The organism is Echinicola soli, assembly GCF_006575665.1.
GTDB classification, from domain to species: domain Bacteria; phylum Bacteroidota; class Bacteroidia; order Cytophagales; family Cyclobacteriaceae; genus Echinicola; species Echinicola soli.
Map to the genome: position 1 here is coordinate 2,491,029 of NZ_CP041253.1, position 57,671 is coordinate 2,548,699.

Consider the following 57,671-nt stretch of genomic DNA (forward strand, 5'->3'; position numbering starts at 1 on the left):
ATCTTATTGTGTACGTTTCACATTTGATCCTACTGGTGGCGATTATTTCTTTCGAATTGTACGACAATGTCCTCAAGTTACAACTCAACACTTTCCTTACTTTTTTCTTTGGTTGTCTAGTAGGAGCCGTGGTGACTGGTGCAGCATCATATCAGGACTATGGTAAACGGGAAATCCACAATAAAGAACGGCTTGCCAATCAGGTGCTGAGGGAAAAGGACGTTATGGCGGAGTTTCTGCTGAGTGATGTCATGCAAAGGGTCAAAGACGATCTGTTCATTAAAAATCGCATGACCAATCCGTCTTTTTCTAAAGACCCCGTAGAACAAAAGATCCGAAAGATATATATATCCAATTACTTTGATCAGTATGAGCTCAATATCATGATTTTTAATCCCAGCGGAGAGGATATCTTAAACCGAAATAATGAGCAGTCACTGGACGATTTTAGGTTTCGTTACATGAACAGTGACTATGCCACTAGTGTGAGAAATCTTTATTTTATCAAAACTGGAGAAGGATTGGAAGGTAACAAGTTTTACGGGTTTATGCCCATGGTAAAAGAGGGTGACTTTATAGGGACTATTGTCCTGGAGCTAGTCCAGCAACGGATAAAATCTACCAGCGTATTTCCCAAGCTGCTTCTCGATAAGAAATATGTCGATGATATCTATGATAGCAAGCTGGATTATGCCCTGTTCAGGGATAGCGTATTGCAATATAGCGTGGGGGTATATAATTACCGAAATCCGGAAGTCGTGGAGCTTTTGGAAAATAATGGTTTATACAAAAGCGGTATAAACCGTGATGGATATCATCATTTTGGGGTGCGGAATGGCTCCAGTACCTTAATGGTGTCCAGCCCCATCTATCCTTATAATTACATCTTGGCCGATGTGTCTTTCTTCTTTATAAGTTATATCGCTTGCACTCTCTTTTTTATTTTCATTTATACCCTGCTCAATGGCCTTAACAAAGTAAGGTTTAATTATGCTACGAGACTCCAGTTTTACCTGAACTTCGCCTTTTTTGTGCCGATGTTAGTGATAAGTGCGATATCCATTGGCTTGTTGAGTAAATCCTATCTGGAAGACCTGCATCGGCAGTATTTTGAAAAGGCCAATATCATCCGCGATAACCTTTTTCAATACTTAGAGCAAGAGACCAAAGGGGTGATGGACAGGGATGAGTTCTTGGCAGAGGTGTATAGATTGGCCAATACCACTGCCACGGACATCAATGTGTTTTCCTCAGAAGGAAAGTTGATGGCCACCAGCCAACCCAATATTATCGAAAAGAAAGTGCTCACCAGATACCTTAACCCGGAAGCGTATGCCGAGATTATAGAGACCCAAAACAATCAGGTGATCCTGGATGAACAGGTGGGCAGCTTAAAATATAAGACGGTATACATCAGTCTTCGGGAAATGAAACGACAAAATACCCTGGGAATAATATCCATTCCGTTTTTTGAGTCCGAGGAGGAGCTGAATGTTCTTATCGTGGACGTATTTAGCACCATTATCAATATCTTTGTCGCGATTTTTATCGTGTTTTTGATCGTGTCCTACTTTGTTTCCAAACAGCTTACAGACCCTTTCAAGTTGCTGACCCAAAAACTAAAAGTTACCAATCTGGAGGATAATGAACCGATGTATTGGCCTACCAATGATGAAATTGGCTTGCTGGTAAAGGAATACAATAACATGTTATTTAAACTTGAGGCCAGCAGGAAAGTCCTTGCCCTGAATGAGAAAGAGTCTGCATGGCGGGAAATGGCCAAACAAGTGGCGCATGAAATCAAAAATCCGCTCACGCCTATGAAGCTTACCCTTCAGCATTTGTTGCGATTGCAGGCTGAAAAGCGGATCGACGATCCCGAAAAGCTAAAAAAGCCCATTCATAATCTGATCAATCAGGTGGACACCCTCAGCGATATAGCTACCTCCTTTTCTACTTTTGCCAAAATGCCGTTGCCCAAAAATGAGCTGATGGATTTTGATCAAGTGGTAATGAGTGCTGTCGAGCTTTTTAAAAACAATGAACGGGGCAAGGTGATCTTTTATGATCAAGTGCAAGGACGTCTTCCCGTCATGGGTGATGATAAGCTTTTTGGTCGGGTGATCTCTAACCTGATCATTAATGGTATCCAGTCCGTGCCGGAAGACAAGGTGGCTACGGTGACCGTCACATTGGCTACGGAGAAAGGTTGGGCCAGGCTGGAGGTTAAAGATAATGGAACCGGTATTCCTGAAGAACTCAGGGAGAAAATTTTCATTCCCAACTTTAGCACCAAAAGTGAAGGCTCTGGACTGGGACTTGCCATTGCCAAAAGAGGTGTGGAGACAGCAGGGGGGAACATTTGGTTTGAAACAAGAGAGGGAAAAGGGACATCGTTCTTTTTGACGTTTCCTTTGGTGAAAGAAGCAAAGCCAGGTGCTTCGTAAGCTGTAAGCGGTATGATGAGGAGTTGGAGTGCATTTGTGCCGGTAAGTTTAACGTGTTTGGTGATCATAGCGGGGATGGTATGGAGTGGCCCGGCACTCGGTCAAAGTCCTCTTTGTAAATGGTTAGAAGCGTCTCCTTCAGCTGATTCTGTTCACGTCAAATTGGATTCCCTAACAGCACTGGAAAGCTCGATTTCCATTTCTGGTGAGCGGGACTACCAGTGGATATATAATTCCAGTTCAGGCTTCCTTACCATTTACCGTGGAAAAAATGCTTTCCCCGATTCATTACAAGTTTGCTACCGTCGTTTTCCATATGCACTGAACAGGACTTTTTCCCATCGGACCTTGGAAGCAGACTATGATTCCATGGCATATTTTAAGAAGGTAAAAGAGGTAGAAGGAGAGGTATATGACTTTCGGGAAGAGATTTTTCCGTCAGGAAAGTTAAATAAATCAGGGAGCTTGACACGGGGGATTTCCTTTGGCAATACCCAAAACGTCTTTGTAAACTCTGCCTTAAACCTCCAGATGGATGGACAGCTCACGGATGATCTCTTCATTCGCGCCAGCATCACCGATCAAAATGTCCCTTTCCAGCCCCAAGGTAACACCCAGCAGGTGCAGGATTTTGATAATGTCCTGATAGAACTTTATAATGACCATTTTAGCCTGAAGGCAGGAGATGTTGTCTTTCGTCAGCGCCAATCAACGTTTTTGAGGTATTATAAAAATGTTCAGGGACTCCAATTGACCACGGATTACAGTGTCAATGAAAAGTGGAAAGCGTCTACACAAGTGGGGGCTTCCATCGCAAAAGGAAAATTTAATTCCGTTCAATTGGACATCCGGGAAGGAGTGTTGGGGCCATATCGGATTCCAGGGCCAGAAAATGAACGGTACATCATCGTGATGGCCAATTCTGAACGAGTGTTTCTGGATGGTAAACAGTTGAAAAGAGGGTTTAACCATGACTACATCATTGATTATAACCAAGGCCAGATCACCTTTACCACCAATGTGCTGATCACCCAGTACTCTCGAGTAAGGATAGATTATGAATATTCAGAACGGAATTTTTCCAGGTCCATCCTGACCGCCAATCATGTTCAAGAGAGTGAAAAGGCAACTTTTTACGTGAATTATTATAAAGAGCAGGACAACCGTAACCGGCCACTGTTTGATGAGTATGCTGAAGAAGATAAGCTACTACTGGCTGCTGTGGGGGATAATATTAATGCAGCAGCCGTTCCCCGTGTGGATAGTGTGGCCTATGATCCGCAGCGGATCTTATACCGGAAAGTAACGACGGTTAATGCTGAAGGGGAAGCCAGTCAGTATTATGAATATTCAACAGCTCCTGATGAGGCACACTTTGAGGTTACCTTTACGGAAGTGGGCACAGGAAGGGGGAACTATCGCCGACAGGAGCAGCTTGCCAATGGCTTTGTTTACGAGTATGTCCCACCTGTAAATGGACAGCCGCAGGGAAATTACACCCATTATTCCATACTGCCTGCTCCCAATAAAAAACAAATGATGACCGCTGGAGGAGAGGTGAAATTGAGCCCCTATGAAAAAATATACGGTGAAGGAGCCTTGTCCAATCAAGATATAAACCTGTTTTCTGATTTGGGAAATCAGGATGACAAAGGATATGGGCTGAAAGGCGGCTTTGTATCTGAAGGGCGTCCGCTTGGCTGGCTAAAAGGCTATCAATTGGAGGCCGCGACAGAACTGGAATACAATTCTGTGAATTTCGAGTTTATTGATCGGCAGCGGTACATCGAATTTGATCGTGATTGGGGGCTTTCGCAAGAGGCCTTAGCGATACCTGCCAGTGAAAAGCTTATCATGGCGAAGGCCGGTGTTCGCAAAGATGCCGCCAATGAGCTTGCCTATCAGCTCAACTACCGAAAGCGCGGTGCACGATTGGAAGGTACACAGCAGCGAGCCAAGTGGTATCAGCAAATCGGTGAAAAATGGTTTACCCGTCAGGACCTGTTTCTCCTGCAAAGTGAAATGCCGGCCATGACCTCCGACTGGGTACGATATGACGCAGAAGTTTTTTACCGGTCAAAAATCCTAGTGCCAGGTTATCAGTTCAATGTAGACCGAAACCAAAATATGGACAGAGTGCAGGATTCGGTGATCAGCAGTGCGATGAACTTCCTTTCGCACAAATTCTATGTTCGGTCAAATGACACCTTGCCCTACAGCTTTTTCGCGGATGTCAGCTGGAGGGAGGATCGCTTTCCCGTGGAAGGAGTGATGCTGCCGGACACCAAGGCTTTTACCACTAACTATGGTTTGCAGAAGCAGCTTGGGGCGCATGACCTGAAGGGAACATTGACCTACCGTCGATTATATCAGCTAAGAGGCAGAGAGGCCAGGGAAAGTACGGTAATGGGAAGGTTGGATTATATTAGTGCATTGCTGGATAATAACCTGCGTAACGAGCTGAGTTATGCCATCGGCAATGGGCAGGAGCTTAGGCGGGAGTTTGTCTACCTTCCGGTGCCGACGGGAGAAGGCACGCATACCTGGCGGGACGAGAATGAAGATGGTGTGCAGCAACTGGGCGAATTTTACCTAGCCATCAATCCCGAAGAAAAAAACTACATCAGGATGTTCACACCGACAGACGATTATATCCAGGCCTATACCACCTTGTTCAATTATCGACTGAATGCCCAGTTTCCTGACCAATGGCGCAAGGAAGAGGGAGTAAAAAAATTGCTTGGTAAATTTTCAAATACGACGAGCTGGAATGTGGAAAAGAAGATCACGGCCGGGGATTTTTGGATGAGGGTAAGTCCTTTTGCCAATGCTGTGCCTCCTGAAGATTTGGTGTCGTTGAGGGAAGTATTCCGGTCCACTTTATTTTTTAACCGTACTTCATCGTCCTATGGTGCCGACCTAGGTGTCTTCAAGAGCAGTAATAAACAATTGCTAACGGGAGGTTTTGAGGAAAACAGACAGGAAAACTGGCGAATGAATTTCAGGATGAATGTCAACCGCTTGGTTAATCTCCGGTTAAAGGGCAATGTAGGGCAAACGGTGGCCCTTTCCGATTATTTGGAAAACAGAAATTACCATGTGGACCAGATGTCAACAGGGCCTGAACTGACGTGGCAGCCATCTCCCATCTTCAGAACTTCTTTCCAATATCTTTTTACCCATAAGAAGAATGTAGAAAATGTAGAATTTGAAGAGACTGCGGCCTTGCATGAATTAGCAGCAGAAATCCGTTATGCCAAAGCCATCAAGACTACGGTAAATGCCTTGGTCAAATACACCCAAATTGATTATAATGGGCGGGCAAATTCCCCCGTGGGCTACGAAATGCTGGAGGCACTGACAGTCGGTAGCAATATTTCGTGGAGCATCAACTGGATCCAGAAAATAGGGGAAGGGCTCCAACTAAATTTAACTTATGAAGGCAGGGACTCGGAGGGATTGGAGCGTTTAGTCCATACTGGTAGGATGCAGGTTTCAGCGTTATTTTGAGTGTGTAAATGCATATTTATCCCAGGATGACATCTTGTTTTTATCTTTTAAGATATTTTCCAAAGAAGCGGTATAAAAGTCTCAAGTCTTGGGCTTTTTGGGGCACAGCGTGCCCATCCCCATAGTTTGTCAGGGTGTGGTTAGGAACTCCAATACTGTTCAGTTTTTTCTTGAATGAGGCGATTTGATCCGTATAGTAAGCTTCATCGCTGGTGTTATAGAAGAAGTAAGTCGGGGCAGTTGCCTGAGATTCCACCAGATAGGAAGCTCCCATTGCCCCCCATTTTTCTTGGTTTTCCACCAAGCTTCCCCATGCCCAGGGGCAACGTGTTTCGAGGTTGTCGTCGCCATCGTCTGCGTGATTGTAAATTAAGGTATAATCAAAAACACCTGGGCCTAGCACCGCTGCTTGAACCTTATCAGAAACTTCCCGATGTAATCCTGCATTTTCGAATACAGGGATGCTCCGGTCACCTATAGCCAGTGAACCTGCCGTGGATCCACGTGAAAAACCATAGATGCCGATTTTTTCTGAAAGGCCTAAAGCAGTTCCTCTTGCCCTTAACGTGCGAATGGCAGACTTTACCTTTTGGACGGCATCGGGATTGGTTTGGTAGGATTTGTATGTGTCATTTTTGCCATGGGAAGGTTTGCCTTTTCCCCAAGGGCAATACTTCGGATGATCTGCGATGGCCCAGGCCATTCCCACGGCAGGTGCTCCCTCCAAGATACTGTCGTCAAAACCCGCAAAGGTGTAGGGCAGAAAAGTGCGCTTATTTCGGTTGACAGCAGTGAGAACTCCTTTTTCTTCATCGTAAGTAGCGAAGCTGTTGCTGTACGAAAAAGAAAGAATGGTGGGTACTGGGATTTTGGGATTCGCAGGATAGATGATGTCCATGCGTAAGCTGTCACCTTCCGTGTATTGGTCCGGGAAATTATAGACAGTCGGGTCATCTTTGAAATAAGCAACATTTCTGTCAATCCGGTAGCTGTCAAAGAGCACATAAGATTGAAGAATGGAACAGTCTTTCAGACCACAAAAAACACCTGCAGCCATGGCATCGTTAATGGCGATGATGTCTTTATTGATAAAGGGAGATGTGGCCTTGCTGTGGCCATTATAGTCCAGTGTTATCACTCGATAGCCTTGCTCCAATAACCATTTTACATCCTCTTTGGTGGTATTGCCGCCGATTTTCTCAAAACCTGGGTTTACAAGATATACAATGGTGAGGAAATTGCCGTCATAATCTTTCAGGGGAGATGCAGGATGCCGGACGGTGTAGTGAATGGGAGCATTTAGCGTTTTGCTTATCCATTCACCTGTCTGGCTGCAAGCAGGAGTAAAGAGCTGCGTCATGAAAAGGCAAACGAGCATTAAGCCAGTTTGAAAGAAGCATCGCAATAAAGGTTTATTGGGCACAGATGAATGATGTTTGCTGATGGGCAATTTATTGATAAATCCGGTTTAAACCATCCAGTTCACCATCGAAATAGATGAATTTTTCACCTGGCCGGAAATCAATTTCTCGTTGGTACGCCGCCAGCGATTTCCAGAATACCGGATGATTGGGCTGTTGGATCTCATTGAAGGTTTTCTGCGGTAGGGTATGAAAGGCAAGGTTGTAAAGTCCGTGTGGGACTAGTCCGAGTATCTTCAGGAAAGGATTGTGAAATTCATGAATCCAAGTGGCCCTTTTGTAGCCAGTACAAATTTCTGCCAGTTCATTTGATATTGTTTGCGTGTCTTTTTGAATGAGAGCCAGTAAATAACGAATGAGTGAACGGTCAAATTTGCCCATCTTCTGGGTAAGGTATTTTTCGGCCTTTCCAGTACTTTCATCAAGCCATTTGGGATCCTGATGGATAAGAGAAATCAGGAGATTGGCACAGGTGACGGAAAACTTATGGCCTTTTTTGGTCAATCCCACATCTTTCGGAAACATTTTAAGCACCAGGTCAAGGTCATTTCCTGCATAACTTTCCATCACCTGATTGAAATATATACAATGGTCTGTGCCTGATGATAGTAATCGGTGGTGATAAAAAGAGAGCCTGTTATAGGTATAAAGCGCATCGTTTAACAGTTTTGGATTATTTTCATAAAAGGCATCATGGATCCCGATATTTAAAGGGGCTTCTATAGCTGCGGGTATTGAGATCCTTAATAGGGCATCAGTACGATCCAGATTGCTCAGATGGTCAGGTATCTGTTCCTGTTTTAAGATCTCGTCCAATTTATGAGCTCTTTTTCGGAAACGCACTAAACAATCTTCTGCAGATTTCTGATCCAATGAAGCATATAACTTATCCAGAAGTTTTTTGTCGATCTTGTGGTTGGTAGTCATGAAAAAAAAACTTGGTATATCCCTCAAATATAGTGGATATCACTATTCTTCCAATACAAGAGAGGATATTGACATCGCGAAAAGAATGTTTCAATAGTTGAAAAAATAAACAAAGATGGTTATTGATGATAAAAATTTTTAATTTTAACCTATGCCAATTCAACAAAGTGAATTGGCATAGTCCTGTTTTTTTAGATTAGGGTTAACTGCAGAGATTCCTCCTTTTGTCATTACGAAGTAAAAGGGGGCTATAAAACTAACCGTATAATTTAACAAAGTAGGGCAGCTTTAAGCTTTTGATAGTTAATAACCCTTTACCTGAAACACTATGAAGAAGATAATTACCCTATTGTTTGCTGTCAGCATGTTGGTGAGTTGTTCAAACAATAAGCAACAGCAAGAGACCGAAACACAAGAAGTAGAAAAGACCAAGATACCGGTGCATGCATGGCTAGGAGGCTATAATGATCGATCCGAATCGGAAATTCGTGAGGCTTTTGCCAAGTTCAAGGATCATGGTATTGATGCATTAATGTACAATGGCGGCCATAATCCCGAAGATTATAGGAAAGTAGGCAAGATCGCCAAGGAGCTGGGATTGGGCTTTCATGCTTGGATCCCTACCATGGTACAGCACAAAACCGATGAGTTGAAGCCAGAGTGGTATGCCGTCAATCGCAATGGAGAATCGGCCCTTGAAAAGCCTGCATATGTGCCGCATTATACCTTCTTGTGTCCAAGTAAAGCGGGGACTTATCAATTTCTCGAAAACATGTACGCTAAAGTGGCCGAGGTGGAGGAAGTAGATGCTATCCACTTGGATTATATCCGGTTTCCTGATGTGATTCTGGCAAGAGGGCTGTGGGACAAATACGGGTTAACAATGGATAAGGAGTATCCCCAGTTTGATTATTGCTATTGTGACCAGTGTACTGGGGATTTCAAAGAAAAAACAGGGATCGATATCAAATCTGTAGAAGATCCCACGCAAGTGCAGGAATGGAAACAGTTCCGTTATGATTTGATCACGAGTATCGTCAACAGACTCTCAGAGAAAGTTCACGAACATGGCAAAGAAATCAATGCTGCCGTCTTCCCTGGCCCTTCTACAGCCATGAAACTGGTGCGACAGGAGTGGGACAAGTGGAACCTGGATGCCGTGTTTCCCATGAACTATAATGATTTTTACCTGGAAGGTACGGAATGGATCGGTGAAATGGTAAAAGAAGAAGTGACCAGCGTAAACGGTGAGCGCCCTATTTACAGTGGCTTGTTTATTTGTCCCAATCCTGAGAAGAAAGCCGAAATCGAAGATCCGGAAGGCCATGGGCTGCTGCCAAGTGAGCTTGGAGCCGCGATCCGTCAATCCATGGAAAATGGCGCTACAGGGATTTGCCTATTTACGCCAGGAAGGATGACAGATGAGCATTGGGTGGAATTGGAAAAAGCGATCTATTGAAGATAGATGTCGGATGTGGGAAGCCTGATGACCGAACCCCAGAGGGCTTAAATCTTGGTAACCATGGGGTCCAACCCATGGAAATGAGACAGTATAAACCTATAACACTAGCCGCAGAAAAGATACGAGTGGATTGTCTTTTCCGCTAATGCCCATGGTAAATGATTAAAGAAGAATAGGTGGTTATAAAAAAAGGTGGAGACTGTTTACGCCTCCACCTTTTTTGATGTTATTTTACTCGAATCTTTCGAGGTTCAGACTATCGGCTGTAACTGTTATCCAGTAGTCTTTATTTATTAGGACTCCATTGGGATAGATGATGTCGTAATGTCCTATAGTATCCCTGAGGTCTTCACGGCCTGCTACTCCACAGACAATAAACCCTTCAGTGCCACTAAATTCTGGTTTCCACTCCAAACTGCTAACTGAACCATTTTCTGGTAAATAGAAAATGGTTGAATCTGTAGTGGAATTGAAGTTGGTAGAAATGATCCAAAGTTGTGCTTCTCCAATGTTACTTTTTGAATGAAATGTCAATGTTGGTTTCCAGTCTTCACGACTAGAATGACAAGAACAGCAAAGGATTATAGATAGAATTATTATGGCTCTCATTGATGATTTTTCAGTTTTATTGGTCAATAAAGTGAATTAAATTATACCCTCTTACCGCATCAACTCCAGAAATGGATTTTGCGGCTTTTAATACGTTGTCTGCAGCGGTTTCATATCATTTTTGTAGGCGTCATCAGATTTCGCGTTCCGCTTAAACGGCCAACCCCTCACTTTTTGGTAATAGGCCGTGTTCGAGAAGTGAACCCTGTCATACCAATTATTGTGTTTATCCCTCTCTATATCATAGTCTTCAGCACCATCATTTTCGTTACATAGTTCGTAGGCTTTTGTGAAACCTTTGGCAAGCTGAACTTCTTTGCTGATATCATTCTTTTTGGTTGATACCGCTCATTAATAATGCCTCAAAGTCAGCTTGATCATATTCCAGAACTTCAGTCGGAATATCCGTGCTATGCTTAACACCCAGTCCTCTAAAATCAACAAGATCTTAAGAGTGCTTTGTACTATTGTTTTTTGGATACATTGTCTCTTCATGAGAACACGAAACGCTCGTAGTGGCGAGAGCGATAAACGAGATCGCGGTCGTCTTTAAACTGAAAATAGAAGTAGTAGATTTTTTTCGATTAAATTAATTCAGATGCGATAATCGGGAAAAATAATTAAACCTACAAGTGTCTGTTAATTAACAGATTTTGCTTACCAGTAATAGGTGTTAAGTACTAGTTTTAGGGCGTGTTGTTATTGGAAAAGCTTCGCTGTTCAGGATTTTTCCGTAGGGATCCGCCACGGTGGACAAATCCCAAACAGCAAGCAACGAGGGTTTTTCAGTGCTAGCCGAAGGACGGGCATCCTGATTAATAGTGCTTTTACTGGTTTTGTTCTACTATCCTTTTGATATAGAATAAGACTACCGCTTTTTGGAAGGTGAACCATTTAGATGGCTCCGGCTCCAGCTTGGGCAACGGCGTGGTCATTTTCTACCGTACTGCCGCTGATACCGATAGCTCCAATGATGTCTCCTTCCGAATTTTTGAGGGGAATTCCACCTGGAAAAGTGATTAATCCATGGTTGGAATGCTCAATGTTGTAAAGCGGCCCTCCGGGTTGGGATAATTCTCCGATCATGCCAGTGTCCGTATCAAATAATCGGGCGGTCTTGGCCTTTTTGATTGCGATGTCAAGAGAACCTAGCCAGGCCCCGTCCATCCGCGCAAAGGCTACCGGATTAGCTCCTGCATCCACTATGGCGATGTTCATTTTGGTGTTTAGGGAGATGGATTTTTCCTTAGCAGATTGAATGATTTTTTCAGCTTGTGCTAGTGTAATGTTCATGATTGTTCTTTTAAAAATTGGTCATTTCTATTTTTTTAAGATAGTAAATTGATGTTGATAATTATAGGGCTTGGTGTTGTTTGTGAAAAAAATGTTCCGTAACCATAGAAACTGGTTATGGGCAATTTGAAAAGGCATTACAAATATCCCGTTCATTAAGCTTCTATTGGTCAATGTCTTTAGCAAAGCGGTGACTGGGAACACTTCTAGTCCGGATTTTCGTGGAAGTCATCTGCTACGGTGGATACCTTTGCCAATGGCGTCTCTTCGGAGTGGGGTAAGCTGAAACTGTATGTCCCTGATGTACATGCGAGCAGGTTATTCTGACAAGAGCACCCCCATCTGCTTACCCGGTAGACCATAACCGTCAGGCTAACGTATGCAAGGTACTGAAACTGTTTATCTTTATCTGTGTTATTCAAACAGGGATTATAAATCCCCTATGTTCCGGTTCGGGATTTTCCCATAGGGATCCGCCACGGCGGACAACTCCCAAATAGCAAGCAGCGAGGGATTTTAAGTGCAAGTCGAAGGACGGGTATCCTGATTAACAGTGCTTTTACTGGTTTTGTTCTACTATCCTTTTGGCGTTTTCGTTATCGGGATTAAGCTCCAGGGACTTTTTGTAATTTTTAACTCCCTCTTCGGTTTTGCCCAGCTTTAGCAGGATTTCCCCGAAGCTGTCATAGGTGTTGGCGGCCTCAGGATACAGTTCAGTATTGAGTTTTAGGATATTCAGGGCCTCTTGATTCTTTCCGGCATTCATCAATCCATAGCCAAAACCATTGATCATTATTTCACTGACATTGTATTCAGCCTTTTCTTTCTTAATGAATTCGGAGTTGATAAGGGCAATGGTCTTGTCGATAGAGTTTGTCTCCGCATAGAAGGTGCTAATGGATTTCAGGTTCATCAGTCGTTCTTTTTCCCTTTGCTGGGCCAAGGTTTCCACACCGTAATATTGTCGTTCCTGATCTGAGATTTTGGCGGAGTCGATTTTGTAGCGTTTGAATTTCCCTGTGGAGGGATCTTGGATAAACTGGGTGCCATAGACCTGTGATTTATCTTTTCGCATTAAGTCCCTGTCCACAGCAGCGGCATACCACCACTTGTTCAGGGTAGAATCCATCAAGATAGCTTTTCCAAAACACCGGACAGCCAGGTTAGAGTCGATGGTGTCGAGACCATGCTGGAAGATAATGCCGGCATTGAAATGGTCTTTGGCTGTTTTGACTTGACCTTGTTCCATGAGTGCCAGTACGCGTTTGCGTCTTATACTGTCTTGTTCATGTAGCGTTTGCCAGTCAATGTTTTGGGAAAAACGTGCCTGCTGATCGGCATCAGCCATTTTCTGGAGTTCAGCATTGTCTTGGCCTAAGGTAATGCCGGTCATGGACAGCAAGGCCAGGGATAGGAAGATAAGGGATTTCATAAAATGTAAATTTGATAGTTGAAAAAGCATAGGTGCTTTAAAGATAAAAAAATATATTCACTTTTAAACATGAAATATCTCAAGGGGAGGGCAATCGCTTTTAAACTATCAGTGAAGATAGGTCCGCTCGGTCTGATACCATATTGCTTGAATTAAATAACACCATTGGCTAAAAGCGATTCCCCTGATTTCAGGGGATTCACTGATTATTTCATTAGGAGGTAAATGTCAACAGGAATTTCATGCCAAAGGCCAGTATTAATGAAGTGGTGAAATTCACCATTGTCCCCGCTAGAAAAAAAACTGCATTGTCGTTGATGTCTTTTTGTCTGCAAATATCAAGGCTAACCCTGTGATCTCTACTGCCAACACAAAGCTTAAAATGATAATATTCTCGCATTTTCCATTGATGTATCCATCGCGGATGATTTTTTCATCATTTTTGTCGATTTTTTCATCGTCATTGGCCTCAGAAGTCTTTTTATCCTTAAGCACTATTTTTTTTATAAGGCAGTTAGTGATGGAAAATGTGAGAAAATAACCAGCGATAATAATCGCTGCCCTGATTAGGTTTGGGTTGGTGTTAATGTAGTTTATGATGAATTCCATCTAGTAATGTGTTTAGATTGCTTTCAGCTTCATGGATCAATTCCATTTTTGAGGTTTTTGTGATCTTGGAAATGTATTATTGGGATACTCTTACATTTTTCGCCAACTCCTTTTGTGTAAGATTTGATTCCGTGTTATAGTAGATTTCCCATTCTAATTCTTTCCAATCATCTCTAACGGTCAATATCAGGTTAAGAATGGTACTGATGGTTATTGTATCTATTTGATTATTAAGGTTAGCAGAGAAAAACATGTTGCTTTTTTTAAGCCTTTCCATTTGTTCTTGGCCTTTCCAGAGTGCTGGGCCTACAAGGGATAAGAAGTCCTTCTCGTTCATACCAAAAGAAACTTCATCTTCTATTAATACTATTCTTGGATGGCAAGGATAATCTTAGCCGCCGATACTGGATCCTTACATATCCCTCCAAAGCTATCTTCTGAGTATATTGTCAGTGGGATTTTAAAATATAGCTCGAATTTTTCATTTATCTGGTCAATTGCATCATGAAAATAGTTCCATTCTTTCGGGTTGAATTTTTTACGGGATTTGATTACATCGCCGATAAGTACTATTTCATTATTTTTCATACAACAAATAAGTTGTATTTTGTTTTTACAACTATATAGGTTGTTTATAAATTTCAATAATCAGTAGTAACAGCGTGATGAAGGGAAACATGAGTAATCTTTCAAGGGACTTTTTGGGGATTAAGCTAATCCTATGAGAAACATGGGCACTACAATTTTTAAATCGGCCTGAGGTTAATAGCGATTCCTGTAAAAAAATGTAACTTTGTGAATGAAAAATTAGTTGTCATGCTAATTAATTAACACTGATTAATTGCTTGTTAATTAGTGCTATAAGGGATTTGATCGTTGGGATTGGTGTGAATTCCAGTATTTTGTGGACAGTTAAAGTTAAACTACCAATATGCCAAAAAGTATATTAGTAACAGGAGGAACAAAGGGGATCGGCAAGGCGATCATCCGCCGATTTGCGACGGAGGGATTTGCTATTTTTACCTGTGCGAGGAGTCAAGAAGACCTTGAGCAGTTGAAAGTGGAGATAGAGAGCGATTTTCCCGCAGTCCAGTTTGGTTTTAAGTCCGCTGATTTGTCCAAAAAAGAGGAAGTGAAAGCATTGGCCGAAGCCGTGAAAGAAGCGTTTATCCCCGATGTGCTGGTCAATAATACCGGGGTTTTTCTACCGGGTGCTATCCATGATGAGCCGGATGGGAACTTGGAGCTGATGATGCAGACCAACCTGTACAGTGCCTATTACCTGGTGCGGGAGTTTGCCCGGGAGATGATTGCCCGTAAGTCTGGGCACATCTTTTCGATGGGATCCATCGCCGGTTTGACAGCATATGCCAATGGCGGCAGCTACGCCATCTCCAAGTGGGCCATGCGGGGAATGACCCAATGCCTGCGCCAAGAGCTGATGCCGCATCAGATCAAGGTGACCTCGGTCATGCCGGGGGCAACCTTTACGGCCAGCTGGGAAGGGGTGGATATTCCTGAAGAGCGTTTTATGAAAGCCGTGGATGTGGCCGAGTCAGTATGGGCTGCATATAACCTTTCGCCCCAATCGGTAGTTGAAGAGATAGTCATCAGGCCTCAATTGGGAGACTTGTAAACATAATTGAAGATGGAAATCAAAGAAACCATTGCCAGTACCAAATATTGCGACAGCCTTACGGCATATTCCCGCAGGAAGACCATTCCTGTAAAGATCGGGGATGTGGTGATAGGAGGGGATAACCCTATCGTGGTCCAGTCCATGACTACGAAGGATACGATGGATACCGAAGGCTCTATCGAAGAGTGTATCCGTATGATTAATAGTGGCTGTGAACTCATTCGCATCACGGCCCCCAGCATCAAGGAAGCAGAAAATCTTCGCAACATCAAAGAGGGATTGGCCAATAAGGGCTATCATGTTCCCTTGGTGGCAGATATCCACTTTACTCCAAATGCAGCGGAGATTGCTGCAAGGATTGTAGAGAAGGTCCGGATCAACCCTGGTAATTATGCTGATAAAAAGAAGTTTGAGGAAATCGAATATACCGATGAAAGCTATCAGGCAGAACTGGAACGGATCCGTGAGCGGTTTTTGCCGTTGGTAGAAATCTGTAAGGAGTACGGTACGGCCATGCGGATCGGCACCAACCATGGCTCACTTTCTGATCGGATCATGAGCCGGTATGGAGATACGCCGCTGGGAATGGTGGAGTCAGCCTTGGAGTTTTTGAGGATTTGTGAAGAAGAGAATTACCATGATATTGTCATTTCCATGAAATCTTCCAATACCCAAGTGATGGTGCAGGCGTATCGCTTATTGGTACAGAAGTTGGATGAGGGAGGTTTTCAGCCTTATCCACTCCATCTTGGCGTGACAGAAGCAGGTGATGGTGAAGATGGTCGTGTGAAATCAGCAGTGGGGATAGGGACACTCTTGGAAGATGGATTGGGCGATACCGTACGTGTTTCCTTGACAGAGGATCCGGAGTTTGAAGCACCGGTGGCCAGGGCACTGATTGACCGATATACCCAGCGTCCGGGGCATGATGCCATCACCGCCATTGAAGCATACCCGCTGAATCCTTTTGAGTATGAAAAGCGGGACAGCATGGAAGTTTTTAACTTTGGGGGAGTCAATGTGCCCCGTGTAATTACTGATATTTCCCGTGTGGAGAATATTACAGAAAAAGAGCTGAAAAATGTAGGCCATTTCTATTTACCGGAACTGGACAAGTGGAAGATGAATGATGTAGGCTGTGATTTTGTCTATTCCGGTAGCAATCCGATTTCATTTATGTTGCCCAATGGCCTCAAGGAGATCATCGACGGAGCAAAATGGACAGCCTTGGAGGATCACCATAATAAGTTTCCTGCATTTACTTTAGCGGAATTGGAAGTGGCCAATGAGCTGCACAAAACGTTGAACTTTTTGAAACTCAAAGATACGGAAGTGGAGCAGGCCATCCCTTTATTGAAAGGAAGAGAAGACCTTGTAATTATACTCCACAGTGACAATAAGCACAATATGCCGGCTTTGAGACGGGCATACATTACTTTGATCAATGCAGGTGTTCAACTGCCAGTGGTGACTGAAGCGGGCTATAAGGAACAAGATGCCGATCAAACCATGCTCTATGCCGCCACCGATATAGGGGGCTTGCTGATTGATGGTCTGGGAGATGGAGTAATGCTTGGACTGGAGGAAAAGACGTCCCCGGATCGCGCCGCATTAATGGATACGATCAAGCTCCACAATTCCGTGAGTTTTGGGGTGCTGCAGGCGGCAAGAACCAGGATGTCCAAGACGGAGTACATTTCCTGTCCTTCCTGTGGACGAACCTTATTTGACCTTCAGGAAACTACTGCAATGATCCGTAAAAGAACCGATCATCTGAAGGGTGTAAAGATAGGCATCATGGGATGTATCGTCAATGGGCCAGGTGAGATGGCCGATGCGGATTATGGTTATGTAGGTTCTGGCAAAGGTAAAATCACCCTGTATAAAGGGAAGGAAGTAGTCAAAAGATCCGTTCCCTCAGAACATGCCGTCGACGAGCTGATCAATATCATTCGGGAAGATGGCCAGTGGATAGAACCAGAAGCGGTGGAGTGATTGTTAGTATCAGGTATCAAGAACAGGGTATCTAGTATCAAGTAGTTGACTCCATACATAAAAAATAAATAGACATGGCCAATAATAAATTTAAGGAGTTCTTTCAGTTGGGAGAGGTAGGGAATTACTTCTTCAGGGTGTTCAAAAAGCCTGATCCTAGCCAAAAATCCAATTTTAACCTTCGGATGATGCACGGGATCAACAAGATTTCGATCTTGGTGTTTTTGGCGGCATTGATCATTTGGATTGTTAGAAGATTGATGTAAGACAAGAGGGTCAAAGACCAAATGGTAATAGGTGTCCGATCCAGGGAACGCATGTTAAAAGAATCGGAAGGTTCAAGGGATTCAGTGCTGCAACGTTTAACCCGGATTATACATTAGGAATCGTAGTAGCCTGTCCCGAAATCCTTCGGGACAGGCTGGCGGATATCCGGAAGAGCTGAAAGTACAATAAAATCAGCTAGTTTGGAGGAGTAAGCGTAGCACCGCTACGGTGTACCCTGTCTGGCCGCCAGGTAAAACCGAAAACTAAAGCGTAGCGGCTGATTTTGAAGTAATTTCAGGTCGCAACAGATAGGCTATATATTTCGGGTTTAAAGGTTGAAATGATATAAGGTTAGGAGGTTTTATGGTTGCCGAACCATTGGATTTCGGGGATGTTTTCGTTTCTAATTCCTCACTCTTAACTCTACCGCTCCAGCTAGGATGAACTCATTAGAACAATTCCACGCTTACTGACCAATTACTCCCTACTTAATACTTAAGACTCACATCTCAATACTATAACCATGGACATTGTGTTTTTCAGAGATTATTGCTTGAAGAAAGCCGGGGTGACCGAGGATACACCTTTTGGGCCGGATACGCTTGTTTTTAAAGTGGGCGGTAAATTGTTTGCCCTGATCGATATTGAGCAGTTTAAAAGTGTCAACCTGAAATGTAATCCTGAACGGGCAGTGGAGTTGCGGGAGCAGTTTACAGGAATTATTCCAGGCTATCACATGAATAAAAAGCACTGGAATACCGTGTCTTTTAATGGCTCCGTTCCTGATCCATTGATCCTGGAATTGGTGGATCATTCCTACGACTTGGTGTTCCAAAGTTTGCCCAAGAGACTCCAAAACGAAATTAAAGGATGAGCTATCTCAAGGTGAGCGAGGTGAGTAAGCGCTATGATGCAGCCAGCGTAGCATTGGAGGACTTTAGTCTTCAGGTGAAGCGCGGCGGGGTGGTGTCTATGGTGGGAGAAAGTGGTTCAGGCAAAAGCTCCCTACTACGGATCATTGCAGGACTGGAAGTGCAGAGTGCAGGTGTTGTCCACTTGGGAGATCAAAAAATCCTAAATCCAGCCCAAAAACTCGTGCCCGGTTATGATGAAATTCAGTTGATCCACCAAGAATACAAGCTTTACCCCAACTCAACTGTCGAGGAAAATATTGCCCGTCCTTTACTTTTATATGATAAGGATTACCAAAAGGAACGTACCGAGGAGATTTTGAAGCTATTGTCCCTTGAGACATTTAGGGATAAAAAGCCGAGGCAGCTTTCCGGTGGTCAGCAGCAGAAGGTGGCCATTGGTCGAGCGTTGAGCATAGAGCCTGAAGTGCTGTTGTTGGATGAACCTTTCAGTAGCGTGGATGTTATCCAAAAACGTGAGCTGATCGAAGAATTGAAAGGGATTTTTGATTCCCTTGAGGTGACCGTGATTTTTGTGACCCATGATGTGGATGACGCCCTCCTGATGAGTGAGGAGCTCTTGATTATCCAAAAAGGGAAACTGGTGCAGCAAGGGAATGTCAGGGAGGTCTTTCGAAAGCCCGCCAATGAATATGTGGCAAGACTGTTTGGATATCTGAATCCGATTCCTGGAAAGAAAGGATCCTATGTACGTCCGTCAGAGGTGAGATTTACCACCGAAAATGGACTGAAAGCCAACGTGGTCAAACAGCAATTTCTACTTCATTATAATCTTCTAACGGTGAAGCTGGCCGATTCCAGTGCGTTTTGGAGGGTCGATGATCCGAGCAGGACTTTTGAAGTGGGGAATGAGGTTTTTTTGGCCTATGAAAAAGAACAACTCATCCAGTTTGAGCAGGAGTAGAGAATTGCAAACTCCTTTAACCTGAAATCAATGCTGTTTAGTTAACGTATGTCCCCGATCCGATAGTCATACGGGGCAGGCTTCCTGATGACAGATTCTGTCCCGATAGATTGGGAAAGGCTCTTTTCAATCATCAATGTGTTGTTGTATGAAAGAGATTCCTTCGCCGCGGCGAGATGACAGTTTTGTCACTGTCTGCTCCAATCTACCCCACCTAACCTCTTCGCCGCGGCGGAGAGGAACTGTCTTTGATCTATCTTGATACTTCCACTTTGCTCTATAATTTTCTCAATGCTGATGGCCATTTAAGCCGTGCACATGGCCGTGGTTCAGTTCTTCTTCCGTGGCCTCACGAACTTCTTTTACTTCACCGTCAAAATGAAGCCTGAAGTTTACTAGGGGATGGTTAAAGTCTAAGAGCAATTGGTCGCCAAGATCTTTCAGTACTTTAGCTTGCATGGGATATCCTTCTTCATCTACAAGCGGGAGGAAATTGCCTTCTTGCAACATTTCAGGCTTGAATCCTCTTTCTTCAGTAAGTTGATCTTTCGGGATATCCACAATCAGTTCATCGTCAGCCTGTCCGTAAGCTTCGTCTACTTCTAAGGTGAAGCTGAAATCATCCCCTTGTTTTTTATTGGCCAAATATGCCTCGAATTTCTCGGGTAAATCACTGCCGCCAAATATAAAATAAAAAGGATCTTCCTCATCTCTCACTTCTACACTGAAGGGAGCTGATTCTTCATCCACATTGCTCACTTTTAGTTCATAGGTAAGACCTACCACGGTATTGTTGGATATTTCCATATTTTTATTTTTGCTTTTTCACAAAGATAGTCGCTTAATCCTGCGCCCCAAAAGGAGTTGGGGTAAAACCTTTGCGTTTTTTACGGCTTCAGTGGTAGAATTAAAAGGTTGTGTGTGATTTATAGTGGGTAAGTTGAGCGGTACCGGGCTATCGGGATAGAAGGAACTCGTGGACGGATAAATTTGGGACTCGTGCTCCTGATGCAGTCGATAATCATGGATCAAGCAATATTTCTGGGGGGCTGTGAATTTCAAGATGGTTTAGGAAAGTACATTTTTCTTTCGTCTAGCGCAGGGAGGAGTACTCCATTATCCAAAAAGAGGTTTAATGTAATTGCTGCTAAAATAGAATGCTGTTGATTCGGCTATTGTTCCCATGGCCGTTGCCCATGGCTATCACGCTCTATCTGGTATTAAACATGGCTACTTGGATGCAGACAAACCTTTAAGGGCTTCCGCCTAACCTGTCCAGCCCTTCCTAATAAAAAAAATCAGTGTAAATCTTATTAATCGGCACTATCTGCGTTCTATTAAAACCACCTCCTCAACTTTTCCACTTGACCCATAATCATACATTCTTTGCTCATGGTCAGTATACGGCAGTGCTAGGATACTGTGTTCACCTTCTATTACCAAGCTGATGCTCCTAGCGGAGCATCACTGCTGCCTCTTCTGTCCGCAAAAATAGTGAGGCAGGAGTCCTGGCGAATGCCGCTAGGCATTAAAGCTTGGTAAAATCAGGTTACTACTGGTCCCTTTGTGCCGTCGGCCTGCCTCGCTCTAGGCGGGTACAAGCCTGTTTCCCTGATCTATCCGCCCAAGTGGGACAACTCCGTGGATCATAGTGGGTGACTATACAAAGGGTTGTCCTCAGAAGACAACCCTTTTTAATTGGCCTGTATTTATCAGTGAAGATTTAGAACCGATAGTAATAGCCATCGTTTTTGCATATACTTGTCGTTCAGTTTTAGTTGTCCAGAACGGACATCGGTCATCGGACTTTCTGTCAAAATCAACGGGTGTTTGGATTCTTGATAATCAGCCTTAGACCACAATATTAACAATCTTGCCAGGCACTACGATGATTTTTTTAGGCGTTTTGCCATCCAACCACTTTTGCACGTTGGCATCAGCAAGCGCTGTTTTTTCAATTTCCTCTTTGCTAAGACTTAGGGAAATAGGAAGTTTTACCCTCATTTTACCGTTGATAGAAATAGGGTATTCATGTGCATCTTCGGTAAGGTGTTCTTCATTGAATTTAGGGAAGGCTGCTTCCAGGACAGATCGGTCATTCCCCATTAGCGACCAAAGCTCTTCCGCTATGTGCGGGGCATATGGTGAAATGATAATGGTCAATGGCTCCAGAATTTCCTTTTTGTTGCACTTCAGTGCAGAAAGCTCATTCACACAAATCATAAAACTGGACACCGAGGTGTTGAACGAGTAATTGTTCATGTCCTCCTCGGCTTTTCTAATGGTTTTGTGGAGTGTTTTTAGCTCATCCTTGGTTGGCTGGGCATCGGAGATGGTAAAGTTACCGTTTTTGTCGTGAAATAATCTCCAGAGCTTTTTAAGAAACTTGGATACGCCGTCGATACCATTGGTATTCCAAGGTTTGAACTGCTCCAGTGGTCCCAGGAACATTTCATATAATCGAAGGGTGTCTGCTCCATAACGTTCGATGATGTCGTCAGGATTGACCACATTATATTTTGACTTGGACATTTTCTCGACTTCAGCGCCGCAAATGTACTTACCATCTTCAAGTATGAATTCAGCATCAGCCAGATCCGGTCGCCACGCTTTGAATTTGTCCAGGTCCAGCTGGTCGTTATGCACAATGTTAACATCCACGTGCATGGCTGCTGTATCATGGTCTTTGCGAAGACCATGGCTGACAAATTTATTGGAACCCTTGATTCTGTATACAAAATTGGATCGTCCTTGGATCATGCCTTGGTTGATCATTTTTTTGAAGGGCTCGACAATCGTTATCAATCCTTTGTCGTATAGAAACTTGGTCCAGAACCGGCTGTAAAGCAAGTGGCCAGTGGCGTGTTCGGCCCCACCGATGTATAAATCCACCGCTTCCCAATACTGTTGGGCATCTTTGCTGACAAATTCTGTGTTGTTTTGGGAATCCATGTAGCGGAGGAAATACCAGGAGGAACCTGCCCAGCCCGGCATGGTGCTGAGCTCAAGTGGGTATGCTTCTCCGTCCACATTATAAGTCCAGTCTGTGGCTCGGCCCAAGGGTGGCTCTCCGTCTTCTGTAGGAAGGTACTTGTCCACTTCAGGAAGCACTATAGGGAGGTCTTTCTTATCCACCAAATATGGAATGCCATCCTTAAAGTATACAGGAAGAGGTTCTCCCCAGTAGCGCTGCCGGGTAAAGATGGCATCACGCATCCTGTATTGGATTTTTCCTTTACCGATTTTCTTATCTTCAAGGAATTCAATGGCCTTATCCATGGCATCTTTCATGACCAGACCATTGAGGAAGCCGGAATTCATGGCGATGCCATCGCGGCCAGGGAAGGAGCCGTTTTCCATGCTGCCCTCCAGTACCTGTCGGACTTCCAGTCCAAAGTGGTTGGCAAAGTTATAATCGCGTTCATCATGGGCAGGGACGGCCATTACGGCCCCCGTTCCATAGCCTGCCAAAACATAATCGGCTATCCAAACAGGGATTTCTTCTCCGTTAAAAGGGTTGATGGCATAGCTGCCAGTGAAGGCACCTGAGATGGTCTTGACATCGCTCATGCGGTCCCTTTCGGAGCGGTTTTTGGCTACTTGGATGTAGGCTTCTGCTTCTTTGCGCTGATCATCGGTGATCAATTCGGCTGCCAGTTCACTTTCAGGAGCCAAGGCTAAATAGGTTACCCCATAAATGGTGTCTATACGCGTGGTGAAGACTTTGATCTGTTGTGCTTTATCCTTGACCTGAAAGACCATCTCGGCACCCACTGAACGTCCGATCCAGTTCCGCTGCATCTCTTTGATCGGTTCTGGCCAATCTACTTTGTCAAGGTCATTGAGGAGTCGTTCTGCGTACGCAGTAATGCGCATGCTCCATTGCATCATTTTTTTGCGTTCTACGGGATGACCGCCACGCTCAGAAAAGCCGTCTTTGACTTCGTCATTGGAAAGTACAGTTCCAAGTGCCGGACACCAGTTTACGGTGGTTTCGGCGAGATAGGTCAGGCGATATTGCAGCAAGGTTTGTTGCTGTTCTTTTTCTGAATACCCCTTCCACTCGCTAGCGGTAAAGGTTTTGGTATCTTCATCGCATACCACATTGATATTGGCGTTTCCTTCCTTTTCGAAGATGCTGATCAGGTCGTTGATTTCTTTGGCCTTGTCTTCAGTCTTATCATAGTAACTGTCAAACAGCTGCATGAAAATCCACTGAGTCCATTTATAGTAAGAAGGATCAGAGGTCCGGACCTCCTTGTTCCAGTCAAAAGCAAAGCCTATATTTTTAAGTTGCTCAGTGTAGCGTTTGATATTTTCTTCTGTGGTAATGGCTGGATGCTGTCCAGTCTGGATGGCGTATTGTTCCGCAGGAAGCCCAAAGGAATCGTAGCCCATGGGGTGCAGGACATTATACCCTTGAAGCCGCTTGAAGCGGGAGACAATATCCGAGGCTATATATCCTAGTGGGTGCCCCACATGTAGTCCTGCACCAGAAGGGTAGGGAAACATGTCCAAACTGTAAAACTTAGGTCTTTGAGGGTCTATCTTGGCATTGAAGATTTGGGATGCTTCCCATCTTTCCTGCCATTTCTTTTCGATCTCTTGAAAATTATAATCAGCCATTTTTTAACAAAATTGTTGCTTAGTATAGGATTGGTTGCAAAAATAAAAAAATAAATGGGATATGTCGATGGATTGCCGAAGTATCAGTCGGAGAGAAAAGTATCAGGTAGCTATTGTCAAGATTACCCTGGAGAAGATATGCTCTTGCTGTCCCTTTCTTGATACATGATACTTGAATCTTGCTACTTTCTTAGTCTAAAATTTAATATCCAAGGGCTAACATCAAACCATTACCAGAATCTCCAGCCACGGCGCTTTGTGCGGCCTCTTCTCAGCCAGTTTTCCCAGATATCCTGCGAGAGGTAGATTTCTACGCCCACATTTAGGGTGAAATAGCCATCGTACCGATGGTCCAAGCCACTTCCGCGACGGATTTTATGTTGGAATTCACCATTCTTGTCAATATAGACCGCTTCACGGATTTTCTCGGTATCAGGCATCCCATTGTCGTCAAGGTAACGAGGGTTTTTTACAGCAAGCCGTAACCGTTCTGGCATAGGGCCCTCTCCATTTTCTCCATAGCTCGCCAATAAGCTCTGGTAAGAATCACGGATGTTGTAGGCGCTGATATCATCCAAGTAATCTGAAAGGGTAAAACGGTAATTGCCTTCAATAAAGAGATCGGTATAGACATTGAGTTTATACTTCATCCCCAGTCCCATGGGAAAGACCATAACTACTGCTGGATATTCATTGTTTTCCAATGCCAAAGGTCTTAGGTTATACCATTCTCCGTCCAGTTGGGCTTTTGGGGTGTTGGTAGTGGCGCCTACTCCAGCGAAGACATACCAATTAAGAAAGTGCCGGGTGATATTGTACAGTTTGACAGGCTTATAGTGGTATTCTGCTAGAAAAGCCAATTCTACATTCCTGGCCCTGAAATGAAGTTCACGTGGATAGCGGTACGCCCTGGGGTCAGAAGGGTAATCTTGTCCGGACATTTGGATATAAGATGCATCCAGCCGAAGGCGGGTGTTTGTCCCGATTGTCCGGCGTACATTGATGTTAATATTATAGTCGGGTTGTACACCTTCATAATATTTCCATAGAGAGTATAGCTCTCCAAAATACTGGGTGACGCCACCACCTACGCCGAAAGACCACGGCTCTTCAAACTTAAAGCGATTAAAGCTTTGGGCATTCGCTTCAAGCAAAGTGATCGCCAAGAGTACTGTACAAAGTAAGTATCTCATGCATTTAATACGTGAACATCAATCTGTTTTGGGTACAGATTTGAATTACTTCTTGTTGGTTTTAAACGTGTTGATACCGTAAATAAACAATTAATTGTCCAACTTTTCAAATCCTGATTTTAAATGCAAATCTCTTTGTGGGAAAGGGATTTCAATGCCTTCTTCATTAAATCTTCTGAAGATTTCGTAGTAAAGTTGGCTCTTGAGGACCTGTGGTTTATTGATATATTGGGAGGTCCAGACACGGAGGATAAAGTTGATGCTATTATCCCCATATTCAATAAACAGTACATCAGGTGGAGGGGTCTTAAGGACGCCTTCATTGGCTGTGGCCACGTTCATTAGGACTGTTTTGATCTTTTGGGGATCTTCTTTATAGGAAACACCTACAGGAAAGTTAAAACGGATGTTACGATCATTGTGAGACCAGTTGATAACAGGACTATCAATAAACTGGCTGTTGGGGACGATGATGGAGATGTTGTCATTAGTGACGATCATGGTAGACCGGGAGCTGATTTTGATGACATCACCATTCACGTCACCTACTTCGATACGGTCACCGACTTTGATAGGCCTTTCAAATAAGATGATCAGTCCACTGATAAAGTTATTGGTGATGTTTTGCAAACCAAAACCAATACCTACGCCTAATGCGCCGGCTAGAATGCCCAGTGCACTGAGGTCTATTCCAGAGTTTTGTATAATGATCACAAAACCACCGATCAGCAATATATACCTAATGATAGTTCCGACAGATTGCCGGGTGCCGATATCCATTTGGTAACGGGTAAGGACTTTATGGACAATTATTTTTTTGACCCATTCGGTAACTATTACCAGTATAAAAACCGAAAAGATCAGAGCAATAAGGAGTCCTACGGTAAGTTTAGAGCTTCCGAGCGTGACGAGAGTATACTCCAAAAAATCATTTAATCGCTCCAAAAAAGCTCCTATCCCATTTTTCTGTACATCATTTATAAGGTCTTCCATATTGTTCTTCTAGTGTAGCCATATGATAAAGTGAACACAAAATAATAATATTTATATTGTGAAACCAGTTGAAAACTGACTGATTTAATTATTATTGGCATGGGTTAGATACAGATAGTTTAAGATATTTGTAACTATAAATATGAAGTGATATGAGTAAGCAAAAAGAGGAACTGGAGCACAGGCTTAAGCTCAGGAATATTCATCTATCCGATTACAATGACATCCGGGAGTTGATGACACTGATTTACGAGCAAAAAGGAATGTCTTATACGAGGCAAGAGCTTAAAAATCAGATAAAAGCATTTTCTGAAGGGCAAATTTGTATCGAGGATAATGGAAAAGTGGTGGCAGTGGCCCTGAGCGTGGTAGTGGAGTATTCCCAGTTTGGCGATAGCCATACCTATGATGAAATCACCGGGTTTGGCAAGTTTGACACGCATGATCTGGAAAATGGAGACACCCTATACGGTACCGATGTGTTTGTTCACCCTGAGTATCGAGGGCTGAGGCTGGGGAGAAGGCTGTATGATGCCAGAAAGGAGCTTTGCGAAAACCTTAATTTACGGTCCATCATCGCTGGTGGGCGAATTCCCGGGTATAGCAAATATTCGGAGCAAATGACCCCAAGAAAGTATATAGAATTGGTGAAGAACAAGGAGATCTATGATCCAGTGCTCTCTTTTCAGCTGGCTAATGAATTCCATGTCCGAAAAGTTATCACCAAATATTTGCCGGAAGACAAGGATTCCAAGGCATTCGCGACCCTATTGGAGTGGAACAATATCTACTATGAGAAAGATGAAAAGCTCATTGGAAACAGCAAGTCTATTGTCCGGCTGGGACTGGTGCAGTGGAAAATGAGACGGTTTAAGGATGTGGATGATCTGATGCAACAGGTGGAGTTTTTTGTGGATACTGTTTCCGGCTATAAATCGGATTTTTGCCTTTTACCAGAGTTTTTCAATGCTCCTTTGTTAGCGGATTTTAATGATATGGATGCTTCTGAAGCTATTCGGAATTTGGCGGATTATACCGAAGAGGTGCTGTCCCGCATGAGGGACCTGGCTCTTTCCTATAATGTGAACATCATTGCAGGGAGTATGCCCGAATATGACGGTAAAAAACTGAGAAATGTAAGCTATCTATGCAGAAGGGACGGTACTATCGACAAGCAATATAAGTTACACATTACTCCTGATGAGCAGGCCTATTGGGGCTTACAGGGAGGAAATGGTATCAGTGTGTTTAATACAGACGCGGGTAGGATCGGGATTTTGATCTGTTATGATGTGGAGTTTCCGGAGCTAGGCAGGATACTTGCTGAGCAGGAGATGGATATTTTATTCGTGCCTTTCTGGACGGATACCAAAAATGCCTACCTTCGTGTGAGTACCTGTGCCAAGGCCAGAGCCGTCGAAAATGAGTGTTATGTGGCCATAACAGGTTCTGTAGGGAATCTACCAAGAGTAGAAAATATGGATATCCAGCATTCCCAGGCGGCGATTTATTCTCCATCTGATTTTTCCTTTCCCCATGATGCGGTAATTGCGGAAGCGTCCTTAAATACTGAAACGACCATCGTTGCCGATGTGGATTTGGATTTGCTGACCAAGCTGCGAAAAATGGGCAGCGTGAGGAACCTTGCCCAGCGGAGACTGGACCTTTATTCCATTCAGTGGAAGCGAAAGTGATTGATGTGGAAAATGACGTTGGCCATGAGCCCTAGCCTGTCCACCTAATAACCAAAAACCAATAACTAATATCCTAATAACAAATCATGGAAAATTACCTTAAAGGGATAGATGAAAAAGTAGTCACAAAAGCAGCCAAAATTAAGCTCCTAATTACCGATGTGGACGGAGTGCTGACGGATGGTGGGGTTATTTATGATGACCATTACCTCGAATTCAAGAAATTCAATGTCAAGGATGGGCTCATTGTAAAAGTGCTCCAAAAGCATGGGATCAAAGTAGGCGCCATTACCGGTAGAAATTCCCCCGTGGTGAGAAGCAGATGTGAGGAACTTGGATTTGATTTTCACTACCATGGCATAAAAAATAAACGAGAGAAGCTGGAAGAAGTGCTTGATGGGATGAAACTCGATATGGATGAGTGCGCGTATATCGGAGATGACCTTATTGATTTGCCTTTATTGATCAGGGTGGGGCTTTCTGTGGCGCCGAAGGACGCCTTGCCCTATGTGAAAGATGCGGTAGATATGGTTTCGTCGCTCAATGGAGGCAGAGGTGTCTTCAGGGAAGTGGCCGATTTAATATTGAGTTCGCAAGGACAACTTAAAAAGATTATTAATCAGTTGAAGGAGAAATAAATGATGCCTGTATTTACACAACCCATGCAGATCACTGACCAGGTGGTGCTTGGGAAAGAGAAACCTGTTTTGTTTTCTGGTCCCTGTGCCGTGGAGAGCTTTGATATCTGTATGGAGATCGGAAGTACTGTTAAGAAGGAAGCGGAGAAAAATGGATTTTCTTATGTTTTCAAAGCTTCTTTTGACAAAGCTAACAGAACCTCGTCCGGTTCTTTCCGAGGCATTGGAATGGACAAGTCACTTGAAGTACTCCAGCGTGTGGGCAAGGAGCTGGGTGTGCCTTTGGTTACCGATATTCATGAGAGTTATCAAGCGGCCGAAGTTGCTGAGGTGGCCGACGTGTTGCAGATCCCCGCTTTTTTATGCCGCCAGACAGACCTCTTACTGGCTGCTGGCAAAACAGGAAAAGCCATTAAGATCAAAAGAGGCCAGTTCATGGCCCCGGAGGATATGCAATATGCCGTCGATAAGGTAAGGTCCACAGGCAATGAGAACGTTTGCCTGACAGAGCGAGGCTTTTCGTTAGGGTATCATAACCTGGTGGTGGATATGCGCTCATTGCCCACTATGAGACAATTTGCACCGGTGGTGTTTGATATTACCCACTCTGTACAGCAACCTGGGGGACAAGGAGGCAGTAGTGGCGGCCAGCGTGAATTTGCTCCGTTTTTGGCAAGAGCGGCAGCGGCTACGGGAGTGGATGGCTTCTTTATCGAAACCCATCCTGAGCCTGCAAAAGCACTGAGCGACGGGCCGAATATGATCCCACTTAATAGAATGCCGGATTTCCTTCAAATGCTCAAAGAATGTTGGGAGATGGGAAGGAAATACGCTGCTTTTAAAATAGAATGATATATATAGATACAGAGAGGTCGTCTCATTTTGTGACGGCCTTTTTTATAGCCCTATGTTGAAATTGTTTGGTCATTTTTAAGTGCCGTAATCTTTTTGTTTTTAACTTACTTTCTTAAGTGGATTTTTATGAAAGCATTATTATTTCTCAGTTGCTTTTTGCTGTTTGGTGAAGCGATGTTTGCTCAATCTGTGGCCTCTGGCGGAGCGGTTTCTTTGGAAATCCGAAATATTTTGGAAGCGTCTACCCCGGGTAGCCCTGTTAGGGTAGGTGATGAGCTGTTGAGACAGTATGAAGAGCTGATCCAATTTTATGCTGATCGTGCGTTTACACCTGCTTGGCCGGATGATCAGCGAGGAAATGCTGCGGTTCAGGAGTTGTTGGTCCAAATTGAAGATTCCAAGTATGATGGATTGAAGCCTTCTTCCTACCATCTGTCGGCCATTAGGGAAATCGCAGCATCTTCGGATGCTGGTCGGAATCATGAAAACCCCGTTCATCAGGCCTATATGGATTTGGTGCTTTCTGATGCTTTTCTGAGTTTAGCACATGATTTGTATTTGGGGAAAGTGTCTCAAGAAGGGTTGCAAAATTCTTGGGGAATAGAACCGAAACATGTCAAAACGAGTTTTGGAACTTTATTGGAAGAGGGGCTGTCCAGCGGCCGTATCAAAGAAAGCCTGGTTTCACTGTGGCCACGGTATCAGGTGTATAAGAGCATGCGAAGAACCATGAAGCGGTACTTCAGGTTGGCAGAAGCAATGGAGGAACCTTGGGATAAGCTACGGGGAAAAACCATCAAAGTGAATGAGGAAAGCAGGCTTATACCTGAGGTGAGGAAGCGCCTCCAATACTGGAATGACTTGGAGGCAGACAATAGTGGAGAGGAAGAACGGTATGATTCGAGCCTATTTGATGGGGTGAGGTATTTCCAAAAGCGAAATGGATTAGAGGCTGATGGAATCATCGGGAAAGACACCTATACCGCACTCAATGAGAGTCCCGCTTCACTGATCCGAAAAGTAGCCGTTAACATGGAGCGGATGCGCTGGCTGCCGGATACCGTGCTGAACGGAAGGTTTGTTATGGTTAATATTGCCAATTTTCAACTAGACTATTTGCAAGATAATGGGCTTGACACTGTTTTTACATCTAAGGTTATTGTCGGTAAGGAATACCACACCACTCCAGTTTTTAACGGTGAAATGGCCTATATCGTATTAAGCCCTACCTGGACTGTTCCCAGCTCGATTATCCGGAGGGAGATGATCCCGAAGATCAAAAAAGATGTAAGTTATCTCAGTAGGAACCACTTTAAAATTCTCACCTATTCAGGAAAAGAGGTCAGTCCTTCATCGATCGATTGGTCTAAGGCTTCTGCTGGAAATTTCCCTTACATGATCAGGCAAAGCCCCGGTACTTTCAACTCCTTGGGACAGGTCAAGTTTATTTTCCCCAATAAACATAATGTATACATCCACGACACACCTGTGAAATCCCTTTTTAGTAGAGACCTTAGGGCGTTCAGCCACGGATGTATTCGGATTCAGAAACCTGCGGAATTCGCAGCGGTACTGTTGGAAGGTGATCACAAATGGAATTTGGAAAGCATCCGTGCGGGAATGGAAAGTGGGAGGGAGACAACCGTTCTGCTCAAGAAAAAAGTACCTGTGGTACTGATCTACCTGACTTTATGGACGGATCCGGCAGGTAAGACTTACCTGAGAAAAGATATTTACGAACGAGATGAAGCAATTGCCAAAGCGTTATTGCTTGATTAAGAATGGGGATAATCAATCGTAATAGGTGATTTTCACAAAATGGCACAGTCATTGATATTTTTCTTTTACTACTAAACCAGTTGGGATTTTATGGATAGATGCCAGAAATGGATCGTATTGGGCTTTTTGTTTTTTACCGCCTGTAGCCCAGAGCTAGATGAGGATACATTGGAAAAGTTCAAAGAGCGACTCAAGGGGGAAGCATTGGAGGAGGTATATGGAGTATTTGATTATCAGCCTATTTGGATCAATGCTGAGGGGCTAAGTGAAAGTGGGGAATGGTTTTTCGAGCTGCTCGACGAGGAAATTGCCGCAGATGGTTTGGACAGGAATGATTACCAATATGAGTCGATCAAGCAGCGGATAGATAGCATAAACCAAGGGGGAGAAATTGATGCTTTGGTGAGTTTGGAACTGGAGATTTCCGAAGCTTTTATCCACTTGGGAAACGACCTGCACTATGGTAGGGTGGATCCAGACAAAAGGTCCTCCAAGTGGAAGATGGAGCCAAAAGCTATGGACCTGGATGTCAAGGATATTCTGATAGAAATAGGGAAAGGAAATGAAAGCTCCTTTAGCGAGGTCCTGGATCAATTGAGGCCCGGCAATAGGCTCTATGAAGGGCTGAGAGAGGAGATGAAAGGAGTGCTGGAAGCCGGAGGAAGCCTTGATAAACCTCATATTGAACACAAAGAGGCGCTAGAAGTGGGGGATCGCCATCAGGTGGTCGTACAGGTGCGCAAGGCACTCGAAGCAATGGGCGAGGAGGGCATTTCCAAGTCTAAGGAGCCTGAAGTTTATGACCAGGAATTGGAGGGAGCCGTAAAGCGGTTCCAAAAAAAGCACGGGCTTAAGGAAGATGGTGTTCTGGGTGAGGATTTTTGGCGTGCTATCAATTACAGCACCGAAGATTTAATGGTGAAATTAAAAGTGAATTTGGAGCGGTTGAGGTGGTTGCCCGATTTTTTGAGCACTGATGGACCAAAAGTTCTTGTTAATATTCCAAATTATTTCATGGATTATATCGTGGATCAGGATACCGTTTTTTCTACCAGAGCTGTGGTGGGAAAGGAGTATTACCAAACGCCTGTTTTTACGGCCAAGATGAGTTATGTGGTTTTTAGTCCCTATTGGAACCTTCCCGAAGGGATTCTGTGGGCAGAGACGATACCGGCTATTCTGAAGGACAAAAACTACCTTTCTGAGCATAATATGGAGATCGTGGATAGGCAAGGGGAGCTTGTTAAACCAAACAAGGTTCCATGGAAGAAGCTTACAAAGGAAGAGGGATTCCCTTATTTGATCCGCCAGAAGCCAGGAGATGACAATGCTTTGGGTAGGGTGAAGTTTATGTTTCCCAATTCTTATAATATTTATATCCATGACTCTCCCGCCAAGGCGCTTTTTGACAGAGATGAGAGGGCATTTAGCCATGGATGTATAAGAATTGCAAATCCCGATGATTTTGCCGCTGTACTGCTTCAGGACAAAAAGGAGTGGGACAAAGAAGCTATTGCCGGTGCAATGCAACTAGAGAAGGAAAAACAGGTGAATTTGGAGCATAAACCATCAGTATGGATCCTATACCTCACTGCGTGGAGATCCGCCGGAGGGCTTCAGCTGAGAGAAGATGTCTATGGTAGCGACAAGAAGCTGGCCCAGAAGATGGGGGGTGAGGTGAGTAATGCGTTTTTTTAACCCGGTTTAGGAGGTTTTGTCAATGTCAATCAATACACTGGCCTGAAGATAATCAGTGTTTGGTGCGTAGATAAAAAGACAGCCATCATCCTTAATGCTATCAATGATTGCCTTGTACTGGTTCATTGGCAGTGCGGGGCATCCCAGGCTCCGTCCCAACCGGCCATATTTTTTAATAAATTCAGGGTTGGCATATTCAGCCCCATGGATGACGATGGCCCTTTCGCGGGCATGATCGTTTACTCCTTTTTCAATGCCGTCCAATCTAAGTGAATAACCGTGTTTGCCAGAGTAGGTTTCTGCTGTGCGGTAAAAACCCAGGCTACTCATGTAGCTTGAATGGATGTTAGAGAATTTCTTGGCCATCAGTTCCCCACTGTTTCTGCCATGTGCCACCCAGGTATGGTGAAGGATTTTGCCCGTGATGGGATCGACAGTCCATAGTCTTTTTTGGGAAGACGGAAGGCTGAAATCAATGATGGTAAGCGGTTTGTCAGGAGAAACGTTGCCCTTTGCACTTAGCTTTAAAAAGCCATTAATGCCCATTTCCAGAGCTTTGGGAGAAATGGTCGTTTTGGCATTCATGCCATCAAGGTTATCAAGTACTTTTTGAATGAGTATTTCCGCGGCAGTATTTGCAGTAGACGTGATGGGCTGTAAAGTAATGTTACGCTGGGGTGTGTACGCAAATAGGGCTGTGCTTAGCAGTAGTGCCAGCAGAAGTCCTGTTTTTCTAAGCATATATTCTATTTATATTATTTCGGTGGAAAGCGTGTTAATTATTTGAGCATTAGTGTATTACTCCTGTGCTTTATAACGCAAAAGTAAAGTAATCATTGTAAATATGAACTGAAAGGTTGTGTTATTTTGTTAAAAAAGCTGAAAATATTTCATCCATGGTGCCTGATAGTAGTAAGATTTCTGATCTTAATCATCAAACGGGATGCAATTGAAATAATATTTGGTTAATTTTGCCGATCAAATTTGCTTCAACTTTTTGATTAAAAAGGAGTTGGGGAGTGCAGGGGCATTGGAGACGGAGAGCCCCGTAAACAAATAGGTGAAAACAATTGTTCTGAAATAGGGATAGCTTGAAATAAATTTCATTATTCTTTCAGAAAAATCCATAAATGGAAACATTAGCATGAAAGTAGCGGTTTATCGCAAGGAGCATTTTAATGCAGCGCATCGATTATACAATGCCGATTGGTCGGAAGAGAAAAACGAACAAGTATTTGGTAAATGCAATAACCCTAGCTATCATGGCCATAACTATGACCTTCATGTGAAGTTGGTAGGGCCTATCAATCCTGAAACAGGCTACGTATATGACATGAAAGTGCTGAGTGATTTGATTAAAAGTAAAGTAATAAAGAAGTTTGATCATAAAAATTTAAACCTGGATACAGATGAATTCAAAGACCTCAACCCAACTGCAGAAAACATTGCTGTGGTTATTTGGAATATTTTAAGGAAAGAAATTGAAGAAAAATACGATCTAACGGTTCGATTATATGAAACAGAAAGGAATTATGTTGAATACGACGGGCATTGATATAGACAGGTCAATAGATGAAATAGGGGATGAGCATATCGGCACTTCCCATGAGACACCCTTGCGAGAGGATGCCTTTGAGATGGATGATGAGCTTAAGATGGAGTTGATTGAGAAGCATTTCAAAGACATCATGCATGTGCTGGGGCTGGACCTGACAGATGATAGCCTAAAAGGCACCCCGAGACGTGTGGCGAAGATGTTTGTGCAAGAAGTTTTTAGTGGCTTGGACCCAAAGAATAAGCCTGAAGTAAAGCTTTTTGAAAATAAATACAAATACAGTGAGATGCTTGTAGAGAAGGATATCACTTTCTTTTCTCACTGTGAGCACCATTTTGTGCCTATTTACGGAAAAGCACACGTGGCTTATATTTCCAATGGCAATGTAATCGGACTGTCCAAGATCAACCGAATTGTTCAGTACTTCGCCAAACGCCCCCAGGTCCAGGAAAGGCTTACCGTTCAGATCGGTAACGAATTAAAGGAAATCCTTGGTACAGAAGATGTGGCAGTGGTCATTGATGCGCATCATATGTGTGTGTCTTCTCGTGGGGTAAAGGATGTAAACAGTAAGACAGTAACTTCTTTTTATAGTGGGAAGTTTGATAAGGAAAAGGCTACTCGGAAAGAATTTATGCAGTATGTGACGATGAAGTAATTCGTCTATTCGTCATATTTACAGAATAAGAGCCATTCTTAGTCCGCCCCTGATGATGCTTATAAAGCCATCAGGGGCGGATTTTTTTTACTCCTTCACTCTTAATCTTTTATTGTATATCATTTCTCCCTTGACAAAAACCTGGAAGAAATAGCGACTTTTGGGGTAGCGTGTTAGGTTTAAGGTGAATTCCCCTTCTTTAAGGTCTTGATAGATGTGTTCTTCCACCACTTCACCGGTCGGATCCTTGACCAGTTTTATGGTGACTTCTTCAGGATGATTGGACAAATAATCAAAGGTGGTGGAGTGCTGCGCCCGGGTAGGGAAGACACCGAGTGAAATTTCATTGGCATCAATTGGGGAAACGGCTTCTCCAACTTGAAAATCATAAGTAAAACCGCTACCAAAATCCGAATCAAAGCTTTTTACGATCTGCCCTTCATTGTTCAATAAGATGACTTTCCCTCTTCCTGCCTTGGTCTTGTACCAAAACTCCAGGCCATCGCCTCCATTATCGGTGAATTGCAGGCGGTAAGCTCCTTTGGGCAGATTAAGTGTGTCTTTGTAAGTGGTGTCGGAGACCAGTGACCCTGCGGATCTTTTAAATAGAACTTTGCCATTTGCATTGGAAACGGTGTAGCCATTTTCCTTTGCCGCATTATTGGTCTTAATGTGAAGGATCAGTTGTTCGCCATGTACGGCTACCTTTTCATAAGCTGATTTGGTTACATTGTCTCCTTGATATCCATCCCTCTTCCCATTTGGTTTTTTAAGTTCAACTTGATAATTCAGGCGGCCTTGCTGTGGGATTTTTCCTTCCAGGGTAACCGTGTCCGATTCACCTGGAAGTAATTTTCCTGACCAAGGAAAAGTGTTGGTTTTTAGCCCGGAGGTACCGTGTTCGATTTCAAGGGTTTTTAGCGGATTGCTTCCATTATTTTTAATCACAATAGTAGGGCCAAAGGCAGCTGGGTTTACTCTACTGTGAATGGCCTTTTTGGAAGGGATGATGATGTCTTCAATGGATACGTCATGCTTTTCCTGATAGGGCTTATACTGGATGACATAAGCCGAAATAAGTTCATTGGCGCTGGGTTTTGGTGATATATAATCTTCCATCTGAAGCTGAACGGTGTGTTCGGGTGCGTTCAGGTCAAAGTCATAAATATCCGGCTGGACTAAGTCTCCTGGGCACCAATTGGCACGATCAAAGATCCAGGTACCTGCTTGTGGGTAAAGCGGGTTGTTGCCGCATTGCTTCCAGATCTGTCTGCTGGCTACCAGTTTTCCGTCCAGGTAAAAGTCTCTGTACTTGTCGCAAAATTCCCCGCATCCATCTGGTCTGTCCATGCCATGGCCGGTTTGGATGATTCTGAACCGGCCCAATGAGGCGGCTTCTTCAGTGGTGATTGCGACGGGGTTTAGTGTTTCCTCGATGGGGTTTTCCTTGTCTCCATAGCGGTAGGAGCCTTGATAGATTTTGGTGATGCTGACAGGTTCCATGATGGGTTGGCCCTTGATTACTTCAAAATCCACGGTCACTTTCCAGCCACGGTCATCATTGGGTTCGTAGCCTGTGTGCTTGTATTCGATCTCTACGCTGTCCCTCAGCAAAAGACTAAAGTCAGTAATATCCACTTCCCATTCGAATTCCCAGTCATTGCCAAAGGTACCGCCGTAAGGTGTGAGCATCCGGGCAATTTCGTAATCCAGCATTTTGCCGTTTTTGCCTCCCGCTCTTTTGAGGGTGATATGATCCACATAATCCCAGTCGGCACAGCGCATACCATCCGGACAGCCAAATTTTATTTTCAGGATGATTTGACGAATGGTCTCGTCCTTATCAGGGAAGACCGCCCAATTGGTATAGCTGTTTTCTCCTTTTTGGGGATTGGTGACGATGGTGGTCTGGTCATGGCTGATGATATGGACCGTGTCCTTCTCGCCAGCCAAAACGTTTACTGAGATCAAAAGAATAAATAGAATGTTGTAAAAGGTGGTTTTCATTCGTTTTTCATCTATCAATTAAAAACAAGTGAAGCCTTTCGGGATGAGCGAGTGGCTTCAATGGGAATGGTTGATTATTATTCACTCTGGTGTTTAAGCCGGATCATTTCCTTGTTCCAGTCAGTATGGAGCGTAAACAATTCCTGGAGTTTGTCTGGGTGTTGCTTGGCCAGATTAGTGGTTTCAGTAGAGTCTACGGCCATATTGACCAAGTAGAGCGTATCGTCCTTACTGAATGTCAGTTCTTTTTCGGAGTCCCAGGGATTGCCCAATAGCTTCCAGTCACCTTTGCGTACAGCCCAGGAATTGCCGGTGCTTTCAGGATCTCCAGTGGCCCAGTGGAGTACGTCGTGTTGGCTGGGAGCATTTTTATCTTTGATGATCGGCATTAAACTTTTTCCATCGATTTGATCCTCGTTGGGGATCGGGGTACCGGTAAGTTCGGCCAGCGTGGGCAGCCAATCGATGCTGTTGGCCATTTGGTTACGGACCTGTTTGGTGGGGATGGATTTTGGATAGCGGATCATAGCTGGTACGCGAATGCCGCCTTCCAGCATACAGAATTTTGCGCCGTGATATGGGCCATTATTGCCCCCTCCAAAAAAGGCCCTTTCTTCTGTGCTATGACCATGGTCAGATTGGTAAACGATGATGGTGTTATCCAATTGCCCAGTGGCTTCCAGGTGGTCCAAAACCTCGCCTATCATCTCATCATAAGTGCTGATGAAGGCTGCATACTCCCTTCGCGGAGAAGGGAGGTCCTTATAATGCTCAAGCCATTTTGGGTCGCCTTGATAGGGATAATGAGGCATATTAATGGCCCAATAAACAAAAAATGGATTTTCCTTGTCTTGGGAAGTGAAGTTTTTGACTTCATCCACCATCAGGTCACCAAAGAATTGGCCAGGATAATAGACCTCTTCGTCATTTCTGTACAGGTCATGCATGTTTGGCCCTGCCCAAAAGAAAAAGTGGCTATAATTGTCGATACATCCCCTTTGATGTCCAAAGAAATAGTCAAACCCTTGTCCGTTAGGGAGTTTTTCAGGGCTGTGGCCAAGGTGCCATTTGCCTATTAGTCCGGTTTTATAGCCGTCTGCCTTGAACATTTCCGCCATGGTGATTTCCTCCGTGGGAAGGCCTGATTTATACTCGGGATCGGCATGAGGTGGTGCCACATTGCCAAAGAGCCGTGCATGGTGGTTATATTTTCCTGTGAGCAAACTGGCTCGGGAGGGAGAGCACACCGGAGCTGCAGCATAGAATTGGGTGAAGCGAGTACCTTCGTGTGCGATCCGATCAAGATTGGGCGTTTCCAGGTCTTCTGATCCATAGGCATTAGTGTCAAAGGTGCCTTGATCATCGGTAAAGATGACCAGGATGTTGGGTTTACCTTTGGTTACACTTTTTTCAGTGTGTTGGACATTGTCTTTTTGCTGGCAGGAAGACAAGGCTGTTAGTAGGCAGAGGATTGCTGAAAGTAGATAGTTAAGGTTCATTTCGTAGATGGCGTTTTTAAAATTACCAATGTCATTAATTGCTAACTAATCTATCGAAGTAAATAGGTTTGCTTTAGTTTATCGAATATTTTAGTTAATTGGCTAAAGAAAGGTTGAAATTTTATATGATATCCTCAAATATAATAAAAACTATCATGTTTTAGGGGGATGCCTGAATTGACCAAAGGGGTGCTGTTAGATGGGGCTGTTTTTTTAAGCGATTTCATTGGTTACAAGTTTCGTTATTCTGATCGATATCATTAATTTAATTTCAATTTATTTCATTTTGAATTATAAAATATTCGTTTTATTTCCTTTTTTTGTAAATAGTGCATCGTCAAAAGTGTTTGTCTTTGCATTCCAGTTTAAAAAAGAGAAATTACCAAATTCTCTAGATCCATAACAAAATATAACTTCATGAAGTCAATCATTACTACGGCCTTGTGTGTCCTGATCTGTGTGACGCAGGTACCTGCGCAAGAAAGAAAAGCCGATCCAATATTCGAAAATCCCAATGTGCAGGCAGAAAACAGGCTGCCAATGCGCGCCTCTTATTTTCCATATGAAAATGAGGCGTTGGCAAAAAAAGATGAGAAAGCTGCTTCGGAACGCTTTTTTGACCTTAACGGAACCTGGAAGTTTTTGTGGACGGACCACTATGCCAAGCTCCCTGAGGATTTTTATGCTCCGGAGTTTGACGATGCATCATGGGATGATTTTCAAGTGCCTGCCAACTGGGAATTCAATGGTTATGGCACACCGATCTATGTCAACCACCCTTTCGAATTCGCGGTGGATAATCCCAACCCGCCTTTTATCGAGAATGAAAAGAATCCAGCTGGGGTTTACAGGCGGAAGATCACCTTACCGGAGGCTTGGGGAGATGAGCAGGTGTTTATTCATCTCGGAGCGGTAAAATCAGCTTTCAGGCTTTATGTGAACGGAGAATATGTGGGGATGGGCGAGGATAGTAAATTGGAATCGGAATTTGAGCTGACCGATTACCTCAAGCAGGGCGATAATCTAATCGCAATTGAAGTGAGAAGGTGGCATGACGGGTCTTACCTGGAGGCGCAGGATTTCTGGCGGATTTCCGGCATCGAGAGAGATGTGTACCTCTATAGTCGTCCGAAAGTTCACTTTTATGACCTTTTTGTAAAAAGCCCCTTGACCAATAGTTACCGTGATGGAATGCTGAACGTCACTGTTGATCTGTGGAACTGGACGGATAAGCAGCAAGGTGAAAATAAGGTGACAGTCAAATTGTTTGATCCTGCCGGAAATGTGGTGTATGAAAAGACCCAGGCGACCATTGGGCTGAAAAGGAAGCTGGGAAAGACGGTGTTGAATTTTGCTACTGAAATACCCAGTGTCAAGGCCTGGTCGGCAGAAACTCCAACGCTTTACGAGCTGGAGCTTGTACTGGCTGATGAAGCAGGGGACACCAAGGAAGTCATCCGCCAAAATGTGGGATTCAGAACTTACGAGATCGTCGGAAATCAGTTTTTGGTCAATGGAAAAGCAGTGCTTTTCAAAGGCGTAAACCGTCATGAATCCCATCCGGAAACGCACCATGTGATCACCAGAGAGCAGATGGAAACGGACGTGCGGATCATGAAGGAACTGAATATGAATGCTGTGCGGCTTTCGCATTATCCCAATGATCCGTACTGGTATGAGCTATGTGATAAATACGGTTTTTATGTGATCGATGAGGCCAATATCGAATCCCACGGGATGTATTACAGTCCTGAGCGGTCTTTGGGCAATGCTCCTGAATGGCTACATGCCCATATGCTGAGGATCAAAAGGATGGTGTTTCGAGACAAAAACCATCCCTCTGTAGTCGCCTGGAGCATGGGTAACGAAGCGGGGAACGGCTATAACTTTTACAAAGCATATGAGTGGATCAAGGCTTATGATCCCTCGCGTCCAGTACAGTACGAGCGTTCTACGTACGAATGGAATACGGATATTATCGTGCCGCAATACCCACATCCAAAATCCATGATCCGCTATGCCGAAAGCAATCCTCCCAGACCGTACATCATGAGTGAATATGCCCACGCGATGGGGAACAGCATGGGGAATTTCAGGGAGTATTGGGAAGTGATCAAGGCGTATCCAATGCTCCAAGGCGGATACATCTGGGACTGGGTGGACCAGGGGATTTACCTGGAGAAAGACGGAAAAAAGGTTTTTGGTTATGGCGGAGACTGGGGGCCGGAGGGCACACCAAGTGATAATAACTTCCTGATCAATGGGGTAATCATGCCTGATAGAAGATGGAACCCGCATGCCTATGAAGTGAGAAGGGCGCATCAAGAAGTTTCTTTTGAATTGACAGCCAATGACCGCTTGGAGATATTCAACGAATATTTTTTCAGAGACCTTTCCAATTATTCGTTTGAAGTCATTTTGTTGAAAAATGGTGAAGAGGTAAAGCGTGCAAGCATCGGTTCATTTGCATTGGCACCCAGGCAGCATACCGTAGTGGGATTGCCTTTTGAATTGGTGCGGGATAAAAGCGCCGAGTATCGGCTACAAGTCGAAGGAAAGATCATTGAAGAAGAAGGAAGGATGGCACCAGGGACATTGCTGGCAGAAGCGGAGTTTGCATTGACCGACCCTGTGTTGATGCCGTTTGAACCGACGCAGGCAGTGGTGGAAGTGCGTGAAGATTCCGGCAAGCTGCTGATTCGTAACAAGAACTTTAGTGTTTACTTTGATACGTCCACTGGACAGTTTCATGATTATAAAGTGGGAAATAAGGCATTGATCGTGGATGGGCCTTCATTGTCTCTTTTCAGGCCACTTGTGGATAATGACTTCGGTGGTGGACGCGGAAGAAAGCTGGATTATCAGCATGGAAATGTGACCTCCCTTAAAAGCTTAGAACATCAGGAGGCGGAAGACGGTACCTATCAGGTGGCCGCTACTTATGAAGTGCTCGGCGGGGATGCTGCTTTTACCCAAGTGTACAGTTTTGACCATAACGGTAAAATCAAAGTGGATAATGACTTTAAGGCCATCAAAGGTGAGCATGATTATTTGCTGAAATTGGGGACAGATCTGAAGTTGCCAGGAGAACTAGACCACTTTAAGTGGTATGGCAGGGGTCCGTGGGAAAGCTATTCCGACAGGAAGTACAGTGCCCAAGTGGGACTTTATGAAGGTAGTGTCCAGGAGCAATATCATCCGTATGTCAGGCCTCAAGAGTCGGGGAACAAGACCGATGTCCGTTGGGCATCCATCAGTAAGTCCCAAAAGGATGGTGTGATGATCTATGCGGTGGAAGACTTGCTGAATGTCAGCGCATTGCCGTATGGTATTGACCAGCTGTATCCAGGAAAAGAAAAGCAAAATATCCATAGCGGAGAATTGGAGCCAAACGGATTCACCAATGTACACGTGGACCTAATCCAAACCGGTGTAGCCGGCATCAATAGTTGGGGATCCATTGCGCTGGAAGAATATAGGGTCGCCTTTAAGGATTATACCTATAGCTACGTGATAGCACCGTTTTAATTGTATAGAGAAGAAAAAGGAAAATAGAGAACCCAATATGATAAGTATTAAAAGATTATTACCAATGGCTGCTCTAGGGGCACTGTTGGCATGTGAGTCTTCAGGACTTCAGGATGTGGCTAAGGAATTTCAGGTGACCACCGATATCCCTTTTGGGGGTAATTCGTATGTGACAGCTGGTGAAGGGTTAAAAGTCACGAAAGAAGGTGTTCAAGACTGGACTTCTGGAGAGGCTGTGTTGAGTACTTACTTCAAAATGGAAAAACCGCAGCCGGTGTTTTTGCAGTTGGTTTTGGCGGGACGTGATTCGGCTTGTGATTTTGTGGTAAAAGCAGGAGGGCAAAGCAAGGATGTTTCTGTAACTGCTCAGGGAAGTGATACTTTGAATGTGGGGGTCTTTGACCTTGAAGCAGGTTATGTGAAGGTGGATATTCAGGGGACTTCCAAGGAAGGCGCAGCATTTTCTTCGATCAGGTCACTTTTGGTAAAAACGAAAGACGGTGCATCTATTGTTTATGTGAAAGATAACGAAAGCAACCGCTTTTACTGGGGAAGGCGTGGCCCGTCTGTTCACTTGAGTTATACATTGCCAGAAGATAAAGATTTCAAGTGGTTCTACAATGAGATCACTGTCCCTGAAGGCGAGGATCCAAATGGCTCCTATTATATGGCCAATGGTTTTGGAGAAGGGTACTTTGGAATTCAGGCCAATTCCGATGACGAACGCAGGGTGTTGTTTTCTGTTTGGAGTCCCTTTCATACGGATGATCCAAGTGAAATTCCTGAGGATCAGCAGATCAAGCTACTAAAAAAAGGAGAAGGAGTTTATACAGGTGAATTCGGAAACGAGGGATCTGGTGGACAGAGCTATTGGAAGTACAATTGGATCACAGGCAATACTTACCGATTTCTTAATTCAGTGGAACCTGACGGAAAGGGCAATACGCTTTATACTGCCTATTTCTTTGCGCCAGAACTTGGTGAGTGGAAGTTGATTGCCAGTTTTTTAAGGCCCCAGACGGATACTTGGTATAAGCGGCCGCATTCATTTTTGGAGAATTTTATTGATAGAAATGGCTTTGTTGGAAGAAAGGCTTTCTATCATGACCAGTGGGTGATGGATACTGAAGGAACATGGTTTGAATTGACTGAGGCTAAATTTACTGGAGATGATATTGCGCGTAGAGGATATAGGATGGATTATGCAGGGGGAGAAGAGAATGGAAGATTTTTCCTCAGGAATGGAGGCTTTTTCGATGAATTTGAGGAGCTGAACAGCATGCATCAACGTCCAGAGAAAGGACAATCTCCAGACATAGACTTTGATCAGCTGCCTTAGCAGAGGTAGTGAAAATTCACCGATTGACCTGTACATGTTTTGTGTACAGGTTTTTTTGTGTCAAGTTCATTCATCGCCAGTTGTTTGTTGTCATCATCGTGTTGATTGATGGTAAAGCCTTTCGTTTCCTCCATATATATTGATTTTTAGTATAGCTTTTTTACCAGAAACGATATGGGTATGCCGTGTTTTGGGTGATTTTAGATTAATATTATTTCGAAAGAATCGTTTCGTAAGGTTATTTCTTTTGTTTTAAGGTTATTATTTCATTTATAAGAATAAAAAAATTGATTCGAAATATAAAATTATTACATTTAGGGTGTAAATAAAGAATTTATCGAAACAAAACGAAGGATATTAATTCTTGTTTATACTTGTGTTAAGCCGTGGAAATAGAGGACGTTTTCTTTAAAACCAAAGCCCTATGCGGTTTGTGATGAATGCCTTAACACGCGAAATGAAAATCAAATCAAACCCAAATAATAACATTAATGCAAAGAGTGTGGAGGCTAGGAAATAAGGAGCCCAGACCTTCACCTACTGTTTACCAACACAAACAATATAATTATGATGAGAAAACTACTTGCCAGAATGGGGTGGGTGGCTCTTGGGAGTCTGTCCCTCACGATAACCGCTTCCCCAACAAGCGCCAGTTCCCTAAAGGGGGAGGTACTGAAAATCGACAGTTACGAGGGCAGCGACTTTGCTGATCGAGCAGAAATTGATATTCAAGGAACCGTTACGGATTCATCAGGAGAGCCGCTTTTAGGAGTGAGTATCTTGGTGAAAGGTACCACCACGGGTACCATTACCGATATGGGCGGTAATTTTAGTCTAAGTGATATTCCAGAAGATGCAGTGCTTAAGGTGTCTTTTATTGGTTTTAAGAGCCAAGAGATTACCGTTGGCGGAAAAAGCCAATTGGAAATTGTTTTAAAAGAAGATACTCAAGGGTTGGAGGAAGTAGTGGTGACAGGTTATACTTCCCAAAAGCGAGAAAACCTTACCGGTTCAGTAGCCATCGTGGATGGTGATAAATTGCAGGACATTACTTCCCCCAATGTGGGGAATATGCTGCAAGGAAAACTGGCAGGGGTAGATGTAAGTGCTTCTTCGGGAGCACCCGGAGCACTTCCCAAGATTAGGATAAGGGGTAAAAATTCCATTCGATCTTCAGTGAACCCTATTTGGGTAGTGGATGGGGTGATATGGCACGGAACACCAAATATCAACCCCGCTGACATTCAAAGTATATCAGTTCTGAAAGATGCCGCATCCGCAGCATTGTACGGTTCTAGAGGAGCAAATGGTGTCGTCGTCGTGACCACTAAAACCGCCCAGGGAGCCAATACGAGCACTATTAATGTAAGTGCCAAGACGGGTGTTTCCCTGTTCAATACCGGCGGATTTGATATTTCCAATAGCCAAGAAATGTATGACTTATGGGGCCAGTTTCCAAACCAGAATGCAATTCCAGACTATTATAATGAAGAACTCCTGAATACCGATACCGACTGGTTGGATGTTGGAACACAGGCAGGTACGGTGCAGGATTATAACCTGAGCTATACAGGAACGGCAGATAAGACCAGGATTTTTGCTACTGGTAATTATTATAATGAAGAAGGTTCTGTAAAAGGCTATACCTATGAACGTATGACAGGCCGAGTGAATTTTGAATATGATATTTCACCAAAATTCACCATCAAACCAAAACTGGCCGCCACTTATATCAATACCGAGAACAGGCAGCACAGCATCTATGACATGTATCGTAACCTTCCTTGGGACAATCCCTACGGGGAAGATGGCAAGCCAGTGAACCCTCAGGAAGGGGATGTGACTTGGTATGGAAGGGACAATAGTAATTACCTGTATGACCTCCAATGGAACCACTCCACCGGGGATACGGTAAATGTCATGGCCAACGTGGATTTCCAGTATGATATCACGGAAAATCTATCCTTTATCTCTACCAATAACATCACCTACTATGAAGCAGAGACCTTTTCATACACAGATCCAAGGTCAAATAGCGGACTGGCGGACAATGGACGCCTGTATAATGGGATAGGAAAAAGAACCACGCGTTTTACCAATCAAATGCTATCGTATAATAAGGCCATCAATGACCATACGATCAGTGCTTTGGTAGCCTATGAGTATAATGATTATGTTTACAACAGTTTGAGTGCTACAGGGAAGGGAATAGTACCAGGTGCATCTATCATCGGCAGTACTTCTGAGCCTACGACAATAGGAGGAACCAAAAATGATTATGCATTCCAGTCTTATCTCTTCAATGCTAACTACGGTTACAAAGGCAAGTATAATGCACAGGTATCCTTTAGACGGGATGGTGCCTCGCGTTTTGGGGCAAATAACAAATACGGAAACTTTTTTGCCATCAGTGGATCGTGGAATATCAGTAGAGAGGAATTCTTCAACAGTCAGGCATTTGATTATTTAAGGCTAAAAGCATCTTACGGGGGTGTCGGGAATACACCAAATTCGCTGTATCCGCAGTATGAACTTTATTCACTGAATGCCCAGTATAATGGTGACCCAGCAGCCGTAGCTTCCACACTGGGCAATGATGACTTGACCTGGGAAAAAACCTATGATACCAACATAGGCGTGGAATTTGGCCTATGGAATAGATTGACCGGAGTGCTGGAAGTCTATAACAAAAGCACCAGTGGGCTGCTCCACTTTGTGCCTCTTCCAGACGTGTCAGGCTATACAGGATACTTTGACAATATCGGTGGTGTGAGAAACAGAGGGATAGAGTTTTCCTTGGGTGCTGATGTGCTGAGCACTGCTTCTGGTTTCAACTGGCATTTGGACTTTAATATTGGCAAAAATGACAATGAGATCACCGAGCTGTATGGCGGGAAAAGCCAGATTTCTGGTAACACTATCATAGAGGAAGGTGAAAATATCGATACCTGGTACATGAGAAAATGGGCCGGTGTGAATCCCGAAGATGGTACGCCACAGTGGGAGCAAATAAATCCATCTACTGGCGAGACAAGTATTACAGGATCCTATTCTGCTGCCACCCTACAGAAGGTAGGAACTTCCACTCCGGATTTCTTTGGAGGGCTTAGCTCTAGCATGGAGTACAAGGGAGTGTACCTCAATGCCACCTTTGCTTATTCAGAAGGGGCGATGGTGTACCAGGCGGCCCGTGAGCTTTTTGATAGTGACGGAGCGTACCCTACCTATAATTTCATGAGACTGCAAGAGGGCTGGTCGAGATGGTCTACTGACAATCCCAATGCAACACATCCGCAGCCGATTTATGGAGGAAACAACAATGCGCACAAAACCTCTTCCCGTTACCTGGAAGATGCCAGTTATCTGAGAATGCGAAATGTAACCTTGGGATACACTATACCTGGTCATATTACAGATGCTTGGAAAATAGGAAGCTTGAGTGCTTATTTCTCTGCGGATAACTTGATCACGATCACCGATTATTCGGGCTTGGATCCTGAAGCAGCTGTGAATGGAGATGGATTTTCTCCTTATCCACTGCCCAAAAGACTGACCTTCGGTGTAAACCTTTCTTTCTGATCTAAAAAGTTACGAAATCATGAAATACCTAAATAAGAAATATTGGATTGGGTTGGCGGTGCTCACCCTGTCCGCTTGTAATATAGATAGAAGTCCTTACGATTCCATTACTTCCGATGACTTGACCAATTCAGAAACCAGTGCCCAGTCGGTGACATTGGGGAATTATAGCCGAATGAAAGGATGGAGTGATAATTGGCACCGCCTTTTTGAATACCCTTCCGATAATGTGGCCCTTAGTGGCACCACTACAGACCCGCTGTTTTTTACCTATAATTACCAGCGGATTCCAAATGGATCCCGGGCTGCCGGCTTCTGGAGAAGTTCTTACCAGATCATCGTAGGTACTAATAAGGTGATCGAGGCGGTAGAGGAAGGGAAGTCTGATGCCGATGATCAGTTATTGGCAGAAAACTATTATATCCGTGCATTGATGCACTACCAGCTAGTGAATATTTTTGGACGGCCTTATGTACAGGGAAGGGACAATGAAGGCGTGCCTTTAAAGCTGGATGGTGATCCTGAGCGCATTCCTGTAAGATCTACTGTAGGCGAGGTCTATGATCAGGTAGCATCAGACTTGCTACGGGCTGCCTCGCTCTTTACCGCAGATAAGTCCAATGTATATGCTACAAAGGAGGCCGCTTGGGCATTGCTTTCAAGACTATATCTGTACATGGAAGACAATACCAAGGCCATCGAATATGCCGATATGGTGATCAATTCAGGGAAATTCAGTTTGGTAGCTACTGAGCGGTTGGCGGACTATACCAAGCTTGCTCCTGAGTCAAACTCAGAGACCATCTTTGCGATCAAGTTTATCCCTGATGCTGATTATGCCAGCAACGGCTGGTACACAGTAGGCTCATTATATGCCAATATCCAAGGTACTGGCTGGGGAGAAATGTATGCTTCCAGAAGGTATTTGGAAATGGTCAGGGAATACCCGGAAGATCAACGGTACAACTTTATCAAGCCAGTAGTGGTGGATGAAAGCATCACTTGGGCATTATATGTGGATGATAGCTATTCTTACAAATGGAAAGAGGTAACAGCCTCAGGGGAAGATTATGTGTACACAGAAGACGGTCAGCAGAAGATGCTGGAAAGGGAAAGTGACGGCCATGGAGGGTACCACTATTTCATCCAGACAGCGCAAGGGCGCAAGCGAGTCCTGATCGACAATAAACTGGATGTACGGAACGGCTTTCCTAAGTACTATGTGCTTAAGTGCTCTGGCCAGGAGGATCAGGTACATCTGTGGTCACCTGTAATATCAAGATTGGCAGAGATGTACCTGAATAGGGCCGAAGCCAATGCAAAATCAGGAAATGATGCGATGGCGTTGGAGGATGTAAACCTTATCCGATCCAGGGCAGGCATTCCGGATGTTGGGCTGCATACTATGGCAAATCTGGGAGATAAGTCTGTATTGGATGTAGTGTTGGAGGAGCGTCAGCTCGAACTGGCCTATGAAGGGCACAGAAAGATGGATGTATTCAGAAACGGTAGAACGATGAACAGAGAGTATCCGGGTACCCACTTATCCGGCAACAGCCCAATCTATACCATTCCAGCCAATGATAATGCAGTGGTGGAATACTTGCCTGAAGGACAATTGCTCATCCATGATGGACTGACGCAGAATCCTTGATTTAACAGCTTTCTTGCAAAAATCCTGAGCCACCCGCTTTAGCGGGTGGCTTTTGTTGTTTAAAACGTGTGATCGCAGGTAAATTATGTTCTTGACCAGTTGCTAATGTTTTTTTAGGGCTATTGGATAAGGGTTTTGGTGCTGTGTTTTAAAGTTAAAATGACAAGAAGTAGGCGAATTATGGCAGATTTTTACCTTGCTGTGTCATATAAATATTTTTAATAATAATTGATTTTTTTGTAGCTAATTTTGATAAGTGTAAGAGATAGTGGTCTGTCCTTTAGAAAGGGTAACCTGCTATAAATACAGCTTTTTGGATGTTTTTTTTTGTGATATAGTGTGTTGGGCATAATGTTATAACGTGATAAGCATCCAATTATGTTACTGAAGGGTATTTTTAAATAATAATGTGTGGGATTGGAATAGTTATATTTTGCTAGTGAGCAAATTAGAGCGGTGGTGAAAAATACGTTTTCAGTCATGAGTGAGAAACATAGGACCTTTACAATTATTTAAATGATTTTAATTTATGGCATCAATTTTTACCAAACCAATAACGTGTAGGGACGTTTCGGTTTTAATTCTACTACTTCTATTATCCTTTCAGGTATCGTATGGACAAGGGACCAAAACGTTGGCAGATGAAATGACTTACTCAAGTCCGAATGTGCCAGCAGGACTCTTAGATTTTCCTCCTTACAATAAGGAAACAGTAGAAACCCCTCAGAATGCAACGGTGGACGATGAGAATTTCGCTCGGCTGCTGGCCAGCCCGGGGATAGCTTTGGGCTTGGGCTCGTATCACGGGGAATTGGAACTAAAATACCCCTCCGTCTTGCCGGCCAATACTACTACCTATATCAGGGTAGATGGGAGTGATGGTCTTTTTAATTTGCTCCTTGGAGGAAGCCTTGGTGAGCTATTAGGAGATGTACTAAGCCTTGTTGCACTCGGACAGCAAGAATTCACTATCATCGCACGAAATGGTAGCACTGATGTGTTTTCCAGGAGTACCACCCAAGGATTCGATACAGCCAGGGCACGTGTGATCACAGGGGCAGATGGAAACTTTTACATTGCCATTACCCCAGATGGGGAATATGACCGGGTGTTTATAGAAAATGGTTCATTATCATTGCTTGGATTGGGTGATGAGGTGAACCTTGATGTTTTTAATGCCTTCAATTATGAATCTGCCAGTATCTGCGGAAACCCTGTCGGTACCTCCTATGATGTGAGCGGGGTAAACCTAGACCTGCTGAATTTGTCTGGTTCTGCTGCGGATGATCTTCATTTTGCCATTGATGGTGACGAAAGCACCTATACTGCCCTCAGCCCGGGTGTTTTGAGCGTCGCAGGCGTATTGGAGCAGCATTTTTACTTCGATGGCCTGGGCAAGGACACCGATGAGGTGATGGTGACATTCAGTGCCAATCCGGATATATTGGATGTTAATTTACTTGGAAACATTGAATTGGTGGTCTACAATGGCGACACTGAGGTGGGCCGTCAGGATTTGGAAAATCTAGGCAGTGACCTGTTGGGCATCGCGCAATTGGACCTGCTGGGTTTATTGGTAGATGGTGAGACCGTTACCTTTACCATGACTCCGGGGTCGGCTTTTGACCGGTTTGAAATAGAAGTGAGTACCTTGGTGGATTTGGGGACTTCCCAGAGCTTAAGGGTGCACGAAGTAAGCCGCACGCCAGGGCGTCCAGTGATCGATGGGGTGGACGATGAACAAAATATGTTGGTTTGTGCCGGTGAAGATGTGACGCTGAATGCTGCCGTGGCCAGTGGAGATCAAGTGAAATGGTACGATGCTCCTACTGGTGGTAATTTGCTGCATACAGGGGCCAGCTTTCATATTGGCCAAGTAGGTGGCAAATCCACTTATTATGCAGCTACTGTACGGACTGGCTGTGCCGAAGAATCCATTCGAGTGCCAGCCACGGTAGACATCAATAAGAACCCGTTGATTTCATTAAACGGATCTGCGGTTTATAATATGGCCATTGGGGACTCCTTTATCCTCCCGGCTGCTACAGCGGTCAATGAGGATGGATCCGATGTTCCTGTTACCTGGGCGGCATTGGATGGTGCGCCATTTACCGCTCCAAACATAGCAGGAGAATTTACCCAAGGTGGCAGATATGTATATCGTGTATCGGCTACTGGGACAGAATGCACCAATTTTGTAGATGTAGTAGTAAATGTATTCGATCCTGATGGATGCCCTCCGGTATATAATAGAAGGTATGCTACCAGTGCAGATGATTTCACGACCAGTAGCCTGCTGGGACTACAGCTTGGATCGGTCAGCGATGAAGAATCGGCGGCAGGAGATGACATGAAGGATTACTCCGAACTATTGGAGACAGTGGGCACAAGCTTACTGGGACTGACAGGAGAAACCTCCCAAACAGTTCGCTGGAACACCATGGTGCCTGCTGGTACGCCGGTTTCCATCAAGCTGGGTAGAGAGTATGGAGCTGCGGGTGTAGCGGGAGGAATTTATGTTCAGGCGGTCGATGGAGACCCTGTAAATGGCGATGAGCTTTTGGGCGTTCGTCAAGTGGCTGATGCCAACCTCGTATCGGCCGTAAATGGCATCAATGAATTTGTCTATACTTTTATACCGGTGGACGCCAATGGCGTGCCGGTGCCATATAATGCAGTAAAAATCTCCTTGGCCTCACTGTTAAATGCTGTGCAGCAAGTAAGGGTGTATGGAGCCTACTACCATGAAACCAGCACTACGCTGGAGAGTTGTACTTTTGGAAAGCTGGACTATTTGACTGGATTTGAAGCAGTTATTGGTGGGTTGGACGTGGCCAGTGGATTGACCTCAGTGACTGATCCTGGCTTAGCTTTTGACAATGATGAAAGCACTTATGCGGTCATGAACAATGCCGTCGGTGCCAATGTCAGCACCAAGCTGGATGTGACGTTTGCTGCTCCGGCAATTGCAGGAGACTCCGTATTTATAAAAGTAGGAGCAGCGACAGGATTGTTGGATTTGACATTGCTGGAAGGATATACCATTCAGCGATATCTGGGCAATCAGGAAGTTGGTGAGCCATTGGATGTAGGATCAAGTCTTCTTGAATTGCGCTTGCTGGAAGGAGATACAGAACAGGCATTGACATTTATCAATGACACGCCTTTTGATAGAATTAAAATCCTGACAGGAGGGGTAGTAGAAGCCATCGATAACCTTCGGGTATATGAAGTGAAGCTCATCCCGCTTGGTGAATTGGACAGTGAACAGCACGATGAGGCTACGGGAACGGATTATATTGAGATTTGTCCAGGAGATATCATCGAATTACCCGATGCTAGTTGTGACCAAATCAAATTCTATACTGACGAGACCGGTAATATAGAGATTACCATAGACGAAATAGCCGATTGGGCTCCAGGGACCGTACAGACCGTGTATTTGCAAGTAGTGCGATTTGGCTGTGAAAACGGTATCGACAGAAGGCCAATAGAAATCAGGGTCAAAGAGTCTTCAGACGATTTGCTGGATAATATCTTGGTCAATGGTGTCGATGCGGGGGCGTTCTGTCCTTCTGAAGGACCTGTGACGCTGGAAGCCAGTTTGATCTCTGATGCTCCATCTGGGGTGACCTACCAGTGGTTTAGCGATAATGCCGGTACTCCTGAGCCACTTTCTGGTGAGACCAGTGCCACAGTGGAACTTTCAGGGCTTGCTGCGGGAGATTATACTTATTATGTATCACTTACAGCAGGTGAGTTCTGTACCGCAGCCCCAATCCCGGTGGACTTTACCATCAATAGAAGCGCTACCAATGACGATATAAATATCGATGACCTCACACAGTGTGTGGGTGTGCCTGCGATGTTGTCGCCATCCAGTGGTATTGCCAACCCGGTATTTACCTGGTATTACGATGCGGCCAAAACCGCTCCAATCACAGATGGAGATACGGATGGTGGTATATCTTATGCGATAAATGCTGATGGAGAGCTGACCATTACCGGAATAGCAGACGGTGCCAGTGAAGTAGTTTATGTGACTGTCACAGGTGATGAGGTTTGTGAAAATGTAGAAGGCAAAGAAGTGACCGTGACGATATCGGATGATCTTCCTGCACCTACGTTTACCACGGCAGATGTGAGCCTATGTGGAACGGGACAAGAAGCCGTATTTGAGGTGACCAATGAAGCAGGTGGATTTATCTATGCAGTCTATGATGCTGAGACTGGGGGATCGGAAGTGACCACCGGGGTCAGCATAACAGATAATATCATTACCCTAAGCAATGTGACTGCAGATGCATCATATTGGGTAGCTGTAAATGCTGCTGGAGGCTGTGTCGGTACAGTCAGAAGTGAGATCAGCGTTACCGTACTTCCAATTGCCAATGCAGCTGATCTGGAAGTAATTGGTGCTCCGATCTGTGAAGGGCAAACGACCACCTTGTCCGCTTCAAGTTCGTCAGTGACCAACCCTATTTTCAGATGGTACAGCGATGCTGATCTGACCAATTTGATTTTTGAAGGGTTTGAATATGAAGTTTCCCCTTCTTCGACCACCACCTATTATGTGACTGTTCAGGGGGATGGTATTTGTGAAAATGTGCCTGGAACAGCCGAAGCCGCCACACTGACTGTAAATGAAGTACCAGATGTGCCGGGCGTATCAGGCGATGTGAGGATCTCTGAAGGTTTCGGTACGATGCTCAATGCATCAGCAGGAGAACCTGCTCCAGCTAATGTAGAAATCGTTTGGTATGATGAAGGAGGAAATGAACTGGCCACTGGAGCCTCTTATAATACTGGGCCATTGAGTCAAGGAACCTATACCTATTATGCACAAGCCAGAAATACCGTTTCCGGCTGTACATCAGCAGGCAGAGGAGAAGTGACCGTAACCGTTGGCCCTCCCAATCCAATAGAAGATTGTACGATTGCCAATGCACAGACCAATGGCACTGATCCTGTATGTGTGCTTTGTACCGTGGAAAATCCAAACAATGCGGTGGATGGCGATCTCAATACCTATGCCAGGTTTGTAGCACCAGCCTCCGTGTCGGGCGGCGTGTGGCAAGAACTTAAATTCCCTTCCAATGGAGCGGCAGGCGATACCATTACGGTAACCATTGGCAGTGGAGGATCCTTGATCGACTTGGGCTTGCTCAGTGGTTTGCAATTCGAAACCTATAATGGTGCCACTTCCAATAGCGATGGTGGGGTAGTAGATGATAATGTTATTGATCTAAGGCTTCTCGAAGGTCAGGATGACAAAGCCGAGATCGTGTTTGTGGCCGGGGGTAATTTTGATCGTGTACGTATAAGCTATATGCCATTGGCAGGTGTCCTGAACAGCGGATGGAGAGTTTATCAGGCACAGATCAATTATGCCGCACCGACAGCCATTAGCACAGGTGTCGAAGTATGCTCAGGAGACATGGCCACCTTGTCCGCCACGCCAGGCGATGGGACGACGCTAAGGTGGTATGATGCACCAACTGGCGGTACCATGCTGGAAGAAGGCAATTCCTACACTACAGGAGCTTTGACGACTCCAGGTACAGTGACTTATTATCTGGCAATTGTAAAAGGTGCCTGTGAAGATCCTGACAGGATTCCGGTGGACGTAGTGGTGAAGCCAAGCCCTACAGCTACAGATATAACAGTATCAGGAAATGAGAATCCGATTTGTGCCGATGTGCCTGTGGTACTGACGCCATCGGTGGCCACGGGTAGTACACTGGTAACGGCCCCAGGAACCTTTAGCTGGTATCTGGATGCTGACCGTACCATGCCGATCAACGATGGTGATGTGGATGGAGATATCAATTATGCCATTGATGCCAATGGTGTGTTGACCATCACGGGTCTAAATGCGGCCAGTAGCCCTTACACTTATTTCGTAAGTGTATTGGGAGATAATGGATGTGAAAATGTGCCTGGTAATCTGAAAGAAGCGCCTGTGACCATCAACAAAAATGCCACAGATGCTGATATAGGGCTAGCTGACGAAATTACCCAATGTGTAGGTCTACCTGTGACACTCTCTCCGGCTACTGGTATAGTTGACCCAATGTTTAATTGGTATTTGGATGAAGCCAAGACGATGCCGATCAATGATGGAGACACCAGTGGAAGCATGACCTTTACCATAACTCCTACAGGAGCACTGGAGATCGATGGCATCGCCGAAAACAGTAGTGAAATGTTCTATGTCACCGTAAGTGGAAGGAATGTTTGTGAAAACACTGCTGGAAAAGGTGTGAATGTAAGGACTACGAATACACTTGATAAGCCTGTTCTTAATCAGTCGGATATGGTGGTGTGTGGAGCCGGTAATGATGCGGTTTTTGATGTTACCAATTCCACTAGCGGACTGATTTATAAGCTATATGATGCAGAAACTGGTGGTAATGAAGTGACCGAAGGAATTTCCATTTCCAATGATATCATTACCCTGGAAAATGTCAGCGCGGATGCTACCTACTGGGTAGAAGTAAACGGGACTACGGGATGTGCCGGTGACGAGCGGACCAGCATCTCTGTTACCGTAAATGCGGTAGGCACAGCTGCTGATATAAATGCGGGTGATGCCACCATTTGTGCCGGAGATTCCTATACCCTGAGTGCAAGCACCAGCACGATTGATAGTCCAGTGTTTACCTGGTACACGGATGCCGCCTTAAACAATGTGTTGACCGACCTAACTGTATCGCCGTCCAGCACAAGGATGTATTATGTGACCGTAAGTGGAAATGGTGTATGTGAGAACCCTCCTGGAGATGCCAAGGCTGTTACCATTACCGTTAATAGAAATGCGGTCAAAGCAGATATAGAAACCACAGATGAGACCATTTGCGAAGGAGATACCTTTACCTTGTCAGCAAGTAGCCAAACAATTACCGATCCAGTGTTCACTTGGTATAGTGATGCATCATTGACTACACCACTATCCAGTACCGATGTCACCCCGACTGCGACGACTACTTATTATGTAGCTGTATCGGCAGATGGGGTATGTGCCAGCCTACCAAGTGAGGCAGAAGCCCTTACCGTGACGGTAAATCGTAACGCTGGTGCTGATGATATTGTGGCGGAAGGAGCAACGATCTGTGAAGGAGACAGCCATACCTTAAGTGCGTCCAGCAATACAGTGGATGCCACAGTATTTACCTGGTACAGTGATGAGGACTTGACAACGCCATTGAGTGGGACAGAAGTATCACCTACCGCGACGACTACTTATTATGTGACCGTAAGTGGAGAGGGTGTTTGTGAAAATAGGCCCGGAACAGCTAAAGATGTAACCATCACCGTAAACAGAAACGCTGGAGCTGATGATATTGAAGCGGAAGAAGCAACGATCTGTGAAGGAAACAGCTATACCTTAAGTGCGTCCAGCATTACAGTGGATGATCCAGTATTTACTTGGTACAGTGATGAGGACTTGACAATGCCATTAAGCGGAACTGATGTTACGCCTGCTGCGACCACTACTTATTATGTTACTGTAAGCGGAGTGGGGGTTTGTGAAAACAAACCTGGTAGTGCCAAGGCCGTCACGATTACGGTTAATAGAAATGCGACCCAAGAGGATATAGATGCCAGTGGTGGGACAATTTGTGCAGGAGATACATTCACCCTTTCTGCTGCCAGTACCACGGTAGAGAGTCCAGTGTTTACGTGGTATACTGATGCGGCCTTGACCACAGAAGTGACAGACCCTGAAGTAATGCCTGCGGCTACCAGGACATACTATGTAACCGTGAGCGGAGAAGGCGTTTGTGCCAATAATCCTGATGAGGCTGTGGCAGTGACCGTAACAGTGAACAGAAATGCTACTTCATCGGATATTCAAGCTGATGGCGGAACAATCTGTGAAGGAGACTCCTTCCCCTTGAATGCTACCAGCACGACAATTGATAGCCCTGTATTTACTTGGTATACAGATGCAGCATTAACCAATGAGCTAACCGATGCTACGGTTAGTCCTGAAGTGACTACTACTTATTATGTGGCCGTAAGTGGTGATGGTGTATGTGCCAATAAGCCCGGGCAAGGAAAGGCAGTGACTGTCACAGTGAACAGGGGTGCTTCCGCGGATGATATCGAGGCCGACGGGGCCACGATCTGCGCAGGAGATACCTTTACACTTGAAGCGACGAGTGCTATCAGCAATGCTTCCTTTACATGGTATAGTGATGCGGCATTGACTAATCCGATCAGCGATCTGGAAGTCTCGCCCACTAGTACTACCACTTATTATGTAACAGTGACGGGTGCAGATGTTTGTGAAAATGCATCAGGAGACGCCAAAGAAGTGACCGTCACGGTCAATAGAATCGGTACCGCTTCTGACATTCAGGCAGATGGAGACACGATCTGTGCCGGTGGAAACCATACGCTCTCGGCTACCAGTAGTATTGACAATGCCACATTCAGATGGTATGCTGATGAAGACTTGACTACCGAAATCACCAATGCTGTGGTTAGCCCTTCAGCCACGACAACATACTATGTGACCGTTAGTGGTGACGGTGTTTGTGAAAATAGGCCTGGGACTGCAAAAGCAGTCACCGTAATGGTGAATAGAAATGCTACTGCCGGGGATATTGATGCCGATGACGGGGCAATATGTCCTGGCGAAACCTTCACCCTTTCAGCCAATAGCAGTGTGGCCGGCTCGGTATTCACATGGTATGAGGATGCTGGCCTGACGACGGAGCTGACGGGTATGGATGTAATGCCTACCGCTACGACTACCTATTATGTGACTGTCCAGGGAGATGGGGTATGTGAAAACAAACCTGGTGAGGCCTTAGCAGTGACAGTAGCCGTCAATTCAGTGCCTGCTCCAACTACCGATATGACAACCCAGACCTTCTGTGGTGCAGGTGGAGGAACAATAGCGAACCTTCAAGTGAACGAA

35 protein-coding genes (2 of these 35 cut by a window edge) are annotated in these 57,671 nt (G+C 44.5%); 20 read left to right on the forward strand and 15 right to left on the reverse strand.

The window, feature by feature from the left end:
• Nucleotides 1-2,447: the 3' portion of a sensor histidine kinase gene (locus FKX85_RS10060; protein WP_141614604.1), read on the forward strand. It extends 1,282 nt beyond the left edge of the window; the window shows 2,447 of its 3,729 coding nt (coding positions 1,283-3,729); its start codon lies off the left edge, out of view; it ends in the stop codon at nucleotides 2,445-2,447.
• A gap of 12 nt (nucleotides 2,448-2,459) precedes the next feature.
• Nucleotides 2,460-5,957 (forward strand): hypothetical protein, encoded by a 3,498-nt coding sequence (locus tag FKX85_RS10065; RefSeq protein WP_141614605.1) that lies wholly within the window; start codon nucleotides 2,460-2,462, stop codon nucleotides 5,955-5,957.
• Nucleotides 5,958-5,997: 40 nt separating this feature from the next.
• Here the strand turns inward: FKX85_RS10065 and FKX85_RS10070 are convergent, their stop codons facing one another.
• Together FKX85_RS10070 and FKX85_RS10075 are read right to left on the reverse strand one after the other, a co-directional pair.
• The gene (locus FKX85_RS10070; protein WP_141614606.1) at nucleotides 5,998-7,317 is read right to left on the reverse strand and encodes an alpha/beta hydrolase family protein; all 1,320 of its coding nucleotides are present in this window, start codon (nucleotides 7,315-7,317) and stop codon (nucleotides 5,998-6,000) included.
• Between the two features lie 91 nt (nucleotides 7,318-7,408).
• Nucleotides 7,409-8,305: a hypothetical protein gene (locus FKX85_RS10075; RefSeq protein WP_141614607.1), complete on the reverse strand. Its 897-nt coding sequence runs from the start codon at nucleotides 8,303-8,305 to the stop codon at nucleotides 7,409-7,411.
• 328 nt (nucleotides 8,306-8,633) lie between these two features.
• On the opposite strand from FKX85_RS10075, the gene FKX85_RS10080 reads away from it, so the two are divergent.
• Entirely contained in the window at nucleotides 8,634-9,764 is a 1,131-nt protein-coding gene (locus FKX85_RS10080; RefSeq protein WP_141614608.1) for a glycoside hydrolase family 10 protein, read from the forward strand.
• A gap of 234 nt (nucleotides 9,765-9,998) precedes the next feature.
• Here the strand turns inward: FKX85_RS10080 and FKX85_RS10085 are convergent, their stop codons facing one another.
• The 5 genes from FKX85_RS10085 to FKX85_RS10105 all read right to left on the reverse strand — a co-directional run bounded on the left by FKX85_RS10085 (nucleotide 9,999) and on the right by FKX85_RS10105 (nucleotide 14,298).
• Nucleotides 9,999-10,301 carry a hypothetical protein gene (locus FKX85_RS10085; protein WP_141614609.1) on the reverse strand — a complete coding sequence of 101 codons (303 nt, stop codon included), beginning with the start codon at nucleotides 10,299-10,301 and terminating at the stop codon, nucleotides 9,999-10,001.
• Nucleotides 10,302-11,270: 969 nt separating this feature from the next.
• A complete protein-coding gene (locus FKX85_RS10090) occupies nucleotides 11,271-11,669 on the reverse strand; it encodes a GlcG/HbpS family heme-binding protein (protein WP_141614610.1) in 399 nt (132 codons plus the stop codon).
• A 559-nt stretch (nucleotides 11,670-12,228) separates the two neighbouring features.
• Nucleotides 12,229-13,101, reverse strand: coding sequence for a tetratricopeptide repeat protein (locus tag FKX85_RS10095; RefSeq protein WP_141614611.1), 873 nt, complete (start codon nucleotides 13,099-13,101; stop codon nucleotides 12,229-12,231).
• A 291-nt stretch (nucleotides 13,102-13,392) separates the two neighbouring features.
• Nucleotides 13,393-13,710, reverse strand: a complete 318-nt coding sequence (locus FKX85_RS10100) for a hypothetical protein (RefSeq protein WP_141614612.1) — start codon at nucleotides 13,708-13,710, stop codon at nucleotides 13,393-13,395.
• 366 nt (nucleotides 13,711-14,076) lie between these two features.
• A complete protein-coding gene (locus FKX85_RS10105) occupies nucleotides 14,077-14,298 on the reverse strand; it encodes a hypothetical protein (RefSeq protein WP_141614613.1) in 222 nt (73 codons plus the stop codon).
• Between the two features lie 343 nt (nucleotides 14,299-14,641).
• On the opposite strand from FKX85_RS10105, the gene FKX85_RS10110 reads away from it, so the two are divergent.
• The 5 genes from FKX85_RS10110 (at nucleotide 14,642) to FKX85_RS10130 (ending at nucleotide 19,447) form a co-directional block, all read left to right on the forward strand.
• Nucleotides 14,642-15,346, forward strand: coding sequence for an SDR family oxidoreductase (locus FKX85_RS10110; RefSeq protein WP_141614614.1), 705 nt, complete (start codon nucleotides 14,642-14,644; stop codon nucleotides 15,344-15,346).
• A gap of 12 nt (nucleotides 15,347-15,358) precedes the next feature.
• On the forward strand, nucleotides 15,359-17,344 hold the full coding sequence (gene ispG, locus FKX85_RS10115) for a (E)-4-hydroxy-3-methylbut-2-enyl-diphosphate synthase (RefSeq protein ID WP_141614615.1): 1,986 nt from the start codon (nucleotides 15,359-15,361) through the stop codon (nucleotides 17,342-17,344).
• Between the two features lie 74 nt (nucleotides 17,345-17,418).
• Nucleotides 17,419-17,610, forward strand: a complete 192-nt coding sequence (locus tag FKX85_RS10120; protein WP_141614616.1) for a DUF6728 family protein — start codon at nucleotides 17,419-17,421, stop codon at nucleotides 17,608-17,610.
• Nucleotides 17,611-18,134: 524 nt separating this feature from the next.
• On the forward strand, nucleotides 18,135-18,485 hold the full coding sequence (locus tag FKX85_RS10125; RefSeq protein WP_141614617.1) for an MmcQ/YjbR family DNA-binding protein: 351 nt from the start codon (nucleotides 18,135-18,137) through the stop codon (nucleotides 18,483-18,485).
• Complete coding sequence (locus FKX85_RS10130; RefSeq protein WP_141614618.1) at nucleotides 18,482-19,447, forward strand: ABC transporter ATP-binding protein; 966 nt, start codon at nucleotides 18,482-18,484, stop codon at nucleotides 19,445-19,447. The genes FKX85_RS10125 and FKX85_RS10130 overlap by 4 nt, the downstream gene beginning before the upstream one ends.
• Before the next feature lie 288 nt (nucleotides 19,448-19,735).
• On the opposite strand, the gene FKX85_RS10135 is transcribed toward FKX85_RS10130, so the two are convergent.
• From FKX85_RS10135 to FKX85_RS10150, 4 genes are all read right to left on the reverse strand, one after another.
• Nucleotides 19,736-20,254: an FKBP-type peptidyl-prolyl cis-trans isomerase gene (locus FKX85_RS10135; protein WP_141614619.1), complete on the reverse strand. Its 519-nt coding sequence runs from the start codon at nucleotides 20,252-20,254 to the stop codon at nucleotides 19,736-19,738.
• A 1,044-nt stretch (nucleotides 20,255-21,298) separates the two neighbouring features.
• Nucleotides 21,299-24,073, reverse strand: a complete 2,775-nt coding sequence (leuS, locus tag FKX85_RS10140) for a leucine--tRNA ligase (RefSeq protein ID WP_141614620.1) — start codon at nucleotides 24,071-24,073, stop codon at nucleotides 21,299-21,301.
• 230 nt (nucleotides 24,074-24,303) lie between these two features.
• Complete coding sequence (locus FKX85_RS10145) at nucleotides 24,304-25,266, reverse strand: hypothetical protein (protein ID WP_141614621.1); 963 nt, start codon at nucleotides 25,264-25,266, stop codon at nucleotides 24,304-24,306.
• Nucleotides 25,267-25,356: 90 nt separating this feature from the next.
• Nucleotides 25,357-26,259, reverse strand: a complete 903-nt coding sequence (locus tag FKX85_RS10150) for a mechanosensitive ion channel family protein (RefSeq protein WP_141614622.1) — start codon at nucleotides 26,257-26,259, stop codon at nucleotides 25,357-25,359.
• Between the two features lie 152 nt (nucleotides 26,260-26,411).
• Between FKX85_RS10150 and FKX85_RS10155 the strand changes: the two genes are divergently transcribed.
• The 5 genes from FKX85_RS10155 to FKX85_RS10175 all read left to right on the forward strand — a co-directional run bounded on the left by FKX85_RS10155 (nucleotide 26,412) and on the right by FKX85_RS10175 (nucleotide 32,923).
• The gene (locus tag FKX85_RS10155) at nucleotides 26,412-27,953 is read left to right on the forward strand and encodes a bifunctional GNAT family N-acetyltransferase/carbon-nitrogen hydrolase family protein (RefSeq protein ID WP_141614623.1); all 1,542 of its coding nucleotides are present in this window, start codon (nucleotides 26,412-26,414) and stop codon (nucleotides 27,951-27,953) included.
• Nucleotides 27,954-28,039: 86 nt separating this feature from the next.
• A complete protein-coding gene (locus FKX85_RS10160) occupies nucleotides 28,040-28,591 on the forward strand; it encodes a KdsC family phosphatase (protein WP_141614624.1) in 552 nt (183 codons plus the stop codon).
• 3 nt (nucleotides 28,592-28,594) lie between these two features.
• Nucleotides 28,595-29,443, forward strand: a complete 849-nt coding sequence (gene kdsA / locus FKX85_RS10165; RefSeq protein WP_141616756.1) for a 3-deoxy-8-phosphooctulonate synthase — start codon at nucleotides 28,595-28,597, stop codon at nucleotides 29,441-29,443.
• Between the two features lie 129 nt (nucleotides 29,444-29,572).
• Nucleotides 29,573-31,225: a L,D-transpeptidase family protein gene (locus tag FKX85_RS10170; RefSeq protein ID WP_141614625.1), complete on the forward strand. Its 1,653-nt coding sequence runs from the start codon at nucleotides 29,573-29,575 to the stop codon at nucleotides 31,223-31,225.
• 90 nt (nucleotides 31,226-31,315) lie between these two features.
• On the forward strand, nucleotides 31,316-32,923 hold the full coding sequence (locus FKX85_RS10175) for a L,D-transpeptidase family protein (RefSeq protein ID WP_141614626.1): 1,608 nt from the start codon (nucleotides 31,316-31,318) through the stop codon (nucleotides 32,921-32,923).
• A gap of 6 nt (nucleotides 32,924-32,929) precedes the next feature.
• Here FKX85_RS10175 and FKX85_RS10180 read toward each other — a convergent pair whose 3' ends face one another.
• The gene (locus FKX85_RS10180) at nucleotides 32,930-33,664 is read right to left on the reverse strand and encodes a murein L,D-transpeptidase catalytic domain family protein (protein WP_141614627.1); all 735 of its coding nucleotides are present in this window, start codon (nucleotides 33,662-33,664) and stop codon (nucleotides 32,930-32,932) included.
• A 403-nt stretch (nucleotides 33,665-34,067) separates the two neighbouring features.
• Between FKX85_RS10180 and FKX85_RS10185 the strand changes: the two genes are divergently transcribed.
• Together FKX85_RS10185 and folE are read left to right on the forward strand one after the other, a co-directional pair.
• Entirely contained in the window at nucleotides 34,068-34,478 is a 411-nt protein-coding gene (locus FKX85_RS10185; protein WP_141614628.1) for a 6-pyruvoyl trahydropterin synthase family protein, read from the forward strand.
• A complete protein-coding gene (gene folE / locus FKX85_RS10190) occupies nucleotides 34,438-35,136 on the forward strand; it encodes a GTP cyclohydrolase I FolE (RefSeq protein WP_141614629.1) in 699 nt (232 codons plus the stop codon). The genes FKX85_RS10185 and folE overlap by 41 nt, the downstream gene beginning before the upstream one ends.
• An 87-nt stretch (nucleotides 35,137-35,223) precedes the next feature.
• On the opposite strand, the gene FKX85_RS10195 is transcribed toward folE, so the two are convergent.
• Both FKX85_RS10195 and FKX85_RS10200 read right to left on the reverse strand, forming a co-directional pair.
• Nucleotides 35,224-37,143 (reverse strand): peptide-N-glycosidase F-related protein, encoded by a 1,920-nt coding sequence (locus FKX85_RS10195; RefSeq protein WP_141614630.1) that lies wholly within the window; start codon nucleotides 37,141-37,143, stop codon nucleotides 35,224-35,226.
• Nucleotides 37,144-37,220: 77 nt separating this feature from the next.
• Complete coding sequence (locus FKX85_RS10200; RefSeq protein WP_141614631.1) at nucleotides 37,221-38,642, reverse strand: sulfatase-like hydrolase/transferase; 1,422 nt, start codon at nucleotides 38,640-38,642, stop codon at nucleotides 37,221-37,223.
• Nucleotides 38,643-39,059: 417 nt separating this feature from the next.
• Between FKX85_RS10200 and FKX85_RS10205 the strand changes: the two genes are divergently transcribed.
• Together FKX85_RS10205 and FKX85_RS10210 are read left to right on the forward strand one after the other, a co-directional pair.
• The gene (locus tag FKX85_RS10205) at nucleotides 39,060-42,170 is read left to right on the forward strand and encodes a glycoside hydrolase family 2 TIM barrel-domain containing protein (RefSeq protein WP_141614632.1); all 3,111 of its coding nucleotides are present in this window, start codon (nucleotides 39,060-39,062) and stop codon (nucleotides 42,168-42,170) included.
• 64 nt (nucleotides 42,171-42,234) lie between these two features.
• The gene (locus FKX85_RS10210) at nucleotides 42,235-43,509 is read left to right on the forward strand and encodes a DUF3472 domain-containing protein (protein ID WP_229239819.1); all 1,275 of its coding nucleotides are present in this window, start codon (nucleotides 42,235-42,237) and stop codon (nucleotides 43,507-43,509) included.
• On the opposite strand, the gene FKX85_RS21445 is transcribed toward FKX85_RS10210, so the two are convergent.
• The gene (locus tag FKX85_RS21445) at nucleotides 43,506-43,643 is read right to left on the reverse strand and encodes a hypothetical protein (RefSeq protein ID WP_168196242.1); all 138 of its coding nucleotides are present in this window, start codon (nucleotides 43,641-43,643) and stop codon (nucleotides 43,506-43,508) included. The genes FKX85_RS10210 and FKX85_RS21445 overlap by 4 nt on opposite strands.
• 433 nt (nucleotides 43,644-44,076) lie before the next feature.
• Here FKX85_RS21445 and FKX85_RS10215 point away from each other — a divergent pair, with 433 nt between their 5' ends.
• The 3 genes from FKX85_RS10215 to FKX85_RS10225 all read left to right on the forward strand — a co-directional run.
• On the forward strand, nucleotides 44,077-47,088 hold the full coding sequence (locus tag FKX85_RS10215) for a SusC/RagA family TonB-linked outer membrane protein (RefSeq protein ID WP_229239820.1): 3,012 nt from the start codon (nucleotides 44,077-44,079) through the stop codon (nucleotides 47,086-47,088).
• 19 nt (nucleotides 47,089-47,107) lie between these two features.
• On the forward strand, nucleotides 47,108-48,742 hold the full coding sequence (locus tag FKX85_RS10220) for a RagB/SusD family nutrient uptake outer membrane protein (RefSeq protein WP_141614633.1): 1,635 nt from the start codon (nucleotides 47,108-47,110) through the stop codon (nucleotides 48,740-48,742).
• Between the two features lie 646 nt (nucleotides 48,743-49,388).
• Nucleotides 49,389-57,671, forward strand: the 5' portion of a protein-coding gene (locus tag FKX85_RS10225) for an Ig-like domain-containing protein (RefSeq protein WP_141614634.1). The gene runs 1,146 nt beyond the window's last position; 8,283 of the gene's 9,429 nt are visible here — the first part of the coding sequence; the start codon lies at nucleotides 49,389-49,391; its stop codon lies off the right edge, out of view.

Excerpts from the sequence above, each read along its gene's own strand:
- FKX85_RS10065 (WP_141614605.1), top strand. The coding sequence starts at position 2,460 with ATGATGAGGAGTTGGAGTGCATTTGTGCCGGTAAGTTTAACGTGTTTG.
- FKX85_RS10070 (WP_141614606.1), bottom strand. The coding sequence starts at position 7,317 with ATGACGCAGCTCTTTACTCCTGCTTGCAGCCAGACAGGTGAATGGATA.
- FKX85_RS10075 (WP_141614607.1), bottom strand. The coding sequence starts at position 8,305 with ATGACTACCAACCACAAGATCGACAAAAAACTTCTGGATAAGTTATAT.
- FKX85_RS10080 (WP_141614608.1), top strand. The coding sequence starts at position 8,634 with ATGAAGAAGATAATTACCCTATTGTTTGCTGTCAGCATGTTGGTGAGT.
- FKX85_RS10090 (WP_141614610.1), bottom strand. The coding sequence starts at position 11,669 with ATGAACATTACACTAGCACAAGCTGAAAAAATCATTCAATCTGCTAAG.
- FKX85_RS10095 (WP_141614611.1), bottom strand. The coding sequence starts at position 13,101 with ATGAAATCCCTTATCTTCCTATCCCTGGCCTTGCTGTCCATGACCGGC.
- FKX85_RS10100 (WP_141614612.1), bottom strand. The coding sequence starts at position 13,710 with ATGGAATTCATCATAAACTACATTAACACCAACCCAAACCTAATCAGG.
- FKX85_RS10105 (WP_141614613.1), bottom strand. The coding sequence starts at position 14,298 with ATGAAAAATAATGAAATAGTACTTATCGGCGATGTAATCAAATCCCGT.
- FKX85_RS10110 (WP_141614614.1), top strand. The coding sequence starts at position 14,642 with ATGCCAAAAAGTATATTAGTAACAGGAGGAACAAAGGGGATCGGCAAG.
- ispG (WP_141614615.1), top strand. The coding sequence starts at position 15,359 with ATGGAAATCAAAGAAACCATTGCCAGTACCAAATATTGCGACAGCCTT.
- FKX85_RS10120 (WP_141614616.1), top strand. The coding sequence starts at position 17,419 with ATGGCCAATAATAAATTTAAGGAGTTCTTTCAGTTGGGAGAGGTAGGG.
- FKX85_RS10125 (WP_141614617.1), top strand. The coding sequence starts at position 18,135 with ATGGACATTGTGTTTTTCAGAGATTATTGCTTGAAGAAAGCCGGGGTG.
- FKX85_RS10130 (WP_141614618.1), top strand. The coding sequence starts at position 18,482 with ATGAGCTATCTCAAGGTGAGCGAGGTGAGTAAGCGCTATGATGCAGCC.
- FKX85_RS10135 (WP_141614619.1), bottom strand. The coding sequence starts at position 20,254 with ATGGAAATATCCAACAATACCGTGGTAGGTCTTACCTATGAACTAAAA.
- leuS (WP_141614620.1), bottom strand. The coding sequence starts at position 24,073 with ATGGCTGATTATAATTTTCAAGAGATCGAAAAGAAATGGCAGGAAAGA.
- FKX85_RS10145 (WP_141614621.1), bottom strand. The coding sequence starts at position 25,266 with ATGAGATACTTACTTTGTACAGTACTCTTGGCGATCACTTTGCTTGAA.
- FKX85_RS10150 (WP_141614622.1), bottom strand. The coding sequence starts at position 26,259 with ATGGAAGACCTTATAAATGATGTACAGAAAAATGGGATAGGAGCTTTT.
- FKX85_RS10155 (WP_141614623.1), top strand. The coding sequence starts at position 26,412 with ATGAGTAAGCAAAAAGAGGAACTGGAGCACAGGCTTAAGCTCAGGAAT.
- FKX85_RS10160 (WP_141614624.1), top strand. The coding sequence starts at position 28,040 with ATGGAAAATTACCTTAAAGGGATAGATGAAAAAGTAGTCACAAAAGCA.
- kdsA (WP_141616756.1), top strand. The coding sequence starts at position 28,595 with ATGCCTGTATTTACACAACCCATGCAGATCACTGACCAGGTGGTGCTT.
- FKX85_RS10170 (WP_141614625.1), top strand. The coding sequence starts at position 29,573 with ATGAAAGCATTATTATTTCTCAGTTGCTTTTTGCTGTTTGGTGAAGCG.
- FKX85_RS10175 (WP_141614626.1), top strand. The coding sequence starts at position 31,316 with ATGGATAGATGCCAGAAATGGATCGTATTGGGCTTTTTGTTTTTTACC.
- FKX85_RS10180 (WP_141614627.1), bottom strand. The coding sequence starts at position 33,664 with ATGCTTAGAAAAACAGGACTTCTGCTGGCACTACTGCTAAGCACAGCC.
- FKX85_RS10185 (WP_141614628.1), top strand. The coding sequence starts at position 34,068 with ATGAAAGTAGCGGTTTATCGCAAGGAGCATTTTAATGCAGCGCATCGA.
- folE (WP_141614629.1), top strand. The coding sequence starts at position 34,438 with ATGAAACAGAAAGGAATTATGTTGAATACGACGGGCATTGATATAGAC.
- FKX85_RS10195 (WP_141614630.1), bottom strand. The coding sequence starts at position 37,143 with ATGAAAACCACCTTTTACAACATTCTATTTATTCTTTTGATCTCAGTA.
- FKX85_RS10200 (WP_141614631.1), bottom strand. The coding sequence starts at position 38,642 with ATGAACCTTAACTATCTACTTTCAGCAATCCTCTGCCTACTAACAGCC.
- FKX85_RS10205 (WP_141614632.1), top strand. The coding sequence starts at position 39,060 with ATGAAGTCAATCATTACTACGGCCTTGTGTGTCCTGATCTGTGTGACG.
- FKX85_RS10210 (WP_229239819.1), top strand. The coding sequence starts at position 42,235 with ATGGCTGCTCTAGGGGCACTGTTGGCATGTGAGTCTTCAGGACTTCAG.
- FKX85_RS21445 (WP_168196242.1), bottom strand. The coding sequence starts at position 43,643 with ATGGAGGAAACGAAAGGCTTTACCATCAATCAACACGATGATGACAAC.
- FKX85_RS10215 (WP_229239820.1), top strand. The coding sequence starts at position 44,077 with ATGATGAGAAAACTACTTGCCAGAATGGGGTGGGTGGCTCTTGGGAGT.
- FKX85_RS10220 (WP_141614633.1), top strand. The coding sequence starts at position 47,108 with ATGAAATACCTAAATAAGAAATATTGGATTGGGTTGGCGGTGCTCACC.